This window comes from Enterobacter sp. 2VL, from assembly GCF_005503595.1.
Taxonomy (GTDB): domain Bacteria; phylum Pseudomonadota; class Gammaproteobacteria; order Enterobacterales; family Enterobacteriaceae; genus Enterobacter; species Enterobacter cancerogenus.
In genome coordinates this window covers 1-55478 of the sequence record NZ_SCNE01000001.1, presented here as the reverse complement: position 1 = coordinate 55478, position 55478 = coordinate 1, and the positions used below count along the sequence as shown (strand labels likewise).

The 55478-nt window shown below is 56.8% G+C and carries 56 protein-coding genes (1 of these 56 running past the window's edge); 28 read left to right on the top strand and 28 right to left on the bottom strand.

Features of this window, described 5'->3' with window-relative positions; all coding sequences use genetic code 11:
* The 3 genes from chbC to osmE form a co-directional block, all read right to left on the bottom strand.
* Positions 1–871: the 5' portion of a PTS N,N'-diacetylchitobiose transporter subunit IIC gene (gene chbC, locus FFS28_RS00275; protein ID WP_006174843.1), read on the bottom strand. It extends 488 nt beyond the left edge of the window; the window shows 871 of its 1359 coding nt (coding positions 1–871); its start codon is at positions 869–871; the stop codon falls past the left edge of the window.
* Positions 872–952: 81 nt separating this feature from the next.
* Positions 953–1270, bottom strand: a complete 318-nt coding sequence (chbB, locus tag FFS28_RS00270; RefSeq protein WP_006174842.1) for a PTS N,N'-diacetylchitobiose transporter subunit IIB — start codon at positions 1268–1270, stop codon at positions 953–955.
* A 281-nt stretch (positions 1271–1551) separates the two neighbouring features.
* Complete coding sequence (gene osmE / locus FFS28_RS00265; RefSeq protein WP_058609040.1) at positions 1552–1896, bottom strand: osmotically-inducible lipoprotein OsmE; 345 nt, start codon at positions 1894–1896, stop codon at positions 1552–1554.
* A gap of 230 nt (positions 1897–2126) precedes the next feature.
* Between osmE and nadE the strand changes: the two genes are divergently transcribed.
* Both nadE and cho read left to right on the top strand, forming a co-directional pair.
* Positions 2127–2954, top strand: coding sequence for an NAD(+) synthase (nadE, locus tag FFS28_RS00260; protein WP_137848423.1), 828 nt, complete (start codon positions 2127–2129; stop codon positions 2952–2954).
* Positions 2955–3092: 138 nt separating this feature from the next.
* Positions 3093–3971, top strand: a complete 879-nt coding sequence (cho, locus tag FFS28_RS00255; RefSeq protein ID WP_072208767.1) for an excinuclease Cho — start codon at positions 3093–3095, stop codon at positions 3969–3971.
* Here the strand turns inward: cho and ves are convergent.
* The 7 genes from ves to astC form a co-directional block, all read right to left on the bottom strand.
* Positions 3949–4506 (bottom strand): environmental stress-induced protein Ves, encoded by a 558-nt coding sequence (gene ves / locus FFS28_RS00250; protein WP_042319602.1) that lies wholly within the window; start codon positions 4504–4506, stop codon positions 3949–3951. The genes cho and ves overlap by 23 nt on opposite strands.
* 298 nt (positions 4507–4804) lie before the next feature.
* A complete protein-coding gene (gene spy / locus FFS28_RS00245; protein ID WP_137848422.1) occupies positions 4805–5299 on the bottom strand; it encodes an ATP-independent periplasmic protein-refolding chaperone Spy in 495 nt (164 codons plus the stop codon).
* A gap of 337 nt (positions 5300–5636) precedes the next feature.
* The gene (astE, locus tag FFS28_RS00240) at positions 5637–6602 is read right to left on the bottom strand and encodes a succinylglutamate desuccinylase (RefSeq protein WP_137848421.1); all 966 of its coding nucleotides are present in this window, start codon (positions 6600–6602) and stop codon (positions 5637–5639) included.
* Between the two features lie 10 nt (positions 6603–6612).
* Complete coding sequence (gene astB / locus FFS28_RS00235; protein ID WP_137848420.1) at positions 6613–7938, bottom strand: N-succinylarginine dihydrolase; 1326 nt, start codon at positions 7936–7938, stop codon at positions 6613–6615.
* Positions 7925–9412, bottom strand: a complete 1488-nt coding sequence (gene astD / locus FFS28_RS00230) for a succinylglutamate-semialdehyde dehydrogenase (protein ID WP_137848419.1) — start codon at positions 9410–9412, stop codon at positions 7925–7927. The genes astB and astD overlap by 14 nt, the downstream gene beginning before the upstream one ends.
* Positions 9409–10443, bottom strand: coding sequence for an arginine N-succinyltransferase (gene astA, locus FFS28_RS00225; RefSeq protein WP_137848418.1), 1035 nt, complete (start codon positions 10441–10443; stop codon positions 9409–9411). The genes astD and astA overlap by 4 nt, the downstream gene beginning before the upstream one ends.
* Positions 10440–11660: a succinylornithine/acetylornithine transaminase gene (astC, locus tag FFS28_RS00220; RefSeq protein ID WP_137848417.1), complete on the bottom strand. Its 1221-nt coding sequence runs from the start codon at positions 11658–11660 to the stop codon at positions 10440–10442. The genes astA and astC overlap by 4 nt, the downstream gene beginning before the upstream one ends.
* Positions 11661–12093: 433 nt before the next feature.
* Between astC and xthA the strand changes: the two genes are divergently transcribed.
* The 6 genes from xthA (at position 12094) to FFS28_RS00190 (ending at position 18275) form a co-directional block, all read left to right on the top strand.
* Complete coding sequence (xthA, locus tag FFS28_RS00215) at positions 12094–12900, top strand: exodeoxyribonuclease III (protein ID WP_088207463.1); 807 nt, start codon at positions 12094–12096, stop codon at positions 12898–12900.
* A gap of 6 nt (positions 12901–12906) precedes the next feature.
* A complete protein-coding gene (locus FFS28_RS00210) occupies positions 12907–13590 on the top strand; it encodes a TVP38/TMEM64 family protein (protein WP_137848416.1) in 684 nt (227 codons plus the stop codon).
* A 6-nt stretch (positions 13591–13596) separates the two neighbouring features.
* Positions 13597–14766: an ABC transporter substrate-binding protein gene (locus FFS28_RS00205; protein ID WP_137848415.1), complete on the top strand. Its 1170-nt coding sequence runs from the start codon at positions 13597–13599 to the stop codon at positions 14764–14766.
* Entirely contained in the window at positions 14739–16274 is a 1536-nt protein-coding gene (locus tag FFS28_RS00200; protein ID WP_137848414.1) for an ABC transporter permease family protein, read from the top strand. The genes FFS28_RS00205 and FFS28_RS00200 overlap by 28 nt, the downstream gene beginning before the upstream one ends.
* Positions 16274–16894, top strand: a complete 621-nt coding sequence (locus FFS28_RS00195; protein ID WP_137848413.1) for an ATP-binding cassette domain-containing protein — start codon at positions 16274–16276, stop codon at positions 16892–16894. Before FFS28_RS00200 ends, FFS28_RS00195 begins: the two co-directional genes overlap by 1 nt.
* Positions 16895–16967: 73 nt before the next feature.
* Complete coding sequence (locus FFS28_RS00190) at positions 16968–18275, top strand: rhodanese-like domain-containing protein (RefSeq protein ID WP_137848412.1); 1308 nt, start codon at positions 16968–16970, stop codon at positions 18273–18275.
* Here the strand turns inward: FFS28_RS00190 and FFS28_RS00185 are convergent.
* On the bottom strand, positions 18272–18889 hold the full coding sequence (locus tag FFS28_RS00185) for a CDP-alcohol phosphatidyltransferase family protein (RefSeq protein ID WP_137848411.1): 618 nt from the start codon (positions 18887–18889) through the stop codon (positions 18272–18274). The two genes, FFS28_RS00190 and FFS28_RS00185, sit on opposite strands and share 4 nt — an antisense overlap.
* On the bottom strand, positions 18882–19451 hold the full coding sequence (locus FFS28_RS00180) for a carboxymuconolactone decarboxylase family protein (protein WP_137848410.1): 570 nt from the start codon (positions 19449–19451) through the stop codon (positions 18882–18884). The genes FFS28_RS00185 and FFS28_RS00180 overlap by 8 nt, the downstream gene beginning before the upstream one ends.
* A 75-nt stretch (positions 19452–19526) precedes the next feature.
* Here FFS28_RS00180 and FFS28_RS00175 point away from each other — a divergent pair, with 75 nt between their 5' ends.
* The gene (locus tag FFS28_RS00175) at positions 19527–19943 is read left to right on the top strand and encodes a pyrimidine (deoxy)nucleoside triphosphate diphosphatase (protein ID WP_280115135.1); all 417 of its coding nucleotides are present in this window, start codon (positions 19527–19529) and stop codon (positions 19941–19943) included.
* Here FFS28_RS00175 and FFS28_RS00170 read toward each other — a convergent pair.
* Positions 19903–20175: a YnjH family protein gene (locus tag FFS28_RS00170; protein ID WP_042319595.1), complete on the bottom strand. Its 273-nt coding sequence runs from the start codon at positions 20173–20175 to the stop codon at positions 19903–19905. The two genes, FFS28_RS00175 and FFS28_RS00170, sit on opposite strands and share 41 nt — an antisense overlap.
* 227 nt (positions 20176–20402) lie before the next feature.
* On the opposite strand from FFS28_RS00170, the gene gdhA reads away from it, so the two are divergent.
* Complete coding sequence (gdhA, locus tag FFS28_RS00165; RefSeq protein ID WP_058609055.1) at positions 20403–21746, top strand: NADP-specific glutamate dehydrogenase; 1344 nt, start codon at positions 20403–20405, stop codon at positions 21744–21746.
* Positions 21747–21837: 91 nt separating this feature from the next.
* On the opposite strand, the gene FFS28_RS00160 is transcribed toward gdhA, so the two are convergent.
* From FFS28_RS00160 to FFS28_RS00150, 3 genes are all read right to left on the bottom strand, one after another.
* On the bottom strand, positions 21838–23751 hold the full coding sequence (locus tag FFS28_RS00160; protein WP_058609056.1) for a DNA topoisomerase III: 1914 nt from the start codon (positions 23749–23751) through the stop codon (positions 21838–21840).
* A gap of 4 nt (positions 23752–23755) precedes the next feature.
* Positions 23756–24799 (bottom strand): selenide, water dikinase SelD, encoded by a 1044-nt coding sequence (selD, locus tag FFS28_RS00155; RefSeq protein WP_058609057.1) that lies wholly within the window; start codon positions 24797–24799, stop codon positions 23756–23758.
* Between the two features lie 116 nt (positions 24800–24915).
* Entirely contained in the window at positions 24916–25467 is a 552-nt protein-coding gene (locus FFS28_RS00150; protein ID WP_137848409.1) for an NAD(P)H nitroreductase, read from the bottom strand.
* Between the two features lie 167 nt (positions 25468–25634).
* On the opposite strand from FFS28_RS00150, the gene sppA reads away from it, so the two are divergent.
* From sppA to chiD, 4 genes are all read left to right on the top strand, one after another.
* Positions 25635–27491 carry a signal peptide peptidase SppA gene (gene sppA, locus FFS28_RS00145; protein ID WP_006174817.1) on the top strand — a complete coding sequence of 619 codons (1857 nt, stop codon included), beginning with the start codon at positions 25635–25637 and terminating at the stop codon, positions 27489–27491.
* Positions 27492–27549: 58 nt separating this feature from the next.
* Positions 27550–28566, top strand: coding sequence for an asparaginase (gene ansA, locus FFS28_RS00140; RefSeq protein WP_006174816.1), 1017 nt, complete (start codon positions 27550–27552; stop codon positions 28564–28566).
* A 9-nt stretch (positions 28567–28575) separates the two neighbouring features.
* Positions 28576–29217, top strand: a complete 642-nt coding sequence (pncA, locus tag FFS28_RS00135; RefSeq protein WP_058609059.1) for a bifunctional nicotinamidase/pyrazinamidase — start codon at positions 28576–28578, stop codon at positions 29215–29217.
* Between the two features lie 217 nt (positions 29218–29434).
* A complete protein-coding gene (gene chiD, locus FFS28_RS00130) occupies positions 29435–30688 on the top strand; it encodes a chitinase ChiD (protein WP_137848408.1) in 1254 nt (417 codons plus the stop codon).
* Positions 30689–30736: 48 nt separating this feature from the next.
* Here chiD and FFS28_RS00125 read toward each other — a convergent pair whose 3' ends face one another.
* Positions 30737–31009 (bottom strand): YeaC family protein, encoded by a 273-nt coding sequence (locus FFS28_RS00125; RefSeq protein WP_006174813.1) that lies wholly within the window; start codon positions 31007–31009, stop codon positions 30737–30739.
* Between the two features lie 41 nt (positions 31010–31050).
* Positions 31051–31464, bottom strand: coding sequence for a peptide-methionine (R)-S-oxide reductase MsrB (gene msrB, locus FFS28_RS00120; RefSeq protein ID WP_137848407.1), 414 nt, complete (start codon positions 31462–31464; stop codon positions 31051–31053).
* Between the two features lie 340 nt (positions 31465–31804).
* Here msrB and gapA point away from each other — a divergent pair, with 340 nt between their 5' ends.
* Together gapA and FFS28_RS00110 are read left to right on the top strand one after the other, a co-directional pair.
* The gene (gapA, locus tag FFS28_RS00115) at positions 31805–32800 is read left to right on the top strand and encodes a glyceraldehyde-3-phosphate dehydrogenase (protein ID WP_039058166.1); all 996 of its coding nucleotides are present in this window, start codon (positions 31805–31807) and stop codon (positions 32798–32800) included.
* Positions 32801–32874: 74 nt separating this feature from the next.
* Positions 32875–33759 carry a D-hexose-6-phosphate mutarotase gene (locus FFS28_RS00110; protein WP_137848406.1) on the top strand — a complete coding sequence of 295 codons (885 nt, stop codon included), beginning with the start codon at positions 32875–32877 and terminating at the stop codon, positions 33757–33759.
* 698 nt (positions 33760–34457) lie between these two features.
* Here the strand turns inward: FFS28_RS00110 and FFS28_RS00105 are convergent.
* The gene (locus FFS28_RS00105; protein ID WP_006174807.1) at positions 34458–35204 is read right to left on the bottom strand and encodes a MipA/OmpV family protein; all 747 of its coding nucleotides are present in this window, start codon (positions 35202–35204) and stop codon (positions 34458–34460) included.
* A gap of 432 nt (positions 35205–35636) precedes the next feature.
* Here FFS28_RS00105 and yeaG point away from each other — a divergent pair, with 432 nt between their 5' ends.
* The 3 genes from yeaG to FFS28_RS00090 all read left to right on the top strand — a co-directional run bounded on the left by yeaG (position 35637) and on the right by FFS28_RS00090 (position 39543).
* On the top strand, positions 35637–37571 hold the full coding sequence (gene yeaG, locus FFS28_RS00100) for a protein kinase YeaG (RefSeq protein WP_006174806.1): 1935 nt from the start codon (positions 35637–35639) through the stop codon (positions 37569–37571).
* 73 nt (positions 37572–37644) lie between these two features.
* Entirely contained in the window at positions 37645–38928 is a 1284-nt protein-coding gene (locus FFS28_RS00095; protein ID WP_137848405.1) for a YeaH/YhbH family protein, read from the top strand.
* 114 nt (positions 38929–39042) lie between these two features.
* On the top strand, positions 39043–39543 hold the full coding sequence (locus FFS28_RS00090; RefSeq protein WP_101737881.1) for a YbaK/prolyl-tRNA synthetase associated domain-containing protein: 501 nt from the start codon (positions 39043–39045) through the stop codon (positions 39541–39543).
* A 16-nt stretch (positions 39544–39559) separates the two neighbouring features.
* Here the strand turns inward: FFS28_RS00090 and FFS28_RS00085 are convergent, their stop codons facing one another.
* Entirely contained in the window at positions 39560–41599 is a 2040-nt protein-coding gene (locus tag FFS28_RS00085) for a TonB-dependent copper receptor (RefSeq protein ID WP_137848404.1), read from the bottom strand.
* Positions 41600–41785: 186 nt separating this feature from the next.
* A complete protein-coding gene (gene yoaI / locus FFS28_RS21845; protein ID WP_088207477.1) occupies positions 41786–41890 on the bottom strand; it encodes a small membrane protein YoaI in 105 nt (34 codons plus the stop codon).
* 283 nt (positions 41891–42173) lie between these two features.
* Here yoaI and FFS28_RS00080 point away from each other — a divergent pair, with 283 nt between their 5' ends.
* The 3 genes from FFS28_RS00080 (at position 42174) to FFS28_RS00070 (ending at position 46111) form a co-directional block, all read left to right on the top strand.
* The gene (locus FFS28_RS00080) at positions 42174–43505 is read left to right on the top strand and encodes a glycoside-pentoside-hexuronide (GPH):cation symporter (protein ID WP_137848403.1); all 1332 of its coding nucleotides are present in this window, start codon (positions 42174–42176) and stop codon (positions 43503–43505) included.
* Positions 43506–43520: 15 nt separating this feature from the next.
* Positions 43521–45557: a glycoside hydrolase family 31 protein gene (locus tag FFS28_RS00075; RefSeq protein ID WP_137848402.1), complete on the top strand. Its 2037-nt coding sequence runs from the start codon at positions 43521–43523 to the stop codon at positions 45555–45557.
* 107 nt (positions 45558–45664) lie between these two features.
* Positions 45665–46111 carry a DUF441 domain-containing protein gene (locus FFS28_RS00070; RefSeq protein WP_006174798.1) on the top strand — a complete coding sequence of 149 codons (447 nt, stop codon included), beginning with the start codon at positions 45665–45667 and terminating at the stop codon, positions 46109–46111.
* On the opposite strand, the gene FFS28_RS00065 is transcribed toward FFS28_RS00070, so the two are convergent.
* The gene (locus tag FFS28_RS00065) at positions 46095–46886 is read right to left on the bottom strand and encodes an AraC family transcriptional regulator (protein WP_137848884.1); all 792 of its coding nucleotides are present in this window, start codon (positions 46884–46886) and stop codon (positions 46095–46097) included. The two genes, FFS28_RS00070 and FFS28_RS00065, sit on opposite strands and share 17 nt — an antisense overlap.
* Before the next feature lie 99 nt (positions 46887–46985).
* On the opposite strand from FFS28_RS00065, the gene FFS28_RS00060 reads away from it, so the two are divergent.
* Positions 46986–48173, top strand: coding sequence for a CynX/NimT family MFS transporter (locus FFS28_RS00060; RefSeq protein ID WP_058609066.1), 1188 nt, complete (start codon positions 46986–46988; stop codon positions 48171–48173).
* 32 nt (positions 48174–48205) lie between these two features.
* Here FFS28_RS00060 and FFS28_RS00055 read toward each other — a convergent pair whose 3' ends face one another.
* Positions 48206–48913, bottom strand: a complete 708-nt coding sequence (locus tag FFS28_RS00055; protein ID WP_137848401.1) for a CTP synthase C-terminal region-related (seleno)protein — start codon at positions 48911–48913, stop codon at positions 48206–48208.
* A 151-nt stretch (positions 48914–49064) separates the two neighbouring features.
* Between FFS28_RS00055 and FFS28_RS00050 the strand changes: the two genes are divergently transcribed.
* Positions 49065–49409: a DUF488 domain-containing protein gene (locus FFS28_RS00050; RefSeq protein ID WP_137848400.1), complete on the top strand. Its 345-nt coding sequence runs from the start codon at positions 49065–49067 to the stop codon at positions 49407–49409.
* Here the strand turns inward: FFS28_RS00050 and FFS28_RS00045 are convergent.
* Both FFS28_RS00045 and FFS28_RS00040 read right to left on the bottom strand, forming a co-directional pair.
* Complete coding sequence (locus FFS28_RS00045) at positions 49404–49715, bottom strand: hypothetical protein (protein WP_006174793.1); 312 nt, start codon at positions 49713–49715, stop codon at positions 49404–49406. The genes FFS28_RS00050 and FFS28_RS00045 overlap by 6 nt on opposite strands.
* 80 nt (positions 49716–49795) lie before the next feature.
* The gene (locus FFS28_RS00040; protein ID WP_042320506.1) at positions 49796–50053 is read right to left on the bottom strand and encodes a putative hemolysin; all 258 of its coding nucleotides are present in this window, start codon (positions 50051–50053) and stop codon (positions 49796–49798) included.
* A 301-nt stretch (positions 50054–50354) separates the two neighbouring features.
* Between FFS28_RS00040 and FFS28_RS00035 the strand changes: the two genes are divergently transcribed.
* The 3 genes from FFS28_RS00035 to yoaJ are packed head-to-tail and all read left to right on the top strand — an operon-like array spanning position 50355 to position 51602.
* A complete protein-coding gene (locus FFS28_RS00035) occupies positions 50355–51383 on the top strand; it encodes a sensor domain-containing diguanylate cyclase (RefSeq protein WP_137848399.1) in 1029 nt (342 codons plus the stop codon).
* A 45-nt stretch (positions 51384–51428) separates the two neighbouring features.
* The gene (locus FFS28_RS00030; RefSeq protein ID WP_042319583.1) at positions 51429–51527 is read left to right on the top strand and encodes a YoaK family small membrane protein; all 99 of its coding nucleotides are present in this window, start codon (positions 51429–51431) and stop codon (positions 51525–51527) included.
* Positions 51528–51602 carry a protein YoaJ gene (gene yoaJ / locus FFS28_RS21880; RefSeq protein WP_127463544.1) on the top strand — a complete coding sequence of 25 codons (75 nt, stop codon included), beginning with the start codon at positions 51528–51530 and terminating at the stop codon, positions 51600–51602.
* Positions 51603–51657: 55 nt separating this feature from the next.
* Here yoaJ and FFS28_RS00020 read toward each other — a convergent pair whose 3' ends face one another.
* Positions 51658–51906: a GlsB/YeaQ/YmgE family stress response membrane protein gene (locus FFS28_RS00020; RefSeq protein ID WP_137848398.1), complete on the bottom strand. Its 249-nt coding sequence runs from the start codon at positions 51904–51906 to the stop codon at positions 51658–51660.
* Between the two features lie 423 nt (positions 51907–52329).
* Between FFS28_RS00020 and FFS28_RS00015 the strand changes: the two genes are divergently transcribed.
* Positions 52330–53826 carry an EAL domain-containing protein gene (locus FFS28_RS00015; protein WP_137848397.1) on the top strand — a complete coding sequence of 499 codons (1497 nt, stop codon included), beginning with the start codon at positions 52330–52332 and terminating at the stop codon, positions 53824–53826.
* Here the strand turns inward: FFS28_RS00015 and FFS28_RS00010 are convergent.
* Entirely contained in the window at positions 53818–54507 is a 690-nt protein-coding gene (locus tag FFS28_RS00010; RefSeq protein ID WP_137848396.1) for a hypothetical protein, read from the bottom strand. The genes FFS28_RS00015 and FFS28_RS00010 overlap by 9 nt on opposite strands.
* Before the next feature lie 23 nt (positions 54508–54530).
* A complete protein-coding gene (locus tag FFS28_RS00005; protein ID WP_006174784.1) occupies positions 54531–54776 on the bottom strand; it encodes a DUF2543 family protein in 246 nt (81 codons plus the stop codon).
* Between the last annotated feature and the right edge of the window lie 702 nt (positions 54777–55478).

Here is a 55478-nt window from a genome sequence, read left to right as displayed (position 1 = left end):
GGAAGGTTTTACCTGCTGCCAGTGCCGCATCAACGGAACCGTACTGCTGGTAAAGCGCAACGTTTTCCAGTGCCCACGGGGTCATGATGCCGCTGTCCAGCGCCGCCAGTGCCAGTGAACCATGCACGCCGAAGAACCACAGCAGGGAGGTGAAAATCACATACGCCCAACCGACCACGCCACCCATCGACGCCAGCGGCGTGGAGATAGAGTCCATGATGATCTGGTGGAAGTTTGTACCCCAGTGAGAAAGCGCCCAGGCAATAATCCCCATAATAGAGAGGATAATGAAACCTGGAATCAACGCGGAAAATGAACGAGAAACAGAGGCCGGTACGCTATCCGGTAAGCGAATAACCCAGTTACGACGGATAATAAAGGTGAACATTTCCGCCACGACCAGGCCGATAATAATACCGGAAATAATATTTGCGCCACCCAGCCAGTTTGCGCCAACGGCATAGGCTTCGCCCACGCTGTATGGTGTTACCGTCATAAAGGCGGCAATCGATAATAAACCGGCCGCCAGCGGATCCACTTTACGTTCTTCCGCCAGCGCCATGCCAATAAAGAAAGGGGCCATCAGCGACATAATACCCAACGTACCGTTGTATACGTTGCCGCCGATGGCTTTAAGACCATTGAGGGTTTCAATGGTGGAAGCGTCTAACCTGATTCCTAATGAATAAAAGAAGGAACCTTCCCCGAAGCTCAGAAAAACGTTGTTAATTAAAACGAACATTGCCCCGGCCAGCGTCAGCGGCATTAATTTAATAAAGCCGTTTTTGATGGCATTAACGTGAGGCTGCTTTCCTATTTTAACAGCAAAAGGAAGGAGTACCTTTTCAAGTGAAGCGATGACTTTACTCATAGGAAAATACCCTTAAATGCCGCAACTGACGTTACGGCGTATTGTGTGTGAAATTACTCTTTGACGGGAAAAATAAAAAAATTAATTAGCAGCTTTTTTAATGGCTGCAACAGCAGCTTTCAGTACACCTAAACCATCGATTTTGCCATACAGCACAGAATCGATAACTTCGACAGGCTTATTCGGTAACAGACGTTGAATTTCAGGCAGCATGTAAGCGATTTGTGGCCCCAGCAACACGACGTCTGCCGTCTGGCCTTTCTCGCCCGCCAGCGTCTCTGGAAACGCTTCGATTACGACGGGAACTTCATACTTTTCGGCCTGCGCGCGCATCTTGGAGACCAGGAGTGAGGTTGACATGCCCGCTGAACAGAACAGATAGATATGTTTCTTTTCCATAATAATTTCCCTCTTGTATCACTACCCACCGTCGCACTCTCACTCGACTTGCTATCCTGGCTGACGGGCAGATGGCTTAATGTTGTTTATCGTTGAAGTGAGTATACGCAATGGTACAAGGCGGGGATAATTCTGAACAGGCTGAAATTGTCTCTCATTGACCTGGCTTGTTGACTACCTTCACATTTCGGGCAAATAATTCGCGCAAAGAAATAAGATTCACGCGGGCGAAAAAAAACCGGCCTGTTGGCCGGTTCTTTATCATCCTCTGGCAAGCGCGGTTACTGCGCCTTAGGTGCCTGCGGATCGGTGTCGTATTCAGCACAGGTCTGGTAACCTGAGTTCATCACGCGTCCTGCATCATCCAGCGCGACGAAGTAGGTTTCAGCCTTACCATCACGTTGACCCAGGATGTAGGTCTGGCAAGTACCTTTCGCATGGATCATGGTGACTTCAGAAGATGGCTTACCGGCAATCGCGGCAACCTGGGAACGCGTCATCCCTTTTTTGACATCTTTAACGACTGGCTGTGTGAACTGATCTTTCGTGCGATCGTAAGCTGTACACCCTGCCAGCATAGTCAGTACCGCCGCTGCGCTTAAAATTCCTGCTACGTTCTTGTTCATATTCCGTCCTCTTGTTTATCAGCGTGTTATCTAAGCATGGAATAAAAAACACTATTGTTCAACTTTGCGAGTTACGCCAGACGAATTTCAGAAAAATCTAATAAAACAATATTAACTCGCGAAATTGGCGTAATTCAGCGCACTCAAAACCGTGAACCTTGTCGTTTTACGTCCAAAGGGTTAGTTTTAACAGATGACCAATTCTGTTCGATTCTGCAAAGGGGGGCGTAATGGCTCTGCAACAAGAGATTATTCAGGCGCTGGGCGCAAAGCCTGAGATTGACGCAAACGAAGAGATCCGCCGAAGCGTCGATTTTTTAAAGTCGTATCTTAAAACCAATAGCTTCCTGAAATCCCTGGTGCTGGGCATCAGCGGCGGCCAGGACTCCACGCTTGCGGGTAAGCTGAGCCAGATGGCTATCTCTGAGTTGCGTGAAGAGACCGGGGATAACGCGCTGCAGTTCATTGCCGTTCGTCTGCCCTACGGCGTGCAGGCTGATGAGCAGGATTGTCAGGATGCCATCGCCTTCATCCAGCCCGATCGGGTTCTCACGGTAAACATTAAAGGCTCGGTCCTTGCGAGCGAGCAGGCGCTGCGTGAAGCAGGCATTGAGCTGAGTGATTTCGTTCGCGGCAATGAAAAAGCGCGTGAACGAATGAAAGCTCAGTACAGCATTGCGGGAATGACCAGGGGGATTGTGGTCGGCACCGATCACGCCGCAGAAGCCATCACTGGCTTCTTCACCAAATATGGCGATGGCGGCACCGACATCAACCCGCTCTTCCGCCTGAACAAGCGCCAGGGTAAGCAACTGCTGGCAGCGCTTGGCTGCCCTGAACACCTTTATAAGAAAGCGCCTACCGCCGATCTGGAAGACGATCGCCCTTCCCTGCCGGATGAAGCCGCGCTGGGCGTCACCTACGACAATATCGACGACTATCTGGAAGGTAAAACGCTGGACGAAGGCACCGCGAAAATTATTGAAGGCTGGTATCTCAAAACCGAGCACAAGCGTCGTCCGCCGATCACGGTGTTTGACGATTTCTGGAAGAAATAACCCGGCGTCGCTACGCCTGCACGGGCCTGTGATCCTTCCAGGCCCGGTCATCGCCCCTTGCCCCCCTGCTCATCCGCCTCTTTTTTAACCACTAAACACCTGCTACACTGTATGCCTGAACAGTATATGGAGCAGTATGTGAGCAGGCGTCAATCAGCCCCGCGCCTTGAATTTGAAGCGGCGGCTATCTATGAATATCCGGAACATCTTCGCCCCTGGCTTGAGGCCCTGCCGAAGCAGCCTGGCGTCTATTTTTTCCATGGCGAAAGCGACACCATGCCGCTTTACATCGGCAAAAGCGTCAATATTCGCAGCCGCGTGTTGTCCCATTTGCGCACCCCGGACGAGGCAGCGATGCTGCGTCAGTCCCGGCGCATCACCTGGATCCAGACGGCCGGTGAGCTGGGGGCGTTACTGCTGGAAGCCCGGCTGATCAAAGAACAGCAGCCGCTGTTCAACAAACGGTTGCGCCGTAACCGCCAGCTCTGCTCTATCCAGGTCCAGGCCGGTAAGCCACAGGTGGTTTACGCGCGTGAAGTCGATTTTTCGCAAGAACCTAATCTCTATGGCCTGTTTGCCAACAAACGCGCGGCGCTGCAGACCGTACAAACGCTGGCGGACGAACTCCAGCTTTGCTATGGCCTGCTGGGCCTGGAGGCCACCACGCGCGGGCGCGCCTGCTTCCGCTCGGCGCTCAAGCGCTGCGCAGGAGCCTGCTGTGGAAAGGAAAGCGTGGAAGCGCACCATGCACGTTTTCTCGACGGGCTGGCCTCGATTCGCGTCAACTGTTGGCCCTGGGAAGGTGCCGTGGCGCTGAAAGAGACCGGGGACGGGATGACCCACTATCACATCATTCATAACTGGCTATGGCTGGGCGCCGTGGATAGCCTGAACGATGCCGTTTCGCTGCTCCGCACGCCCGCCGGGTTCGATCAGGACGGCTACAAAATTCTCTGTAAGCCGTTGTTGACCGGGCAGTACGAGGTCATTTTGCTCAATGACCTGGAAGCCAGGTAATTTCGCTGAACAGCAACGTCCCTTTCGTTTCCAGTAACCGCAGGGTGTGCGAGCCGTTTTCCCAGCTGGCCCCCTGATCGGCCCTCAGCAGTTTTTCACCCAGCTGCCACGCGCCGCTCAGCACGAAGATCACGCCCCCGCGTGAGCCAAAGGTGGTGAAGGTTCTGTCCGCAACGCGAACCTTTGCCCGACACTGCTCCCGACGCGTCATGATGTTGAAGTCCATCGACATCTGCCCGTCGGTGAGCAGCGCCTTTACCGGCAGATCACCGGCAAAGCTGTAAGGCTGATGGTGCTTAAGGGTATGGCAGAACGCCTTCCCGGCATCCAGCGTCACCTCTCCCCCCTCCAGCAGCGTAATGACCCGGTCAACGCCCGGAAAAGAGGAGAACTCGCCGTTGCTGGCGATGGACGCAATGCTGGCGCGCCAGGAAAAATCACGCGTCGCGGAAGGAAAGCAGCAAATTTCGCGGGTCTCACCGGCCCCATTACGCCAAAGGCTGACCGGCATCTTGCGGATATCAAAGAACTCCATCACCACTCCTGAAGGGCGCTCATACGCCAGCCCAGCGGCATTACGCCCGCTGCAGTCTTGATTGTTATCGTTAGGTACTCCCGGAAACAGTATCGGCAGCAGAGCAGACATGCCTTAGGCGGACGTTGATAAAAAATATAACGTCATGACTCTTTTACATTTTCTCTGGAGCGACAACAGGAGAATACCGCGCTTCTGGCGGCAGGCAAGAGGAGGATGAAAGAAAAAACCGCCGGTCCTGTCCACAGCAATTGTACTTTGTGGACAGGATCCCGGCGGTCTTAAGTGTGTGAGCCTGTTATTCGGCTGGTGTTGGCATTTTAGCGTCCGGCGCGTGACGTTCTGTCAGACGCTTCTCAAAATTGGCATTAAATTGTTTTTTCTGTTCCGGCGTCAGAATGTTGTAGATCTTATTCTGGGTTTCCATACGGGACAGCATCATGGCTTTATGCTGTTCGGCCATCTTGTCGATTTGCGCTTCAGCTTTCGCTTTATCGAAGCTGTCGCTGGCAATGATGTCATGCATTGCGCGGCGTTCTTCCAGCGGCGGACGCTTCATCTGGTCGCGCTGGCTTTTCATGATGTCGCGAACCTGCTGCTTCTGCGCATCGGTCAGGTTCAGATCTTTAAACATCATATCGTGGTGCATACACGGCTTGCCTTTATGATGCATCATCATTTTGCCTTCGGTTGGCGCAGCAGCGGTAGTGGTCGCGGTATCTGCGGCGAAGGCCATGCTGGTAGCGCCCAGAGCCAGGGTAGAAGCAACAAACAGTGCAGTGAATGTACGCATAATTTATTTCCTTTCTTTCAGTTATTCTTCGGCGCTATGCCGTGTTGACGAGATTAACTTTACGGGGTTTATCGTCAATTAGTCAGAGCAACGGTAAAACAATGAAAGTGTAAAAAACACTTTATCGCCAATTGTGGAGGAATTAAGGAAAAAGCGTGGAGAGATGAAACAAAAATATTCAACAGAATGATTTTAAAGAGATTATGAAGAAGTATATCGAAGTCGTGATTATTTTAAAAGCAGTTCACCAGGAATAATCTGCAAAATAATGGCAATCACGTGAATCGCTAAGAAAATAATGTTCAGCGCCCCTCTCCCCAAAGAGAGGGGGATACTGTCAGGTCATTTTTTCCAGCATCAGTCCGGCTCTCAGACCCAATGCAACGGCGGGATTGGGGAATAACACATACTCCGTGCGTTGGCGCACCTCGTAACGCTCCTCGCCGTCCTCGGCCAGCAATACCCCCTGGCGAAACGGCGTGAAATTCAGGGTATGCGCTGGCATGTGCAGCCGGAACGCCTCGCTGCGCCGGGTGATCTGCTGCACCACCCGATAGCGCTCCACCGGCCCGGGCGCGTGTGCCAGCGGCATGCCACCGAGCAGCGCCCGCAGCGCCTGATGGGTGGCGGCAAAACGCGTCAGATCGTTGTGACCAAACGGCAACGCTTTTCCCAGCTCCAGCGTGCAGGCCAGCGCGCCAAAACGTTCACAGGTGAAATGGGTGAAGGTGCCGCCCGGCGTCTGATGGAAAACTAACGCCTCAAGGCCAGCATCGCCGAGCCAGGTGAGGAAGGCGTCATCCCACGGCTGGCTGCGCTGCGGCAGTACGCCAAAACGCATGTGCCAGGAGGCGCGGATCGCCGTATGCAGATCCAGATGCCAGCGTTCTTCTCCATGCTTGGCAAAAAACGCGCCCACAACGCCTTCCAGCCAGGCTGCGCGCGCCGTTTCCCCGCACTCAGTGAACTGCGACCAGCGCCCGCCAAACATGCGGTTGATGTCGCTTGTCAGGTAGCGTTTGTTTTCCGCCAGCGCGGGCGGGTTGCCAAGCACCACCAGCAGACGGTTTTGCAGAGCGATCTCACCGCGAAAGAGCGCGTGCAGCAGCAGGTCGACAATCTCGACCGGCGCGGTTTCATTGCCATGAATGCCAGCCGAGAGCAAAAGCGAACGTTTGCTGTCGGCATGCGGCGTAAGTTCGAGTACGCCGTCTCCGTGCCACTGCCAGTTAAACGACGGGCCTTCTCCCTGCTTCTGCGCGGGTGTTTCCCCGGCCAGCGTCAGCGCCAGTAATGTTTCCATTTCCTCTCCTTTAGCGCTGGAACGGATAAACAGAGCCGAGGCGCAGGATCGTCGTCAAATCGTCCAGCGCCTCGCGACCTTCGCGCAACAGCTGCGGGTCAACCAGATCGGCATGCGTCAGCCGGTCACGATAGTAACGATCCACCCAGTTGTTGAGCGCTTCAAACAGCGCGTCATTCATCATGACCGCCGGATTCACGGCCTGCATCTCCGCTGGAGTTAACACCACCCGCAGGCGTAAACAGGCCGGCCCGCCGCCGTTGGCCATGCTTTCGCGCAGGTCAAACACGCGCAGTTCATCGATCGGGTTGTCGGCCTTCGCCAGCTGGTTAAGGTAGCGCCACACGCCGTCGTGGTTATGCGACTCCTGCGGCAGCACCAGCATCATGCTGCCGTCGTCACGGCTCAGGAGCTGGCTATTAAAGAGGTACGTTACGACCGCATCCTTCACGCTCACCGCCTGCGCGGGAACCTGAATCGCCATAAATCCTGGCACTTTCTCGCGCAGCGTGGAGAGCAGTCTGTCCTGATGGGCAAACGCCTCTTCATGACAAAAGAGCACCTGACGGTTGGATACGGCAATCACGTCGTTGTGGAATACACCCTGGTCAATCACGCGGGGATTCTGCTGGGCAAACAGCACCTGTGAGGGATTCACCTGGTTCAGACGCGCGACCGCCTGGCTCGCTGCCAGCGTCTGTCGCGCAGGGTAACGCGAAGGCGCTGCATGTCCGCCCTCTTCCCGGCCATAGACAAAGAGCTGCAGGCCAGGCTCGCCGTAATCACCGCCCAGACGGTTATGGTTGGCCGCCCCTTCGTCACCGAACATCGCCACCTGCGGCAGCGCCTGATGCACGCTGAAATGGCCATCATGGTTGAAGATGGCGCGCAGCACGCGCTCGGTGGTGTCGGCTTCGGTGGCCCGGTGAAATTTGTTGTTAAGGTTCGCCACCGTAAAATGCACTTTGCCATCCAGCGTATCCGCCGACGGCGCAACGGTAGCCGCATTTGCCACCCACATAGAGGAGGCCGAGCTGGCGGCAGAGAGCAGGTGCGGCGTTTGCGTTCCCGCTTTCTCGACCACCTGCTCGTCGCTGCCGCTGAACCCGAGCTGGCGCAGAACCGTGACGTTCGGTCGCTCCTGCGGCGGGATCACCGCCTGTGGAAACCCGGCGTCCGACAGGGCTTTCATTTTCAGCAAGCCCTGCTTTGCCGCCAGTTTAGGATTCGACACCTGAAAGCGGTGCTTCGTCGAGGCTTCATTCCCAAACGACAGCCCGGCATAGTGGTGCGTCAGCCCCACCAGCCCGTCAAAGTTAACTTCACGCGCTTTCATGGCGGTCTCCCTGAGTGAAGTCCAGCCCTGGATTAAGGGTCTCCGGCAGCGTTAGCGTCGGCGTTTCGAGGCTTGCCATCGGCCACGCGCAGTAATCTGCCGCATACCATGCGCTGGCGCGATGGTTGCCCGATGCCCCGACGCCGCCAAACGGCGCGGTGCTGGCGGCCCCGGTGAGCGGTTTGTTCCAGTTGACGATGCCTGCACGCGCCTCTAACAGCAGCTGTTCAAATTTCTCGCGCTGGGGTGAGATCAGCCCGCTCGACAGTCCATAGCGGGTGTTGTTCGCCATCTCAATGGCGTCGTCAAACGCGTCGTAACGCCAGACGCACAGCAGTGGCCCAAAGACCTCTTCGTCCGGCACGCTGCTAACACCGCTCATCTCAATAATGCCCGGCGACAGCAACGACGTCCCCGGCTCGATCAGGCGCGGCTCCAGCAGCGTTTTGCCGCCGCGGGCCTTCTGCTCCTGCCAGGCGTTAAGCACATTTTGTGCCGCCTGCACGGAGATCAGCCCGCCCATAAACGGCTGCGGTTCGGCATCCCAGCGCCCGGGAACCAGACGCGCGGACACCTCTACCAGCCGCGTTAGAAACGCATCGCCCTGCGCCCCGCGTTTCACCAGCAGACGGCGCGCGCAGGTGCAGCGCTGCCCGGCGGTAATAAAGGCGGACTGGATCGTCAGATGTACCGCGGCGTCAATATCATCCGGATCGTCGACGATCAGCGGATTATTGCCGCCCATCTCCAGGGCCAGGATCTTCTCCGGCTGACCGGCGAGCTGGCGATGCAGTTGATAGCCCGTTCCGGCGCTGCCGGTAAACAGCAGGCCGTCAATATCGTTCAGCGCGCTCAGCGCCTGACCGGTTTCACGACCCCCCTGCACCAGGTTAAGCACGCCCGGCGGCAGCCCGGCCTGCTCCCAGAGTTTTACCACCGCTTCGCCGGTTAAGGGCGTTAACTCACTCGGTTTGAAGATAACGGTATTCCCCGCCAGCAGCGCGGGCACGATATGACCGTTCGGCAGATGGCCGGGGAAATTATACGGGCCAAAAACCGCCAGCACGCCGTGCGGACGATGGCGCAGCGTAGCGGCACCGTCGGGCATCCCGGTGTGCTGCTCGCCGGTGCGCGTATGGTAGGCCTTCACCGAGATGCCGATTTTGTTGATCATCGCCGTCACTTCGGTGGCGGCTTCCCAGCGCGGTTTACTGGTTTCGGCGGCAATGATCCGCGTCAGCTCGGCTTTGTTGGCATCCAGCAGCGCGGCAAATTTTTCAACGAGGGACTGGCGTGCCGAAAACGGCTGCTTCGCCCAGGCCGGAAAGGCACGGCGTGCCGCGTGGCACGCCTGTTCCACCTGCGCCGAGCTGGCATCGTTACCCTGCCAGAGCACCTCTTTTCCCACCGGGTTAGTTTTAACGCGCGGTTCGCCTTCGCCCGTGATCCAGTCGCCGTTAATCCATAAAGTCATGCTGTTTTCTCCTCAGGGCAAAGTCGCACCAGGCGAACCTTGTCGCCAGGGTTACATTTCAGGGCATCAAGTTGCGCCGCCGTCAATATCAGGCGCTCGCATTTCGGGTTGGTGCGCACCAGCATGGCGCGGAAATTTTCATCCTGCTCGTTCGAGACCATACAGGCAGGCCATTCGCCGGGTGCGGGCTGGCCTTCGGCCACCGTCACCAGGCGGCTTTTACGGATCGCGCGCACGCGATCGATATCGCATTCCAGCGTCGGCCCGCCGTCAAAGATGTCGACGTAGTTACGATAGCGGAAACCTTCTTTCTCCAGCACCGCGCGGGCAGGCGCGGTTTGCGGATGAACTTCGCCAATCACCGCCTGCGCCTGCGGGCTGAGGAAATGGGTATAAATAGGATGCTTTGGCATCAGCTCGGCGATAAACGCTTTCTGCCCGGTGCCGCAAAGGTAATCCGCCCGGCTGAACTCCATCGAGAAGAAGCGCTCGCCCAGGCTTTCCCAGAACGGCGAGTAGCCTTTCTCGTCGATCACGCCGCGCATCTCGGCGACCACTTTTTCATTGAAGCGGTCGCGAAACGCGGCCATAAACATAAAGCGCGATTTGGACAGCAGATAACCGTTGCCCTCTTTGCGCCACTGCGGATCGAGGAACAGCGTGCACAGCTCGCTGCTACCGGTGTGGTCGTTACAAAGAAACAGCGTCGGCAGCGCGTTATAGACATTCAGCTCTTTTGAGGCGTGAACCATGGTGCCAACGCGGTAGTTGTACCACGGGTCGTTTAGCCCGACGGCCACTTCGATGGCGCAAATCCCGGCCACGGTGCCGGTGTCAGTATCTTCCAGCACGAACACGTAACCCTGTTCGCTTTTTGGCAACGTCCCCTGCCAGGTTTGCAGGGCGCGCTCGATGCGCGCCGACAGCGTAGTTTCATCGGCAGGCAGCGAGGTCAGCCCGCCCCCTGTCTTACCGGCAAGCTGCATGAGCCCGGCGAGATCGCCGTGCTCAACGGGACGGATAACCATCATGATGACACCCCGGATTTCACCTGTTCGCAGGCCAGTGCGAAGCGATCCAGCCCGGTGCGGATCTCCTCTTCGGTCACGATCAGCGCGGGCGCGAATCGCACCACGTTGGCACCGGCAATCAGTACCATCACGCCCAGTTTTGCCGCTTCCTGCGAGATGAGCTTCGCTTTCCCGGCAAACTCAGGCGCGAGTTCGCAGCCAATCAACAGCCCCAGGCCGCGGATCTCTTTAAACAGGCCGGTCTTAGCGTTAATGGCGGTAAGACGTTCTACAAACCAGTCGTGGCGCTGCTTGACGCCGTTCAGCACCTCCGGCGTATTAATGATGTCCAGCACCTGCCCGGCGACGGCTGAGGCGAGCGGGTTACCGCCGTACGTCGTCCCGTGGGTGCCGACGGTCATCACGCTGGCGAATTTATCGGTCGTCAGAATCGCCCCTACCGGGAACCCACCGCCCAGCGCTTTGGCCGTGGAGAGCACGTCCGGCGTCACGCCGTAGTGCATGTAGGCATACAGCTCGCCGGTGCGGCCAACGCCTGTCTGCACTTCGTCGAAAATCAGCACCGCGTTATGGCGGTCACACAGTTCGCGCAGCCCCTGTAAAAACGCCTGTTGCGCCGGGAGCACACCGCCTTCGCCCTGCATCGGTTCGACAATCACCGCGCAGGTGGAATCGTTAATCAGTTCGCTGGCCGACTGCAAATCGTTATAGCTGGCGTGACGGATGTCCGGCGGCAGCGGCGCGAAATCCTGCGAGTAAGAGGGCTGGCCGCCCGCGCTGACGGTGAACAGCGTGCGTCCGTGGAAAGCATTTTTAAACGCCACGATGCCGCTCTTGTGCGCCCCAAACTTATCGTGGGCGTATTTGCGCGCCAGCTTCAGCGCTGCCTCATTCGCTTCTGCCCCCGAGTTGCAGAAAAACAATTTTTCAGCAAAGGTCGCGTCGATCAGCTTTTTTGCCAGCCGCAGCGCCGGCTCGTTGGTGTAGCCATTGCCGGTATGCCAGAATTTTGCCGCCTGGTCATTCAGCGCCTGGCGCAGCGCCGGGTGAGCATGGCCCAGCGCATTTACCGCAATGCCACCGGCAAAATCGATATACTCTTTGCCCTGCTGATCCCACAGGCGCGAACCTTCCCCACGTACCGGAATAAAAGCCGCCGGAGCGTAAACCGGCATCATCCATTCATTAAAATTTTCACGCGTAATTGACAGAGACATAGCGACCTCATCCGGTAAATAAAAAGTTGTTTAAATGTTAAATAATTGAGTGTTTGCACTGTGAATGTAGATTGCAGAGTTCGTGCCAGCCAGCGATAAAAATGCATAAACGGGTCAGGAGGACACAATATCAAGAAGTTGCGATATGGAGTTATTCACTGTTAATGCATAAAAAGTGAATATTTTTACGCAAAGCGGCATCCGGCGGTATGAAAACCAGAAAGAGTATGCAGAGGCCAAATATAATTCTGGAATTGTGATCGCTCGCGAAATTTCCCGACCGTTTACGCGCTTTATCAGGGCAACGCGCCTCAGAATGGTGCAAAAATTGCACCGTCGGGAGCCTCTGTCGCAGTTATTGGTCAAACCCGATAACAGCGGGCCAAAATTCTGCTACCATCCCTGCACTATTCACCATGCACTGGCAGCGACTATGAAATTTGTCTCTTTTAATATCAACGGCCTGCGCGCCCGCCCACACCAGCTTGAAGCGATTGTTGAGCAACATCAGCCTGATGTTATTGGCCTGCAGGAGACAAAAGTTCACGACGACATGTTCCCCCTCGAAGAGGTGGCGAAACTGGGCTACAACGTCTTTTATCACGGCCAGAAAGGCCACTACGGCGTGGCGCTACTGACCAAAGAGACGCCGGTTTCCGTGCGCCGCGGCTTCCCGGGCGATGACGGTGAAGCGCAGCGTCGCATTATCATGGCGGAGATCCCCTCCCCGCTTGGCAATATCACGGTGATCAACGGCTACTTCCCGCAGGGCGAAAGCCGCGACCATCCGACCAAGTTCCCGGCTAAAGCGAAGTTCTATCAGGATCTGCAGGACTACCTGACAACTGAACTGAACAAAGAGAACCCGGTGCTGATCATGGGCGATGTCAACATCAGCCCGACCGATCTGGATATCGGCATTGGTGAAGAGAGCCGTAAGCGCTGGCTGCGCACCGGCAAATGTTCATTCCTGCCGGAAGAACGCGAGTGGATGGATCGCCTGATGGGCTGGGGCCTGGTGGATACCTTCCGCGCCGCCAACCCGGACACGCAGGATCGTTTCTCGTGGTTTGACTACCGCTCAAAAGGCTTTGATGACAACCGTGGCCTGCGCATTGACCTGCTGCTGGCAAGCGCGCCGCTGGCCGAGCGCTGCATCGAAACCGGGATCGACTACGACATCCGCGGTATGGAAAAGCCGTCTGACCACGCGCCGGTGTGGGCGAAATTTAAGCTGTAATTCTGTGTGAACATTCGTAAAACGCTTTTCCTGTGCGCCCTTCTGGGCGCATTTGCGCTGGCGTGGGCCTGGCTTCCACCGGGCGTGCTCTCCCTGAACGCCATACAAACCCACCACCAGTCGCTGCTCGCGGCGAAAGCACAGGCACCGCTGCAAAGTGCTGCGCTCTTTTTTGCGATCTATACGCTGGTGTCGGCGCTCTCGATCCCCGGCGCGGCGATCCTGACGCTGCTCGGCGGGGCGCTGTTCAGCCTGGGGGAAGGCCTGGTGCTGGTCTCGTTTGCCTCGACGCTCGGGGCTACGCTGGCGATGCTTGCCAGCCGCTACGTGTTACGTGAGTGGGTCCAGCAGCGCTTTGCCCGGCAGATGTCCACGATTAATGCGGGTATGGACCGCGATGGCGCGCGCTATCTTTTCGCCCTGCGCCTGATGCCGCTGTTCCCGTTTTTCCTGGTTAATCTGCTGATGGGGCTGACGCATCTCAGCGTGCGGCGCTACTGGTGGATAAGCCAGCTTGCGATGCTGCCCGCCACGGCTATCTTTCTTAATGCCGGGCGCGAGCTGGGAAAACTGACCAGGCCTGGCGATATTCTGTCGCCAGGCCTGGTATTCGCCCTTACACTACTGGGGTTATTGCCGCTGGTTACCCGCTGGCTGTTTTCTCGTTATCCCCTTTCATCAAAAAAGTGAGGCATTATGCGCCGTGTGCGTTTTTGCGCGTTTCTTACCGGCCTGCTGATGGCGGCCCCCGTCTTTGCCACCGACGACTGGCAAACCCTCCAGCACGAGGCCCAGGGCCAGACCGTCTGGTTTAATGCCTGGGGCGGCGACCCCGCGGTGAATCGCTACCTTGACTGGGTGAGCGACGAAATGAAAACGCATTACGCCATCACCCTTAAGATCGTGCATCTGGCGGATGCCGCCGATGCGGTGAAACGCATTCAGACCGAGCATGCCGCCGGACGCACCACCCGCGGCTCGGTTGATCTACTGTGGGTTAACGGCGAAAACTTCCGCACGCTGAAAGAGGCTAACCTGCTGCAAACCGGGTGGGCGCAGGCGCTGCCAAACTGGCGCTATGTCGATACCCGCAAACCGGTGACCGAAGATTTTGCCATCCCGACCGAGGGCGCAGAATCGCCGTGGGGCGGCGCGCAGCTGACCTTTATCGCCCGCAAAGCCAGCATGCCCGTGCCGCCGGAAGATCCTCAGGCCCTGCTGGATTACGCCCGGCAGCATCCGGGTAAAATCAGCTATCCGCGTCCGCCGGATTTTACCGGTACTGCGTTTCTGGAGCAGTTGCTCCTGACGCTCACCCCACGGCCTGAGGCACTGCGCAACGCCCCCGATGATACCTTTGCCGAGGTCACCGCCCCGCTGTGGCGCTATCTCGACCAGCTGCATCCGCTGCTGTGGCGCGAAGGGAAAGATTTCCCGCCGTCGCCCGCGCGCATGGACGCGCTGCTCGCCAGCGGCAGCCTGAACCTCTCGCTGACCTTCAACCCGGCGCACGCCCGGCAAAAGGTTGCCAGCGGCGAACTGCCTGACGATAGCTACAGCTTCGGTTTTCGCGACGGCACGATCGGCAACGTTCATTTTGTCGCCATACCGGCCAACGCCCGCTCGGGCGCAGGCGCGAAAGTGGTCGCCAATTTCCTGCTCTCTCCAGAGGCGCAGATCCGCAAGGCCGATCCGGCAATCTGGGGCGATCCGAGCGTCCTCGATGCCCGTACCCTTCCCGCAAAAGCAGCGCAGAGGCTTGCCGCACACACGCCTGCGGGCCTGCCCGCAATGCTTGCCGAGCCGCATGCCGCCTGGGTTAACGCACTGGAGCAGGAATGGCTGCGCCGCTACGGCACGCGTTAAGCGCCCTGGTCTGGCTGGCGATGGCGGTCATCTATCTGCCGATGCTCCCGGCGGCGGGCTTACTGCTGGCGCCGGCGTTCAGCCCCGACAACTGGCTGTCGCTGATGAGCGATCCCCAGTTGCCGCAGGCACTGGCCGCCACGCTGGTCTCGGCATTGATTGCCACGCTCGGCGCGTTGTTTATCGCCCTGAGCCTGGTGACACTTCTCTGGCCCGGCGAGCGCTGGCGGCAGTTGAGCAGCCGCCTGCCGTGGCTTTTAGCCATTCCTCACGTGGCCTTCGCCACCAGCGTGCTGCTGACCTTTGCTGAAGGCGGCCTCTTCTATCAAATTTGCGCGCTGTGTACCGCGCAGATGGACCGGTACGGGATCGGCCTTGGGCTGACGCTTGCCGTCAAGGAGAGCGCGTTTGTGCTGTGGATGCTGTACGCCGTACTGTCTGAGCACCCGCTTGCGCAGCAAAAACTGGTGTTACAGACCCTCGGCTATGGCCGCCTGCAGACGCTGCGTCTGCTGATCCTGCCGACCATTGCCCCTGCGCTGGGCGCCGTAATGCTGGCCGTGCTCGCCTGGTCGCTCTCCGTGGTCGATGTCGCCATCGTTCTGGGGCCAGGCAACCCGCCGACACTGGCGGTGCTGGCGTGGCACTGGCTGAGCCAGGGCGATGCCCAGCAGCAGGTGAAAGGAACGCTGCTGTGCGTGATCCTGCTGGTGCTGCTGGCCGTACTGGCCGCGATGGGCTATGGCATCTGGAATACCTGGCGGCGCACGCTGCCGGATTTGTCCGGCATACGGCGGGCATCACACGCCCGACTCCCCCTCAGCGCGGGGGCCGGGTTTCTGCCCGGCTGCGGCGTGCTTTGCGCCGCGGTGCTGGTGATGCTGGCGCGCTATCGCGAGGTCGACCTTGCCCTCTACACCACCAGCCTGTCGCTTGGCCTGCTATCCAGCCTGCTGGCGCTGGTCATCATTTTTTTCTGGCTCGAATGGGGGCCGCAACGCCGCGCGTTGTGGGTGTGGCTTCCGCTGGCGCTTCCCGCACTGCCGCTGGTTTCCGGCCAGTATGACCTTGCGCTACGACTGGGGATGGACGGACAGTATACCGCCGTCCTGTGGGGCCACCTTTTGTGGGTGGTGCCGTGGATGTTGCTGATTCTGCAACCCGCGTGGCGCAGGCTTGACCCGAGGCTGATCCTGACGGCCAAAACGCTCGGCTGGCGTCGGACTAAAATTTTTGTTCTGCTGAAATGCCCCCTGCTGATCCGGCCTGCCCTGCTGGCGTTTGCCACGGGCTTTTCGGTGAGCATGGCGCAATACATGCCGACGCTCTGGCTGGGTGCGGGGCGCTACGCCACGCTGACCACCGAGGCCGTCGCACTCGGCAGCGGCGGCAGTGTCCCGGTGCTGGCAAACCTGGCGCTGGGCCTGCTGCTGGTCACCGGCAGTATATTTGCTGCCGCCGCGCTGTTATCCCGGCTCGCAGGCCGCTACCGCAAAGGACTACGCTAGTGCTGAAAATAGACAACCTCACCATTGAGCCGCTTTTTCGGCAGGTCAGTTTCTGCGTCCCGCCAGGGCACATCGTCACGCTGATGGGCCCCTCCGGCTGCGGGAAATCGACGCTGTTTTCCTGGATGGTGGGCGCGCTGTCAGCCGATTTTCAGGCGCGCGGCGAACTGTGGCTGAATGGCCGCCGCTGCGATACCCTGCCCGTGGAACAGCGTGGGCTGGGCATTCTGTTTCAGGATGCCCTGCTGTTCGATCACTTTAGCGTCGGGCAAAATCTGATGCTGGCCCTCCCGGCCCGGATCGCCGGACGCGCCCGGCGCGAGGCCGTCCAGCAGGCGCTGGCGTCTGCCGGTATGGCGCACCGCTACGCCAGCGATCCGGCTACGCTTTCTGGCGGGGAGCGCGCCAGAGTAAGCCTGCTGCGCGCCCTGCTCGCCGAACCGCAGGCCCTGCTGCTTGATGAGCCGTTCAGCCGCCTCGACAAGGCGCTGAGGGAATCTTTTCGGGAATGGGTCTTTGATGCCGTTCGCACCCGCAATATTCCGGTGGTGCTGGTTACCCACGATGAAGAGGACATCCCGCCTGACGGTGAGGTGATTGCGCTTTCCCGCTGGCAATAATGTGCTAACGCAATGTTTTTTGTAACCGGAGAGAGGACAATGGCGCACTCTTTTACTGACGTCAGGTTTTACGATGAAACGTGTTTCTCAACTGACCGCGCTGGCCCTGCTTTGCGGCCTCGCCTCTTTCTCCTCCGTTGCGGCTGATATGGCCACTTCACTGACCCTCGCCCAGCTTCAGCAACAGCATGGCGCGGCGATCGATACCCGCCCGAGTGCATTTTATAACGGCTGGCCGCAGACGCCGGGTGCATCCTCCGGGCATGAGCCTGCCGCCCTGAACCTTTCGGCATCCTGGCTTGGGGCGATGAGCGATGACCAGCTCAGCGCCTGGGCGAAACAGCACCATCTGACACCCGCCACGGCGATTGCCCTCTACGGCAGCGACAGTGACAATCAGGCCGTACAAGCGCGCCTGGAAAAAGCGGGCTTTACCCACGTGTCATTGCTGAGCGATGCCCTGACGCACGCCGATCGTCTGCAACGTTTGCCGCATTTTGAGCAACTGGTCTATCCCGAGTGGATCCATAATTTGCAGCAGGGTAAGCCCGTCACTGCCGCCCCGGCGGGCGACTGGAAAATAGTTGAAGCCGCCTGGGGCGCGCCGAAGCTCTACCTGCTGAGCCACATTCCCGGCGCGGGCTACATTGACACCAACGATGTGGAAAGCGAGCCGCTGTGGAACAAAGTGTCGGACGACAAGCTGAAAGCGCTGCTGGCCAAAAACGGTATCCGTCATGACACCACCGTGATTCTGTATGGTCGCGACGTGTACGCCGCCGCGCGCGTGGCGCAAATCATGCTGTACGCCGGCGTGAAGGATGTGCGCATTCTCGATGGCGGCTGGAAAACATGGTCCGATGCGGGGCTGCCCGTAGAGCGTGGTATGCCTGCGAAGGTCAAACCCGCGCCTGACTTTGGCGCACCGATCCCCGGCCAGCCTCAGCTGATGGTGGATATGGAACAGGCCAGAGGGATGCTGCATCGCCAGGACGCTTCGCTGGTGAGTATTCGTTCATGGCCGGAGTTTATCGGCGAAACCAGCGGCTACAGCTACATCAAGCCAAAAGGTGAAATCGCCGGGGCACGCTGGGGCCATGCGGGCAGCGACGCTACGCACATGGAAGACTTCCATAACCCGGACGGCACCATGCGCAGCGCCGATGACATTGCCGCCATGTGGAAAACGTGGAACATCCTGCCGGATCAGCACGTGGCGTTCTACTGCGGTACCGGCTGGCGCGCGTCAGAAACCTTCATGTACGCGCGCGCAATGGGCTGGAAAAACGTCGCCGTATACGACGGCGGCTGGTACGAATGGAGTGCCGATCCGAAAAACCCGATCGTCACCGGTGAGCGCGGGCCTGAAAGCGTTCGCTAGCGGATAAGTGACTTCAGCGTCACGTAGCCGCTCCAGATGCGCGTTGTGGTGGTCAGCCAGCACAACGCGCCGAATACCCACGCAAACAGCGTGAAGTGTGCCGGGAACAGGCAGCACAGCACGAACAGCGCGATAGTCTCCGTTCCTTCCGTTAACCCGCCAATATAGTAAAACGACTTGTGCGCATAGCCCGGGTTATCAATGTTGTGCTTCGCCGCCAGCGCGGCAAACGCCAGAAAGCTGCTGCCGGTACCGATAAAGGCGAACAGCAGCCAGGCGGCGGCCAGCGCATTTTCTGCAGGCGCGGCAAGGGCAAAGCCAAACGGCACCAGCGCGTAGAACAGAAAATCGAGCGCGATATCAAGAAATCCTCCAGCATCACTCAGCCCTCTGCGGCGCGCCAGCGCACCGTCCAGTCCATCCATAAGCCGGTTTACCAGAATGGCAAACAGTGCCGCCGGGTACCAGCCCAGCGCCAGAAACGGCAGCGCCAGTACCCCCACCGCAAACCCGACCAGGGTTACGCCATCTGGCGTAATAAAAGGCTTGTCTAGTGCGGCGACGAGCGTGTTCAACATCGGTTTGATGCGCGGGTGCAGGTGGCGATCAAGCATGGGGGGTCTCTTTAACGATGGCGCACAGCCCCTGGGACGGAATCTCCAGGGCGGCATTGAAGCGGGCTGACAGATTCTGGAAGGCGATCAGCGCCGTCATCTCGGTGATGGCCGCATCGGAAAAGTGGCGATGCAGACGCTGTTTGAGCTCATCATCCACCCGAGGCGGCGTAGCCGTTACCGCCTCGGCATACGCCAGCGCGGCGCGCTCCTCCTCGCTGAACAGCGCAGAATGGTACCAGTCGCTGACAGCCTGTGCTTTATCCAGCGCTCCCGCACGCTCGGCCAGGCGCAGGCTGTTGGCATCAATACAGAATGCGCAGTGGCAAAGCTGGGAGACGCGGGTCATCAGCAGAGAACGGAGCACCGGGCTGAGGCGCGCCTTGCGCCGTTCAAGAAAACCGACAAACAGCGCCACCAGCCAAAACAGAGGCGGCATGCGCGCCCACCAGCGCGTGGGGTTCAGCACCGCGCCGAAGTGTTTCTTCTGCATGGCGGCAATCGGTTTTAGGCTGACGGGAAGGTTTTTGACGGGTGCAACCCAGGTGGTTGTCTCTTTCACCTGCTTCTCCTGATGACTGGACTCTTTCAAAGGGCACGATAATATGTCGTTTTTCTTTACCAATCATTGATGACCATGCTGAAAATAGTCGATGTCGTTGCGGCAATTATCGAAAAAGACGACAAAATTTTACTGGCCCAGCGACCGCCACATGCCGATCAGCCCGGGATGTGGGAATTCGCGGGCGGCAAAGTCGAGGCCGGTGAAACCCAGCCTCAGGCGTTGATCCGCGAGCTGCGCGAAGAGTTGGGTATCGACGCCGAACCGGGGGTATATGTCGCCAGCCACCAGCGTGAAGTGTCGCAGCGGATTATCCATCTGCATGCCTGGCATGTTCCCGCCTGGCGCGGAGAACTCACCGCACACTATCACAGCGCGCTGGCGTGGTGCTCTCCCGAGGAGGCCTTGCGCTACGCCCTTGCACCTGCGGATATCCCTCTGCTTGAGGCCTTTATGCTTTTACGCGCCGCCAGACCAGCGGGTTCGTGCTGATAGTGCGTTCATCGCGCTGGCACTGCAACAGCACGCCGTCCGCTTTAACGACCGCGCCTTCCGAGTAGTTTTGATCCTGATAGATGCAGCACTGGTTACAGGGCTGCGCACGCTGCCCCCCGGAGCTGAACACCTCTGGCGGGACGTTTACCTCCACGTCCGGGCGAATACGGTCGGCCTGCGCCGTTGCGGACAGAAGCGCGAGTAAGGCAGTGGCGATATAACGGTTCATAGACGGTTCTTCCTGTTGTGTCCTGATAATGACTATAACGGTAAACCCGGGCCGAACCTTTAATTTATCTCATCATCGTTTTTTATTATGACCCGAGCCGGATAATGAATTTCCCTTTCGCGAGAAATTTCCGCTTGCCTCTGCGGGCCGTGCGGGTGGTATAGTCAAAAAAACAACACAAATCGCATAAGCCATTATACAAACGATTATAAGAGGTTCTTATATCTATGGATCAGACACGCTCTCTGGACAGTTTCCTTACCCATGTTCAACAGCGCGACCCGCATCAGAGCGAGTTCGCGCAGGCCGTTCGTGAAGTCATGACCACCCTGTGGCCTTTCCTTGAAGCGAATCCGCGCTATCGTCAATTGTCCCTGCTGGAACGTCTGGTAGAGCCAGAGCGCGTGATCCAGTTTCGCGTGACGTGGGTAGACGATCGCAATCAGGTACAGGTTAACCGCGCATGGCGCGTGCAGTTTAACTCCGCCATCGGGCCGTTTAAGGGCGGGATGCGCTTCCACCCTTCCGTCAACCTTTCCATTCTGAAGTTCCTCGGCTTTGAGCAGACCTTCAAAAACGCCCTGACCACCCTGCCGATGGGCGGGGGTAAAGGCGGCAGCGATTTCGATCCAAAAGGCAAAAGCGAAGGTGAAGTCATGCGCTTCTGCCAGGCGCTGATGACCGAACTGTATCGTCATCTTGGCCCGGACACCGACGTGCCAGCCGGTGATATCGGCGTGGGCGGTCGCGAGGTCGGCTTTATGGCCGGCATGATGAAAAAGCTCTCCAACAACAGCGCCTGCGTCTTTACCGGTAAAGGCCTGTCGTTTGGCGGCAGCCTGATCCGCCCGGAAGCGACCGGCTACGGCCTGGTCTACTTCACCGAAGCGATGCTCAAACGCCACGGTTTAGGCTTTGAAGGTATGCGCGTGGCCGTCTCCGGCTCCGGCAACGTGGCGCAGTATGCGATTGAAAAAGCGATGCAGTTTGGCGCACGCGTTATTACGGCCTCTGACTCCAGCGGTACCGTGGTGGACGAAGCAGGCTTTACGGCTGAGAAGCTGGCTCGCCTGTGCGAAATTAAAGCCAGCCGCGACGGGCGCGTGGCCGATTATGCCCGCGAGTTTGGCCTGACCTATCTCGAAGGCAAACAGCCGTGGTCAGTGCCGGTGGATATCGCGCTGCCGTGTGCCACGCAGAACGAACTGGACGTGGACGCTGCGCGTACCCTGATTGGCAACGGCGTGAAGGCGGTGGCAGAAGGCGCAAACATGCCAACCACCATTGAAGCGACGGACCTGTTCCTGGACGCGGGCGTGCTGTTTGCGCCAGGAAAAGCCGCGAACGCGGGCGGGGTTGCCACCTCCGGCCTGGAGATGGCGCAAAACGCCGCGCGTATGGGCTGGAAAGCGGAGAAAGTGGACGCGCGCCTGCATCACATCATGCTGGATATCCATCACGCCTGCGTGGAGTACGGCGGTGAGGCATCCCAGACCAACTACGTGCGCGGTGCCAATATCGCCGGATTCGTGAAGGTGGCGGATGCGATGATTGGGCAGGGTGTGATTTAAGATTTCAGGCCGAATCGCCGTGTAGGCCCGGTAAGCGTCAGCGCCACCGGGCTTTTTTTGGCAGGCGGCTGCGCCTTACGCGGCATACGGTTTAAGAGGCTGCCGCGCTCTTTTTCTTTTTAAACGGCTTCTTCGCGCCGCCGCCTGGCGCAACCATTCCCCGGAAGCGCTTCACCGGCGTGCTGCGCGCCTGGTCGATCAGCTGATACAGCGTCCCGACCAGCGGCTGCATAAAGTCCTGATAGCGGCACTGCTTTTCACTGATTTGCGTCAGCACCGATTCCCAGTGCGCGGTCATGTCCGGCCTCGCAGCCAGCTCCGGCAGGGAGTGGATCAACGCCCTGCCCGGTTCCGTTGAATGAATGTAGCGCCCTTTTTTCTCGAGGAAGCCGCGTTTAAACAGCAGCTCGATGATCCCCGCGCGGGTCGCTTCCGTCCCCAGTCCGTCGGTGGCCCGCAGGATCTTCTTCAGATCTTTATCCTGCACAAAACGCGCGATACCGGTCATCGCCGACAGCAGCGTCGCATCGGTGAAATGACGCGGCGGCTGGGTCTGACGCTCCACCACTTCGCCTTTCTCACACAACAGTTCATCGTCTTTTGCCACCACCGGCAGCGGCGTGCCGTCGTTTTCTTCGTCACGCTCTTTGTTGCCCAGCAGCGTGCGCCAGCCCGCTTCCGCCAGGAAACGCGCTTTAGCGACAAATTTGCCTTTGGCGATGTCGAGTTCAATCACACATTTGCGGAATACCGCATCCGGGCAGAACTGCATCAGGTACTGACGGGCCACCAGGTTATAGACCTTTGACTCGTTTTCCGTGAGATTGACGTTGCTGGTGCGCGCCGTCGGGATGATGGCGTGGTGGGCATCCACCTTTTTATCGTCCCAGCAGCGGTTACGGGTATCCGGGTTCACGGCAGGCTGCGGCAGCAGGTCCGGCGCGTGGACGCCAATCGCGTTCATCACCGCGTGACGCCCGGCAAAATGTTCTTCCGGCAGATAACGGCTGTCCGAACGCGGATAGGTGATAAGTTTATGGGTTTCGTAGAGTTTCTGGCAGATGTCCAGCACGTTCTGCGCGCTCAGACCAAAGCGTTTGGCGGCCTCAATCTGCAGGGCAGAGAGCGAAAACGGCAGCGGCGCGGGTTCTGATTCCCGTTTATCGTTATAGCTGGTGACGATAGCGGGCTGACCGGTAATGCGGTTAACGACGTGCTCCGCCAGCGGGCGGTGCAGCAGTCGCCCCTCTTCGTCCTGATAAGATTCGCAGGCATCACTCGGCTGCCAGACGGCGGTAAACCGTTCGTCCTTCGGGGTAACGATGTGCGCTTTCACTTCGAAGAAGTCTTTGGCGACGAAGTTTTCGATCTCTTCATCACGCCGTACCACCAGCCCCAGCACCGGCGTCTGAACGCGCCCGACGGAGAGCACGCCCTGATAACCCGCGTTGCGCCCGAGAATGGTGTAGGCGCGGGTCATATTGATGCCATAGAGCCAGTCCGCACGCGCACGCGCCAGCGCCGAGACGCACAGCGGGATAAATTCGCTGTTGGCGCGCAGACGCGTAATTGCACGCTCCACCGCCTGCGGGTTGAGGTCGTTGATCAGGCAGCGCTGCACCTGCTGGCGTTTTTCCGGGGCCAGCTCAAGATAATCCAGCACCTCGTCCACCAGCAGTTGCCCTTCTCTGTCCGGGTCACCCGCGTGGATGACTTCAGACGCCTCATGCAGGAAGCGCTTGATGACGTTGAGCTGTTTGGTCACCGAGGGCCGGGGCTGCAACCGCCATTTTTCCGGCACGATGGGCAGGTCATTGAGGTTCCAGCGGGCATAGCGGCTGTCATAGACATCCGGCTGCGCCTGCTCGAGCAGGTGACCGATACACCAGGTCACCACCTGCCCGTTTCCGCATTCGATAAAGCCGTCGCCTTTGCGATGCGGTTTAGGCAGCACATCGGCAATGGCTCGGGCCAGACTTGGCTTTTCGGCAATAAACAACCGCATCGAATTAACGGATCTCAATCATCGGACGGCCACCGCGGGCGGTAACCAGCTCGCCGATCGCCGTCAGGGTGATGCCAAACTCAGCGGCGGTCGCCTGAACATCCGCTTCTGCTTCCGGCGTGACCGCCAGCAGCAGGCCGCCGGAGGTTTGCGGATCGCACAGCAGGTCGCGCCATGCCTCAGGCATCTCACCCATTAGATGACCGTAGCTGGCGAAGTTACGCTGCGTACCGCCCGGTACCGCGCCCTGCGCAATGTACTCTTCCACGCCCGGCAGCTTCGGCACGTCCTGATACCAGACCTGCGCCTGCACGCCTGCGCCCTGACACACTTCGCTCAGGTGACCGAGCAGGCCAAAGCCGGTGACGTCGGTCATGGCTTTCACCCCGTCGATGTTGGCAAAAGCCGCACCGGCCAGGTTCATCTGACACATCACTTCCGTTGCCAGCCCGATATGCTCCGGCTTGAGCAGCGATTTCTTCTCGGCGGTGGTCAGCACGCCAATGCCCAGCGGCTTGGTGAGGAACAGTTTGCAGCCCGCCTGCGCGGTGCTGTTGCGCTTCACGCGCTCGGTCGGCACCACGCCCGTCACGGCCAGACCAAAAATCGGCTCCGGCGCATCAATAGAGTGCCCGCCCGCCAGCGCAATACCCGCCTGCTGACAGGCAAAACGTCCGCCTTCGATTACGTCGCGGGCAATTTCCGGCGCAAGGGTGTTGATCGGCCAGCCCAGGATCGCAATCGCCATGATCGGCTTGCCGCCCATCGCGAAAATATCGCTGATGGCGTTGGTGGCCGCAATGCGCCCGAAATCAAACGGGTTATCGACAATCGGCATAAAGAAATCGGTGGTGCTGATAATGCTGGTGCCGTTCCCCAGGTCATATACCGCTGCATCGTCACGCGTTTCGTTGCCGACAAGCAGGTTCGGGTCGACAAACTTCGCCTGCTCGCTGTGCAGGATGGTTTCCAGCACCTTCGGGGAAATTTTACAACCGCAACCGGCTCCGTGGCTGTATTGCGTTAAACGAATGGTTTGCTCGCTCATGGACATCTCCTGTCATTGCAATCGCGCTATGGTAGCGCTCATTCCATAAAGAGGTAAGTATGACTGTCTGAATTCTGCGGCGGATGCTCAGAATCCAGACAGTTTAGCGCGGGGAATTAAAAACGGCTGACGAAAGGCGAGGTATCCGGCACGTTTATGGTGCTTGAGGCTTTCAGCTGCGGTGTGCCGAGATAGAGGAAACCGACAATTTTATCATGCTCACCGCAGGATAACCCCTCGCGGACGGCGGCACTTTCGGTCAGCGGGCCGGTACGCCAGATGCCGTTAAAGCCCTGGGCAAGCGCGGCCATTTGCATCGCCATGACCGCGCAGCCCGCGGACATCTCCTGCTCCCAGACGGGCACTTTATGGTCAGGCTGGCATTTCGCCACTACGGCGATAATCATTGGTGCGCGGAATGGCCCGCTGCGCGCTTTCTCGATGCCCTTCTCATCCTGACCTGCTGCCACGGCCCCTTTTTCCAGCAGGGCGCTGAAGCGCTCGCGTCCTTCACCTTCAATAATAAAGAAGTGCCACGGCTGAAGGGTGCCATGATCCGGCGCACGCAGGCCGGCACGCAAAATATTTTCCAGTTGCTCCCCCATAGGGGCCGGTTCGGCCAGGCGGGAAGCGCTACGACGGTTAACGAGCAGTTCAAGTGCGTCCATTGGTTAACTCCTGTCTTGAAATTTGCTCACAAAATTAACACGGCAGCAGATTTTGTTACAGCGCGGCAGGCGATTCCTGCTGACAAGAGGCGGTTGGGTCATTACGATAACCCCACATTGCCGTCTCGTGTCGACGGAAACAGTCATTTTCTGGTTAGGGAGAATACATGCGAACCCTTTGGCGAATCTTTGCCGGTTTCTTTAAATGGACGTGGCGACTGCTCAACTTCGTCCGCAACCTGGTGATGAACATTTTCTTCATCTTCCTGGTGCTGGTTTGCGTAGGCATCTGGATGCACATCAGCAGCACAAGCCAGGCACAGCATTCAACGCGCGGTGCGCTGCTGCTTGATATCACCGGGGTGATCGTGGATAAACCATCCACCAGCAACCGCCTGGGCGTGATTGGCCGCCAGCTGTTTGGCGCAACCTCCGACCGCCTGCAGGAAAACTCCCTGTTCGATATTGTGGACACCATCCGCCAGGCAAAAGACGACCGCAACATCACCGGTATCGTGCTCGACCTGAAAGATTTTGCCGGGGCCGATCAGCCGTCGATGCAGTACATCGGCAAAGCGCTGCGCGAATTCCGTGACGCCGGTAAGCCGGTGATTGCCGTCGGCGACAGCTACAGCCAGGGGCAATACTATCTGGCAAGCTTCGCCAATAAAATCTGGCTTTCGCCGCAGGGCACGGTTGACCTGCACGGCTTCGCGACCAACGGCCTGTACTACAAATCGCTGCTCGACAAGCTGAAAGTCACAACCCACGTCTTCCGCGTCGGCACCTATAAATCTGCCGTTGAACCGTTCATCCGTGACGATATGTCGCCTGCGGCCCGTGAAGCGGACAGCCGCTGGATTGGCGAGCTGTGGCAAAACTATCTGGGCACCATCGCCGCGAACCGTCAAATCACCAAAGAGCAAGTCTTCCCTGGCGCGCAGGGCGTGCTGGACGGATTGCGTAAAGCCGACGGCGATACCGCCAAATATGCTCTCGACAACAAGCTGGTCGACGCGCTCGGCTCAAGCGCTGACGTTGAAAAAGCGCTGACCAAACAGTTTGGCTGGAGTAAAGAGGACAAAAACTACAGCGCCATCAGCATGTACGATTACGCGGCGAAAAAACCGGATGACAGCGGCGACAGCATCGCGGTGGTCTTTGCTAACGGCGCGATTATGGACGGCCAGGAAACGCCGGGGAACGTGGGCGGCGATACGACCGCATCACAAATCCGCGATGCGCGCCTCGATCCGAAGGTGAAAGCGATTGTTCTGCGCGTAAACAGCCCAGGCGGCAGCGTCAGCGCCTCTGAGGTGATCCGCGCCGAGCTGGCCGCCGCGCGTGCCGCAGGTAAGCCGGTGGTGGTCTCGATGGGCGGAATGGCAGCATCCGGCGGCTACTGGATCTCCACGCCTGCGAACTACATCGTGGCGAACCCCAGCACGCTGACTGGCTCAATTGGTATCTTCGGGGTCATTAACACCGTTGAAAACAGCCTGGATTATCTCGGCGTGCATACCGATGGCGTCGCCACTTCACCGCTGGCCGATGTTTCGGTAACCAAGTCTCTGCCACCGGAAGTCTCGGAAATGATGCAGCTCAGCATTGAGAACGGGTACAAGCGCTTTATTACCCTGGTTGCAGACTCCCGTAAAAAAACGCCAGAGCAGATTGACCAGATTGCGCAAGGCCACGTCTGGACCGGTCAGGATGCGAAAAGCAACGGTCTGGTAGACAGCCTGGGTGATTTCGATGACGCCGTGAAAAAAGCGGCAGAGCTGGCAAAACTCAAGCAGTGGCATGTGGACTATTATCAGGACGAGCCATCGTTCTTCGATATGGTGATGAACAGCATGTCCGTTTCCGTGCGCGCGATGCTGCCTGAAGCGATGCAGGCTTATCTGCCTGCGCCTGTCGCCACTGCGGCAAAAGCGATGAAGGCGGAGAGCGACAAACTCGCGGCCTTTAACGACCCGCAAAGCCGTTACGCGTTTTGTCTGACCTGTGCTAACGTCCGTTAAATTCGTCCCCTCTTCCATGAAGAGGGGATTTTTCGTTTAAGCAACAGAATTCAACCTCATGCAGAAGAAATCGATTTACGTCGCCTATACCGGCGGTACCATTGGTATGCAGCGTTCCGAAAACGGCTATATTCCGGTCTCCGGCCATCTCCAGCGTCAGCTTGCCCTGATGCCGGAGTTCCACCGCCCGGAAATGCCTGACTTTACCATTCACGAGTATGCGCCGCTGATGGACTCCTCCGACATGACGCCGGAAGACTGGCAGCATATTGCGGAAGACATCAAAGCCCATTACGACGACTACGATGGGTTTGTGATCCTGCACGGCACCGATACGATGGCCTTCACCGCCTCGGCGCTCTCGTTCATGCTCGAGAATTTGAGTAAACCGGTTATCGTCACCGGCTCACAAATTCCGCTGGCGGAACTGCGCTCGGACGGGCAGATCAACCTGCTGAACTCCCTGTACGTTGCGGCCAACTACCCGATTAACGAAGTGTCCCTGTTCTTCAATAACCGTCTCTATCGCGGCAACCGCACGACGAAAGCGCACGCGGATGGCTTCGACGCGTTTGCGTCCCCCAACCTGCCGCCGCTGCTTGAAGCGGGCATTCATATTCGTCGTCTTGGCACCCCACCGGCACCCAATACCGCAGGCGAGCTGATCGTCCACCCGATCACGCCGCAGCCGATTGGCGTGGTCACCATTTATCCGGGGATCTCGGCCGATGTGGTGCGCAACTTCCTGCGCCAGCCGGTGAAGGCGCTGATCCTGCGCTCCTACGGCGTGGGTAATGCCCCGCAAAACGGTGAGTTCCTGAAAGAGCTTCAGGAGGCAAGCGATCGCGGGATCGTGGTAGTCAACCTGACTCAGTGCATGTCCGGCAAGGTGAACATGGGCGGCTACGCCACCGGCAACGCGTTGGCCCATGCGGGCGTAATTAGCGGTTTTGATATGACCGTCGAGGCCACGCTGACTAAACTTCACTATTTACTGAGTCAGGATCTGGACATAGCGTCCATTCGCCGCGCGATGATGCAAAACCTGCGCGGCGAACTGACCCCGGACGAATAAGGAGGCTTTATGAAGCAACGCGCTCTGTTACTGGTCGATTTGCAAAATGATTTTTGTGCGGGCGGCGCGCTCGCCGTCGCGGAAGGCGACAGCACCGTTGACGTGGCGAATACGCTGATCGACTGGTGTAAAGCACGCGGCGAAGCGGTAGTGGCAAGCCAGGACTGGCATCCGGCCAACCACGGTAGCTTTGCCAGCCAGCACAACGCTGAGCCTTACAGCCAGGGCGAACTGGACGGACTGGCGCAAACCTTCTGGCCCGATCACTGCGTACAGCAGACCGAGGGCGCGGAGCTGCACCCGCTGCTCAATCAGAAAGCCATTGATGCGGTGTTCCATAAAGGGGAAAACCCGGCCATCGACAGCTACAGCGCCTTTTTCGACAACGGTCATCGTCAGAAAACGGCGCTGGACGCGTGGCTGCGGCACCATGAAATCACCGAGCTGATTGTTATGGGGCTGGCAACGGATTATTGCGTGAAGTTCACCGTGCTGGATGCGTTGCAGCTTGGCTACACCGTCAGCGTAATTACCGACGGCTGTCGCGGCGTGAACATTCAGCCGCAGGACAGCGCTCAGGCGTTTATGGATATGGCGGCGGAAGGTGCCACGCTGTATACGCTGGCTGACTGGCAGGAGACGCAGGCGTAGGTTTTAAGCCGGGTGGCGCTAACGCTTACCCGGCCTACGATTCGGTTTAGTAGGCCGGGTAAGGCGCAGCCGCCACCCGGCAATCCACTTATCAATCCCTCATAAAGTGAACTCCCTCGCATCTCAGGCGAAGCGGCAATGCTATTCTTTTCCGGTTGTTTTTTCGCCACGCCTTTCCGTGGCGTGGTTACTATTGTTTAGTCAAAGAGGAAATTGTATGAAACGTTTGCCCTTGCTGGCAGCATTGCCCTTGCTTTGCGCGTCGGTTGCTTCCGCCAGTTCTCTGATGTCCGTCGGCTATTTCAACGGCGGCGGCGATGTAACCGCCGGACCGGGTGGCGACATCAACACGCTCGACGTGCGCCAGATAACCCACCTCAACTACTCGTTTGGTCTGGTCTACAACGATGAAAAAGACGAAACCAACGCCGCGTTGAAAGATCCTTCAAAACTGCATCAGATTTGGCTCTCGCCAAAAGTGGCGTCCGATCTGGCGCTGATCCCTGCCCTGCGCAAACAGAACCCGAACCTGAAAGTGCTGCTCTCCGTCGGCGGCTGGGGCGCGCGCGGCTTCTCCGGCGCGGCGGCAACCCAGGCATCGCGCGCGGTGTTTATCCGCTCCGCGCAGGAGATCGTCAATCAATACGGTCTGGATGGGATCGATCTCGACTGGGAGTTTCCGGTGAACGGTGCGTGGGGGCTGGTCGCCAGCCAACCGGCGGACCGGGATAATTTCACCGCGCTGCTGAAAGGGTTACGCGATGCTTTTGGTAACAAGAAGCTGGTTACGATTGCCGTTGGAGCGAATGCGGAAAGTCCGAAAAGCTGGGTTGACATGAAAGCGGTTGCCCCGCTGCTCGACTACATCAACCTGATGACCTACGACATGGCTTACGGCACTCAGTACTTCAATGCCAATCTGTATGACTCCAGCGCCTGGCCAACGGTCGCCGCGGCCGATAAATACAGCGTCGATTTTGTGGTCAACAACTACCTGGCTGCCGGCGTGAAGCCCCGGCAGATGAATCTCGGGATCGGTTTTTATGGCCGCGTTCCAAAACGCTCCGTGGAGCCGGGCATCGACTGGAGCAAACCGGATGCGCAGAAAAATCCGGTGACACAGCCCTATTTCGGGCCGCAGGAGATCGGTTTGTTCAAATCACTCGGTTATGACCTGACCAAAGACACCTATGTGAAGTACAACGACATCGTGAAAAAGTTGCTGAACGATCCGCAGAAACGCTTTACGGAGCACTGGGACGATCAGGCAAAAGTGCCGTGGCTCTCCGTCACGTCTGCCGACGGTAAGGCGCTGTTTGCCCTCTCTTATGAGAACCCACACTCAGTGGCGCTCAAAGCGGACTACATCAAGGAGAAAGGTCTGGCCGGGGCGATGTTCTGGGAATATGGCGCGGACGATAAAAACCAGCTTGCGAAGCAGCTGGCGACATCGCTGGGGATTAAGCACTAAGTGAAGCAGCCGGGTGGCGTCAACGTTACCCGGCATGCTCAGAGAGCGCTATTTGAAGGTGGCAATCGGCTTCGGCGCAATGCCGAAATCTTCTTTCAGTTCCCGCTTGCTCTTCATCACCATCTGCCCCTGGGTGTCGATCGTCATGTGCTGCGCGTCGGTGTTATGGCGCGCCTGCCACAACATCACCAGTTGCAGGCTGTTCTCTTTTTGCTCTGGCGTCAGGGCCACGCCATCCGGCCATTTTCCCAGCTCGACCGCCGTGACCAGACGCTGATAAATTTCCTGCGTCATCCCGCCGATCATGTCATCAATATTCATGATGTCTCCCGTTCAAAGGAATAATTTGCTGAATCGTTTCTTCAACCTTTGGTCTGGTCGCCGTTTTCGTCATCGGTGAAGCTCATGGACGCAGAGTTAACGCAAAAACGCTCGCCCGTAGGTTGTGGGCCATCCGGGAAGACATGTCCGAGGTGCGCATCACAGTTACCGCAGCGGATCTCGGTGCGTACCATGCCGTGCGACGAGTCGGTCAGATAACGAATGGCGTCATCGCTTACCGGCTCATAAAAACTCGGCCAGCCGCAGCCGGAATCATATTTTGTTTGTGAATTGAACAGGGGGGCATCGCACACCAGACAGTGGTAGACGCCGTCGCGCTTGTTGTGCAGAAAACGCCCGGTGAATGGGGGTTCAGTCCCGTGATTCTGCGTCACGTAAAACTGCATCTCGGTCAGGTCTTTTTTCAGATCTTCGGGGTTACGTTGGTTCGACATATGCTCACATCTCGCTGTAGAAACAGACATCTTTTAACCCCGATTCTAACAAAACATTAACACCCGCGCGTAGACTTTTGTTCTAAACTTATTAGTCGCGAAAAGGCGGACAGGCAATTGTGATCTGTTTCACACTTTATTCCTGAGAGGCCTTTAAAATTCCGGGCGCAGCCCCCATGTGGTTGCTAGCTCAAAGGGAAAGTGAGGCGAGTCAGTCGCACAACGTTGGTCATAGGATTGATTTGTCGCAATGATTGACACGATTCCGCTTGACGCTGCGTAAGGTTTTTGTAATTTTACAGGCAACCTTTTATTCACTAACAAATAGCTGGTGGAATATATGACTATCAAAGTAGGTATCAACGGTTTTGGCCGTATCGGCCGTATTGTTTTCCGTGCTGCTCAGGAACGTTCTGACATCGAAATCGTTGGTATCAACGATCTCCTGGACGCTGAATACATGGCGTACATGCTGAAGTACGACTCAACTCACGGTCGTTTCAACGGCACCGTTGAAGTGAAAGACGGCCACCTGGTTGTTAACGGCAAAACCATCCGCGTGACTGCTGAGAAAGACCCAGCTAACCTGAAATGGAACGAAATCGGTGTTGACGTTGTTGCAGAAGCAACCGGTATCTTCCTGACCGACGAAACTGCGCGTAAACACATCACTGCGGGCGCGAAGAAAGTTGTTCTGACTGGTCCTTCCAAAGACAACACCCCAATGTTCGTTCGCGGTGCAAACTTCGAAACTTACGCTGGCCAGGACATCGTTTCCAACGCATCCTGCACCACCAACTGCCTGGCACCACTGGCTAAAGTTATCAACGACAACTTCGGTATCGTTGAAGGCCTGATGACCACCGTTCACGCAACGACCGCAACCCAGAAAACCGTTGATGGCCCGTCTCACAAAGACTGGCGCGGCGGCCGTGGCGCGGCTCAGAACATCATCCCATCTTCTACCGGTGCTGCTAAAGCTGTAGGTAAAGTGCTGCCAGAACTGAATGGCAAACTGACGGGTATGGCGTTCCGCGTTCCAACTCCTAACGTATCCGTTGTTGACCTGACCGTTCGTCTGGAAAAAGCTGCTTCTTATGAAGAAATTAAGAAAGCAATCAAAGCTGCTTCCGAAGGCGCAATGAAAGGCGTTCTGGGCTACACCGAAGACGACGTTGTTTCTACCGATTTCAACGGCGAAATCTGCACTTCAGTATTCGATGCTAAAGCAGGTATCGCGCTGAACGACAACTTCGTTAAACTGGTTTCCTGGTACGACAACGAAACCGGCTACTCTAACAAAGTACTGGACCTGATCGCTCACATCTCCAAATAAGTTGAGATGAGAATCTGATCCAAAAAGGCGACTTCGGTCGCCTTTTTTATTGTTTAAAGACAGAGGATTGCTGAATGATTAATAAAATATTTGCACTTCCGGTAGTCGAACAACTTACCCCTGTGCTTTCCCGCCGTCAGATTGACGGTGCTGACGTGATCGTCGTAGACCACCCGCGCGTCAAGGCTTCAATCGCCCTGAACGGTGCGCATCTTCTCTCGTGGAAACCCGAGGGTGAAGACGAAGCGCTGTGGCTGAGCGAAGCGACCTCTTTTAAAAAAGGCGCAGCCATTCGCGGCGGCGTACCTGTTTGCTGGCCGTGGTTTGGCCCGGCCGCGCAGCAGGGTCTGCCGGCGCACGGGTTTGCCCGCAACCAGCAGTGGACGCTGAAAGCCCACAATGATGATGACAACGGCGCGGTGCTCACCTTTGAGCTTCAGGCGAATGATGAAACCCGCGCTCTGTGGCCGCACGACTTCACGCTGTACGCGCGTTTCAAGCTGGGTAAAACCTGCGAAATCGAGCTGGAAGCTCACGGCGAGTTCGAGACCACCAGCGCCCTGCACACCTATTTCAACGTGGGTGACATCAACGCGGTCAAGGTGAGTGGACTCGGCGATACCTTTATCGACAAAGTGGATAACGCCAAAGAGGGCAAACTGGACGACGGCGTACAGACCTTCCCGGACCGCACCGACCGCGTGTACCTGCATCCGGAAGCCTGTAGCGTGATCCACGACAGCGCCCTGAATCGCGCTATCAACGTTGTACACCATCACCACAGCAACGTGGTGGGCTGGAACCCTGGTCCGGCGCTCTCCGTCAGCATGGCCGACGTGCCGGATGACGGCTACAAGACCTTTGTCTGTGTAGAAACCGCCTGCGTGACCGCGCCGCAGAAAACCAGTGTAGAAAATCCGTCTCGTTTAGGCCAGACCATTAGCATCATTAAGCGCTAAGACGAAACGCCCCTCTCCCTTCGGGGAGAGGGTTCCCCAGAAAATTTTTAACCGGAAGCGATTAGGATTTTATTAACGGAATAAATAATTTAAAGCGACATCCCGGTCCGGCTGAAAATCGCTGAGGCGTTTCCTTCCGGCCGGGGCGAGGCGCAGGGATGCGCCGAGAGGGCGGATTTACAGGGACGTTGCCTCCGCCCGTCCCCGATAAGTAGGAAGGAATTAGCCGAAGTCACTGCGAAGCGGCGATTTTCTTTGCCGGGAGCCCGGATTGTTAAGGAGGCGGCGGTGAGCCTCCTTAACACGTTCACAAGTCGTGTGATTCCAGAGTAGCAAGGCTCGTAAAGTGAACGGAATAACCACCACAGCCGTATGTCCCCCCTCACCCCTGCCCTCTCCCTGAATGGAGAGGGAGTATTCTGTGCCAGGCTGTAATTTCTGGGGATTCCTCAGTCCCCCGGGGGGAGGGAAAAGCCGCAGTCAGCAGAATATCTAACGCGCCCGCATTCGCTTTAACATGTTCAATGGACGCCGATGGGCAATCTCATTGATGAGCGGATGGCAGGCAGCGGACTCTGCCCGGAAAATGTCACGGTTTTTACGCTCATATCACTCTCCTGTTTGGTTGCCCCAGCCTAAAGCAAACGGGGCGCAAGCGCCCCGTTGTGATACTCATTATGCACGTTCACCGTGCATCATCAGAACTTGTAGGTCACACCCACCGAGAAGATACCCGACCAGGACTTGTCGACCATTGGGCTATCTTTCACTTCATCGCTCAGGCGGATGTAGCGGCCAGTACCGTACACGCTCCAGTCACCGAGGAAGTTGTAGTTGGCGCTCAGCTCCAGGTACGGATCCCAGCCATCGTCCGCATCGTAGCTTTTCAGGCCGCTGCGGCGGGATTCGTTTTTAGAAACACCGTAATAGTAGTCGTTATAGTTTTCGCTGCTGTACTGCACGCCAATACCCGGGGTAATGGTCAGCGCGCCGTTGTTGTAGCGATAAAGCCACGCCAGATCCCAGATATAGCCGTTGCTGTTATCCAGCGTATCGCCTGCCAGCGCGGTACGCAGGAAACCATACTCGGTATTATGGACGTAAGAGAGACCCGCCATCAGGGTGCCTTTACGCTTGTCCAGTTCGCGCAGCGCACGGCTGTCGCTGTCGCCCGGACGGAAGTGCGTAGGATCGTAATACGCCATGATGGAGAGTTTATCTGACGTATCGTTCCACAGATAATAGCCGCCGCCCAGGCCACGGAACCAAACGTTATCCCCTTCATAGGTGACAACCGGAACGGGATAAACATCGCGATCGTATTGTTTGTATGGGCTGTTGATGACTCCCACGCCCGCACCAACGGTCCACTGACTTTCCGCCTGTGCGGTGCTAACTGCGGTGGCGGCAAGTACGCCCAATGCAAGAAGTTTGAGTTTGGTCACAATCCATTCTTTCCTGTAGTCAAATAATCAGCGGGTGAAGTGTAACCGCCATTTACATCTATCCTCAAATTTTTTACCCGCTAATCACGTTAATTAACCTGTTATTTTTTACTTTTCAGATGACAGCCTGCTTTCAGTCATGTGAACGCGTAATGACAAATGCCCGTTCGGCTTATCTCATCCATGGATTTTTTTGGATGAGTTATTGATATGTCATTGAAATTGGATTTTACCGGCATGCAAGTTTTGCAAATGCCATCTACGCTTTAATTTAAGAGGAGATTTTGCTGAACACCCTGCAGTGCTTAGCGTTCGACCTGACATACAGGTTGCTGCTCTGGCAGTGAGGTGCGAGAAATACTCTTCCGGGAGCCTCCACTACTCATACGAACGGCTCTTTTCCTGTGCTAAAAAACGAAAGGACGGCATGCCATGAATATATTCGATCACTATCGCCAGCGCTACGAAGCTGCCAAGGACGAAGAGTTCACACTGCAGGAGTTTCTTACCATTTGTCGGCAAGATCGCAGTGCCTATGCCAATGCGGCAGAACGGCTATTGATGGCCATCGGTGAGCCAAACATGGTTGACACTGCCCTTGAGCCACGGCTTTCCCGTCTCTTTTCGAATCGGGTGGTTGCCCGATACCCGGCGTTTGAAGAGTTCTACGGCATGGAAGATGCCATTGAGCAAATCGTCTCCTACCTCAAGCATGCCGCTCAGGGCCTGGAAGAGAAGAAACAGATCCTCTATTTACTGGGGCCTGTTGGGGGCGGTAAATCCTCTCTGGCCGAACGCCTGAAAGCGCTGATGCAGCGCGTGCCGATTTACGTGCTCAGTGCCAACGGCGAGCGCAGCCCGGTGAATGACCATCCGCTGTGCCTGTTTAATCCGCAGGAAGATGCGCAGATCCTTGATAAAGAGTTTGGCATCCCGCATCGCTACCTCGGGACCATCATGTCGCCGTGGGCGGCGAAACGCCTGCATGAGTTTGGCGGCGATATCACCAAATTCCGCGTCGTGAAGGTGTGGCCGTCGATTCTGGAACAGATCGCCATCGCTAAAACGGAACCGGGTGATGAGAACAACCAGGACATCTCGGCGCTGGTCGGTAAAGTCGATATCCGTAAGCTGGAACACCACGCGCAAAACGATCCGGATGCCTACGGCTATTCCGGCGCGCTCTGCCGGGCGAACCAGGGGATCATGGAATTCGTCGAGATGTTTAAAGCGCCTATCAAGGTGCTGCACCCCCTGCTGACCGCCACGCAGGAAGGGAACTATAACGGGACGGAAGGTATCTCCGCCCTGCCGTTTAACGGCATCATTCTGGCGCACTCGAACGAATCAGAATGGGTCACCTTCCGTAACAACAAGAACAACGAGGCGTTCCTTGACCGCGTGTACATCGTCAAGGTGCCTTACTGCCTGCGGATCTCTGAAGAGATTAAAATCTACGAGAAGCTGCTCAACCACAGTGAACTGGTGCATGCGCCTTGCGCACCGGGAACGCTGGAAACGCTGTCGCGCTTCTCTATCCTGTCACGCCTGAAAGAGCCGGAAAACTCCAGCATCTATTCGAAAATGCGCGTGTATGACGGTGAAAGCCTGAAAGATACCGACCCGAAAGCGAAGTCGTATCAGGAGTACCGGGACTACGCCGGGGTCGATGAGGGGATGAACGGTCTTTCTACCCGGTTCGCGTTTAAAATTCTCTCCCGCGTGTTTAACTTTGACCATGCGGAAGTGGCGGCTAATCCGGTGCATCTGTTCTATGTTCTGGAGCAGCAGATTGAACGCGAGCAGTTCCCGCAGGAGCTGTCCGAACGGTATCTTGAGTTCCTCAAAGGCTACCTGATCCCGAAATACGCCGAGTTTATTGGCAAAGAGATCCAGACGGCCTATCTGGAATCCTATTCGGAATATGGTCAGAACATTTTCGACCGTTACGTCACCTATGCCGACTTCTGGATCCAGGATCAGGAGTACCGCGACCCGGATACCGGCCAGCTGTTTGACCGTGAATCCCTGAACGCCGAGCTGGAAAAAATCGAGAAGCCTGCCGGGATCAGCAACCCGAAAGACTTCCGTAACGAGATCGTGAACTTCGTTCTGCGTGCCAGAGCGCACAACAACGGACGTAACCCGAACTGGACCAGCTACGAAAAACTGCGCACGGTTATCGAGAAGAAAATGTTCTCGAATACCGAAGAGCTGCTGCCGGTCATTTCGTTTAACGCCAAAACCTCAACCGACGAGCAGAAAAAGCACGACGATTTTGTCGACCGCATGATGGAGAAAGGCTATACCCGCAAACAGGTTCGCCTGCTCTGCGAGTGGTACCTGCGCGTGCGCAAATCGTCCTAAAACAAGTGCCCGGTAGCGCTCGCGCTTACCGGGCCGACAACATGCAAGTTGGCAAATGCAGTACGGGGGAACTATGACCTGGTTCATTGACCGGCGTCTTAACGGCAAAAACAAGAGCACGGTGAATCGCCAGCGCTTCTTGCGTCGTTATAAAGCGCAAATTAAACAGTCGATCTCCGAGGCCATCAACAAACGCTCGGTGACCGACGTCGACAGCGGCGAATCTGTCTCCATTCCAACCGATGACATCAGCGAACCGATGTTTCATCAGGGGCGCGGCGGCCTGCGCCATCGCGTCCATCCCGGTAACGATCACTTTATTCAGAACGACCGCATCGAACGTCCTCAGGGCGGTGGCGGCGGTTCCGGCAGTGGACAAGGCCAGGCCAGCCAGGACGGCGAAGGTCAGGATGAGTTCGTCTTCCAGATTTCGAAAGATGAATATCTCGATCTGCTTTTTGAGGATCTGGCCCTGCCCAACCTGAAAAAGAATCAGCACCGACAGCTTAACGAATACAAAACCCATCGCGCGGGCTACACCGCCAACGGCGTGCCCGCCAATATCAGCGTGGTGCGTTCCCTGCAGAACTCGCTTGCACGACGCACGGCGATGACCGCAGGTAAACGGCGGGAACTCCGCGAACTGGAAACCAGCCTGAAGGTGGTGGAAAACACCGAACCGGCGCAACTGCTGGAAGAGGAGCGCCTGCGTAAGGAGATCGCGGAACTGCGCGCGAAGATTGACCGCGTGCCGTTTATCGACACTTTCGATCTGCGTTACAAGAACTACGAAAAACGTCCTGAACCTTCCAGCCAGGCCGTCATGTTCTGTCTGATGGACGTGTCCGGCTCGATGGACCAGGCTACCAAGGATATGGCGAAGCGGTTTTATATTCTGCTCTATCTGTTCCTGAGCAGAACCTATAAGAACGTGGACGTGGTCTATATCCGCCATCACACTCAGGCCAAAGAGGTGGATGAACACGAGTTCTTCTATTCGCAGGAGACCGGCGGCACCATCGTCTCAAGCGCCCTGAAGCTGATGGATGACGTGGTCAAAGAGCGTTACGACCCGGCACAATGGAACATCTATGCCGCTCAGGCGTCCGATGGCGATAACTGGGCGGACGATTCCCCGCTGTGCCACGACATTCTGGCGAAGAAAATTCTGCCGGTAGTACGTTACTACAGCTATATCGAAATCACCCGACGCGCGCATCAGACGCTGTGGCGCGAATATGAACATCTGCAGTCGATGTTCGATAACTTTGCGATGCAGCATATCCGCGACCAGGATGATATTTATCCGGTGTTCCGGGAGCTGTTCCAGAAACAATCAGCCACCAGCAATGCCTGACCCCACAGCCAGCGGCTCCGCTGGCTGTTTTCTCTCTCTGCCCACTCTCCCCCCGGTCACGCCATCTGTGCTAGTGTAATCAGTTGCATATTGGCGTTTAACAGGGAAATCACGATGTCTGATGAAACCATGGGGACAACCACCCACCAGCAGCTTATTGCGTTACTCACCGCGCAGGGTGCGCGCTTTCGCGTGATGGAACACGACGCGGTAGGAAAATGCGAAGCGGTGAGCGAAATCCGCGGCACCGCGCTCGGCCAGGGCGCAAAAGCGCTGGTGTGCAAGGTGAAGGGAAACGGCGTGAAAAAACACGTTCTGGCGATCCTGGCGGCTGATTTGCAGGCCGACCTGAGCCAGCTTGCCAGCCATTTCGGCGGGTCAAAGGCCTCTCTCGCCAGCCCGGCCGAGGTCGATGCCCTCACCGCCTGCGTGTTTGGCGCGATCCCGCCGTTTAGCTTTCACCCGGACCTGACGCTGGTTGCCGATCCGCTGCTGTTTGAGCGTTTTGATGAAATCGCCTTTAACGCCGGTCTGCTGGAAAAATCGGTCATTATGGATACCCAGGATTATCTGCGTATCGCCCGGCCCGAGCTGGTGGCGTTTCGCCGCCAGTAGGCCGGGCCGGATAGCCTCAGAAGGTGACGTTCATTTTCGCCCAGAAGGTGCGACCAGGCTCGTTAACCGGCGTATCGGAGGAGTAGCCAAAACTGCTGTTCCCCGCCAGGTTAAGGTGCTCGCTATAGCTTTTATCGAACAGGTTATCGACGCCGCTACTCAGCTTAAGGTTCTTGCTCACCTTGTAGGCCGCATTGGCGGAGACGATCGCAAAGCCCGCGCTCTGGTCAAAGTCTTTCCCCACCACGTTGCCTTCGTTCAGCGCCACCCGGTGCTGAGGGCTGACCATGCGCAACAGCCCCGTTGAGCTAAGGTCGCCCTTCTCCCACGTCAGGCCCAGACGCGCTTCCAGCGGCGGCATCTGCGGCAGCGGCTGGTTATCGTCGGTATTTTCTCCCCACGAGTAGTTCAGCGTGGCGTCGGTTTTCCACTGATCGTTTAGCTGATAGGACGCGCCCATTTCGCCGCCCATAATGGTGGCATCAACGTTATCCGCCTGGCTGACATGGCTGTCGTCAGGATCGTACAGGAAGAGGATGTAGTCGTTGATCCGACCCACGTAGGCAGAGATCCAGCCGGTGGTGCGCTCCCCTTTATACTGCGCGCCAATATCGAGCTGCGTTGTTTTTTCCGGTTTAAGATTGTCGAAAACATCGGATGTACCGTCCGGCCCGTAGGTCGGGGAAAAGAGTTCCCAGTAGTCCGGGAAGCGTTCGGTGTAGCCTAAACCGGCGTAGACCATCGCAGGCGCAGAGCCGAGGTTATGCTCAACGCGCAGGAAGCCCGCTGGCAGCGTGTCATCCCGGCTGCTGCTGCCCACGTCGGAATAATTGTCCACCTCCACTTTGTCCAGACGCGCGCCGCCAATGATTTTGCTCAGGTCGGTGGCGTTCCAGGTCAGCTCGCCAAAGGTGCCGTAATCGTGGAAGCGGGCATCTTCCTGCCAGCCTGCGTCCTCATCTTCTTCGTTACTGCGATGGGTATTGGTTTGCATATCAACGCCGCTTTGCAGCTGGAAATCGGACCACAGCCAGGTACCCATCATTCTGCCACCCACCGTGCGGCGATCGACCTGCTTGTCCATTGGCATCGACATGTCCATTGTCCCCATCGGCATACCACCCATGGTGCCGGAAGACATATCCGATGATGAACGCATGGAGTAGTTGTCCATGATATGGTTGGCGTAGTTGTAGTACAGGCTCATATCCAGCGAGTCGAACACCTCACCGATATTCTCTTTTTTGAAGCGCAGCCCCAGGCTTTCACGTTTGAACTGTGAGCCGTCCATCCCGCGCCCGGCGTAGCTGGCATCGCCATTACCTTGCCCGGCAGTCAGCTCCAGCAGCGTGTCGGCATCCGGCGTCCAGCCGATGGCCATATCGGTATTCCATTTGTCCCACTTCGAGGCCACACGATCGCCATTGCCGTCTTTATAATCGCCAGACGTTGAGTTGTTGCCGTTCAGACGCACGTAGCCATCTTCATTACCAAAGCTGACGTCAGCGTTCTCGTCGAAACGGTCGTTTGAGGCCGCAAGGAAGCTGGCGTCACCTTTGATTCCGGCTTTATCAAAGCGCGGCGGTTCGCGTTCGAACCGTACCGTCCCGGCGGAGTTTCCCGGCCCCCAGAGTACCGTTTCCGGCCCTTTGGTGACCGTCAACAGGTCGTAGCTCTCAGGGGAGATATACGAGCTGGGCGCGTCCATACGCGACGGGCAGGCTCCGAGCATTTCGCTGTCGTTGGTTAACAGGCGCAGGCGTGAGCCAAACATGCCGCGAAACACCGGATCGCCGTTACTGCCCCCGTTGCGGATCTGGCTAAACCCCGGGATGGTTTTCAGGTAATCCGAGCCGTCGCTGGCTGGCACCGGCTGGCGCGGGGTTTTTGGCGATGTCACCACTTCCAGCGGCGAGAGCACCGGTGCCGTTACGGTGATCACATCATCATCGTTTAACTGCGCCGCCGGGTTGGTCTCTGCCGCAACCGAAGAGCATGACAACGCCACCAGCAGCGATAATACCAGCGGATGAGGTTTAAAAAGGTCGTTTTCCATTCGTAAGCCCGGGGAAAAAAAGAATGATGTCCCGCCGAAAACAGCTGTCCGGCTGAACGAGTTTTAGGCATAAAATTTTGCAGGGACGGGCTGCCCGGAACAACGGCGACTGAGGAGAATATGAAGTGAATAAGAGACTTGAAAAAGAAGGGTAATGCAGGTACGCGAACTTGTCAGTAAGGGAGGTTAACCGTGGCGTTCAAGAAATAATACTGATGCCACCAGGATTGCCGCAATGGTAAAAAAGGTTCCTGAAATACAGAGCATATCAACAAAGGCGGGATCGTTCATTTTCTCTCTCCGGGGCGACTTTTCTCTTTTGTAGCGCCAGATAATGACAGCGGTATGACATTTCCACGACGGAATAAAGACGCTGACGCTGAAACGATTCGCGAATGGTATTCCCGCTCTCGCCGCAAAATCATTATTTGTTACGTTAATTTGTTACCGGTATCACGAAAAGGAGTTTCCATAACTCCGTTGCCAAATCTCGCAATTGTGAACCGGGCGGGCGTGGTTAAACATAGTTATGACAACACATCATAAATAACCTCATACGGGCAAGGCGATTACCATGACCGATAAGATTACCCGCAAAGAAAAAATCAGCTATGGACTCGGCGATATGGCCAGCCATATCGGGCTGGATAACGTGATCATTTTTCTCACCTTTTATTATACCGACGTCGTCGGGCTGCCTGCCGCATTCGTCGGCACCATGTTCCTGCTGGCGCGCACGGCGGATGCCATTATCGATCCGGCCATGGGTTATATCGCCGACAGAACCCGCACGCGCTGGGGGAAATTCCGCCCGTGGATGCTGTGGCTGGCCCTGCCTTTTGGCGCAAGCTGCCTGCTGACGTACGCGGTGCCGGCGTCACTCGACCTGCACGGTAAAATGATTTTCGCGACCGTCAGCTACACCCTGATGATGCTGATGTACACCGCCATTAACATTCCGTACTGCTCCATGGGCGCGGTGATTACCCCTGATAACGATGCCCGTATTTCCCTGCAGTCGTACCGCTTTTTCCTCGCCACGCTGGGCGGCGCACTGTCGACATTCTTTATGATGCCGCTGGCAGAATTTATTGGGGGCGACGATAAATTACTGGGCTACCGCTGGGCGATGGCGATTATGGCAACCGTAGCAGTGATTATGTTCTGGATCTGCTTTGCGAATACCCGTGAACGCATTAATGCCCCGCCTTCCCATAATAATTACCTGTCTGAGCTCCGGGATTTATTCCGTAACGATCAGTGGCGTGTGGTTGCCGTTCTGGTATTAACCAATATTGGCTTTGGGGTTATTCGCCTCGGGGCAATGATGTATTTCGTCACCTATTATCTTGGCAGCGCCAGCTATTTTATCTGGATGCTGGGCGCGCATATTTTAGGTAAAGCCGCCGGGAGCGCGCTGGCAAAACGGCTGACGCAAAACTACAGCAAGGTGCAGATGTTCGGCTATTGCTCGGTGCTCGCGGGCGTGTTGAGTATCGGCCTGTTCTTTGCCCCTAAATCGGTGCTGGTCCTGGTGCCGCTCACCTTTATCGTCTCCACGCTCTACCAGGCTACCACCACGCTGATGTGGGTGATGATGGCTGACGTAGCCGACTACGGCGAATGGAAGCAAGGCAAGCGCATGGACGGGGTGATCTTCTCGACGTTCCTCGCCGTACTGAAGCTCGGCATGGCGATTGGCGGCGCCATCGTCGGCTGGACGCTGGGCTTTAGCGGCTATGTGGCGAATGCCCCGGAACAGACCACCACCGCGATGTATTGCATCATCGCCCTGTTCACCCTTGTGCCCGGCATTCTGTCGCTCTGCGCGTTTGCCACGCTGCGCTGGTACAGGCTCGACGACAACACTATGAAAACTATCCAACTCGCCAAACACCCCGTTTAAAAGGACGCGCTATTTATGAGTGAGCTGATTCAACATTCCAACAGTATTGAGTGGCGTTTTGAACGTCAGATCCTGCGCATTGAACCCTGGGGCGAGAACAGCCTGCGCGTCCGGGCAACCTGCGCTGCGGATTTTAGCGACGCACTGCAGGCACTCCTGCCCGCGTCGCCCTGTTCCGCCGAGATCACGGCGGAAGCCGAACGCCTGACCCTGCGCAACGGGAATATTCTCGCCACGCTCAACCTGAAGGGCCAGCTGGCATTTTATAATGCGCGCGGTGAGCTGCTGTTAGAGGAGATGTGGCGGCAACGTTCAACGGTCGGCATCGGCGCCAGTGAAAAGAGCCAGGATAAATACGTTAGCGCCCTGAAGCTGGATGGCCGTGAATTTAAGCCGCTGGCGGGCGGTAAGTATCAGCTGACGGTGCGCTTTGAATCGCTCGCGGATGAGCGTATCTACGGCATGGGCCAGTACCAGCAGCCGTGGCTGGATCTCAAAGGCTGTACGCTGGAGCTGGCGCAGCGTAACTCCCAGGCCAGCGTGCCGTTTATGCAATCCAGCCTCGGCTACGGCCTGCTGTGGAACAACCCGGCCATTGGCGAGGCCAGCTTCGCCAAAAACCAGACCGAATGGCGTGCCCGCGTGACGGGCGAGATGGACTACTGGATCACCGCCGGGGATACGGTGGCCGACATCACCCGCCAGTATGTAAAAGCGACCGGCGCACCGCCTCAGGCACCGGCGTTTATCAGCGGATTGTGGCAGTGCAAATTACGCTACCGCACGCAGCAGGAGGTGCTGGAGGTGGCACGCGAATACCGCCGTCGTCACCTGCCGCTCTCGGTGATGGTGATCGACTTCTTCCACTGGCCGAATCAGGGCACCTGGTGCTTTGATCCCCTCGACTGGCCCGATCCCAAAGCGATGGTCGATGAACTGCGCGAGCTGGGCATTGCCCTGATGGTCTCGGTCTGGCCGACGGTTGAGGCGCGAAGCCCGCTTTATCCGCTGATGAAGGCCAAGGGCTGGCTGGTCAGCAGCGAACGCGGCGTGCAGGTGAATCTCGACTTTATGGGCAACACCACCTTCTTCGACGCCACCCACCCGCAGGCGCGCGAGTTTGTCTGGGACACCGTGAAGAAAAATTACTACGACCTGGGCATCAAGCTGTTCTGGCTGGACGAGGCGGAACCGGAATACCGGGCCTATGACTTCGACAACTATCGCTACTACGCAGGACCGGTGCTGGAGGTAGGCAACCGTTATCCGAGAGACTTCGCCCAGGGCTTTTACGAGGGTCTGCAGGCGAACGGTGAAACCGACATCGTTAACCTGGTGCGCTGTGCGTGGGCCGGAAGCCAGCGCTACGGCGTGCTGGCGTGGTCGGGCGACGTTCACTCCTCGTTCCACGCGTTTCGTAACCAGCTCGCGGCCGGGTTAAATATGGGGCTGGCGGGCATCCCATGGTGGACCACCGACATCGGCGGTTTCCAGGGCGGTAATGTTAACGATCCGGCATTCCACGAACTGCTGATCCGCTGGTTCCAGTGGGCGGTGTTCACCCCGGTTCTGCGTATGCACGGCTATCGTGAACCGCAAATTCAGCCGCCGGAACGCTACCGGGACGGCATCCCCCAGTGCAACAGCGGCTCGCCTAATGAGCTGTGGAGCTATGGAGAGGATAATTTTGCCATCATGCAGCACTGGCTCAGCGTGCGCGAAAAACTGCGTCCGTACATTGATGCACTGTATCAAAACGCCCACCAGCACGGCGACCCGCTGATGCGCCCGCTGTTCTGGCACTATCCACAGGAGAAACAAAGCTGGGAAGTAGAAGACCAGTATCTGTTTGGCGAAGACCTGCTCGTGGCGCCGGTGATGCATGTGGGCCAACGTGAACGCGAGGTGTGGCTCCCTGCCGGACACGGCTGGATTGCCCTGAACGGTGAGCGCTATGCCGGGGGCGCACGCGTATGCGTGCCTGCTACCCTCGACACCATCCCGGTATTTGTCCGTGAAGGCAGCCCGCAGGTCAGCGAGCTGGTAGGTTAAGATCGGGCAAGCGCCCAAAAAATAGAGGATTTTTCTATAAAAGCCTGCTTGCTTTCGCGTTTGCGCGTAAAGTTAGCAGGCTTACTCTTTTTGGCAAGGATCCCGTCATGTTTGACCCTACTCTGCTCATTCTTCTGGCCCTGGCTGCGCTCGGTTTTGTCAGCCATAACACCACCGTCGCGATCTCTATTCTGGTGCTGATCATCGTCCGCGTGACCCCGCTGAACACCTTCTTCCCGTGGATAGAAAAACAGGGGCTTACCCTCGGGATTATCATTTTGACCATCGGGGTGATGGCTCCCATCGCCAGCGGTACGCTTCCCGCCTCCACGCTGCTGCACTCCTTCGTCAACTGGAAATCACTGGTGGCGATTGCGGTCGGGGTATTTGTCTCGTGGCTTGGTGGGCGCGGCGTCACGCTGATGAGCAGCCAGCCCTCGCTGGTGGCCGGTTTACTGGTGGGCACGGTGCTGGGGGTGGCGCTCTTTCGTGGCGTACCGGTGGGGCCGCTGATTGCCGCCGGTCTTGTCTCGCTGTTTATTGGGAAGTCGTAGTCAGGTTGGCGATGTAGCGCGCCGGAGTCTGGCCTAATCCTTTTTTAAACATGGTGATAAACGCGGTGGTCGAGTCGTACCCCAGCGACTGTGCCGCGTCCTGTACCGACTTTCCACTAATCAATAATTGCAGCGCGACAATCAGCTGCAATTGATGCCGCCAGCGACGAAAGCTCAACCCGGTCTCTTTGACCACCAGCCGCGCCAGGTTGCGCTCGCTCATGGCAAAATGGCTTGCCCACTGCCCCAGCGTTTGCCAGGCCGCCGGCTCTTTCGCCATTCTCTCGCTCATCATGCGGATTTTGGGGTGCGGAGAGACAGGCAGTTGGAGATGCTCCTGCGGCTGCAGCGGCAGCTCGTCAAACAGCACGTCCACCAGCCGCGCGGTGGCAGGCTCATGCAGCTGCTCCCGGGCTTTATCCGCCAGGGCCAGAATCAATTCCCGCACCAGCGGTGATATTTTGAGCGTGCAGCAGCGTTCCGGCAGGCCGAGCGTGCCGGGTTCAATAAACAAAAAACACAGCTGTGCACCGGGCGTGGCGGTATTGCTGTGGGGCATCTGGCCGGGGATCCACACCGCGTACTGCGGGGGTACCATCAGCATGGCGTTTGCGACGTCGCAGGTTATCGCGCCCCCCAGCGCCAGGATCAGCTGGCCTTTGCGGTGCTGGTGCAACGCAATGTGCTGCTCCTCGGCGACGACGCGGATGCGAAACGCCACTGCCGCATCGTGCTGGCTGTCCGGATCGTAGCCATCCAGACCGAGACTGTTCATCATATTGTCCGATTTTAGCGATAAACTGTCATTTTAGCCTGATTTCAACCGCGCAGAAAATCGGTATTGTGTGCCCTCGCTTGAACGTATGAGAACATAATGACTACTGCTATTCGCACTTCAGGAAAACAGGGTGCGCTGCTGATCGCAGGTATCCTGATGATTGCCACAACGCTGCGCGTGACCTTTACCGGTGCCGCGCCGCTGCTCGACACCATCCGTCAGGACTATGGCCTTAGTACAGCGCAAACCGGCCTGCTGACGACCCTGCCTTTACTGGCGTTCGCGCTGATATCACCGCTTGCTGCAGGCGTAGCCCGACGCATCGGCATGGAGCGGAGCCTGTTCATCGCCATGCTGTTGATCTGCGCGGGGATTGGCGTGCGTTCCCTGCCGTCCGCCACGCTGCTGTTCGTCGGAACGGCGGTGATCGGCTGCGGTATCGCGCTGGGTAACGTGCTCCTGCCGGGGCTTATCAAGCGTGATTTTCCGGGCCAGGTCGCGAAACTGACCGGTGCCTACTCCCTGACGATGGGGGCCTCTGCTGCGCTAGGCTCTGCGTTGATTGTGCCCCTGGCGTTAGGTGGCGCGGGCTGGCACGGCGCGTTGCTGATGCTGATGATCTTTCCGCTGGCGGCGCTGTTGCTGTGGTTACCCCAGTGGCGTCAGGCGCCTGCCGCCACGGTGACGGGGGCCGGTGCGCTGCACAACCGCGCCATCTGGCGCTCGGGGCTGGCCTGGCAGGTGACGCTGTTTTTAGGCATCAACTCGTTGATTTACTATGTCATTATCGGCTGGCTGCCGGCGATCCTGATTAGCCACGGCTATAGCGAAACCCAGGCGGGCTCCATGCATGGACTCCTTCAGCTGGCGACCGCCGTACCCGGGCTTGCCGTGCCGTTGATCCTCCATCGGCTGCGCGATCAGCGCGGGATCGCCGGGCTGGTGGCCCTGATGTGCGCCGTCAGCGCGGCAGGCTTCTGGTTTGCGCCTGATATGGCGGTGGTGTGGACGCTGGTGTTTGGTTTTGGCTCCGGGGCCACGATGATCCTTGGCCTGACGTTTATCGGCCTGCGCGCCAGCTCTGCGCACCAGGCGGCGGCGCTGTCGGGAATGGCGCAGTCGATTGGCTATCTGCTTGCGGCATCCGGCCCGCCGCTGATGGGGAAAATTCATGATACGGCGGGAGACTGGCACATCCCACTGCTGGCCTGTGCGCTGGCCGCCGTAGTGATGGCCGTGTGCGGCGTGTTTGCCGGGCGTGACCGGGTCATCGCGCCCCGCTAACAATCAGGCAGACCCGGTGGTCTGCCTGTTTTTTATTCCCGTGCGGCGCGCAGCATCGCCTGCACCAGCACAACCGGACGTCCCTCAAGCGCAGCACGCTCGTGCTGGAACAGGGTGATTACATAGAAAGGATGCGCCACAAGCTCGGCTGCGCGAACCTCGCCATTTTCATCCCAGCCCGTGACGCGCATAGCCCCGCTCTCCAGCTCCTGCGCAAATTCCGCCGACACGCCATAATTACAGTGATATCCCTCGCGGATCTCGTCTTTGCCATAGGCTTTGGCAATCAGGGTATTACTGCGCAGTTCGATGACGTCGGTTTGCTCAACCAGAGAACAGGCCAGCGGCGCGATAACCCATAGCCCTTCCGCGTCGGTCTCGGCATGGCTCGCATCATCCCAGCCCAGCACGTTACGCGCGTATTCAATCAGCGCATGCTGGAACCCGCCGCAGGTGCCCAGGAAGGGAACGCTGTTTTCACGCGCATAGCGCGCGGCAATAAAGGCCGCCTGCGTGTTTTTATAAGGGCTTGCAGGCACCAGCCAGATGGCATCGTAGCCAACCAGATCTTCGGGACTGGTCAGCTCGGTCGTCGCAATCCAGTCGTAGTCCGCCGTGAGCTCCAGAACAGCGGCAGCGTCGTCAATAGCCAGCGGGATGGCCTGGTGCGCAATAACCTCGGGATTGTAATCGCCGACCAGCGCAATGCGCAGCGTCGTTTTAACCGGAAGATGTTCCATGGGGGGATTCCTTACGCCTGTGGAGTATTCGATAACATAAGGAACCTCAGACTACCGATCTTTTGCAGTTCTCACAATACCTTAAATTGGGTGGGCATACCTGAGGTGCTATAGTGAACCCGCGAACACATTGCGGCATTAAGGAGGGAAAATGATCCAGATTAAACGCGTGTATGAGCAGGCCAGTGCGGAAGATGGCTACCGGGTGCTGGTGGACAGGCTGTGGCCACGCGGGGTGAAAAAAACCGACCTCGACTGTAACGAGTGGTGCAAGACGCTCGCCCCATCAGGCGAGTTACGCAAGGCGTTTCACAGCGAAACGATCGACTTTACGGCCTTTAGCAAGGCATACGAAGAGGAGCTGGCGCACCATCGGGATGAAGGCCAGCGCCTTGCTGAACGGGCAAAAAAACAGACCGTTACCTTGCTCTACGGCGCAAAAGATAAAACGCAGAATCACGCCCTGGTGCTGGCGGACTGGCTGCGTCATTTATGAACGTGTAAGCGCCTGCTCATCCTGCGTTTGCAGGGCGTTATCCGGAGTAAGCGGCATGAGATGTTCCGGGCGCACGAACGCAAAGCCGTGCTGGTTATCGAAGGCGTAAACATCGCCCGTAACCAGCCAAAGCGCGCGCTCTGAGGTAGTGGGTAACTGCGTCATCACGCCGTTTACCGGGTTCACAAAACGCTGGCCCGGCTGGCACAGGCCAAACAACTCTACAGACTTACCGATATTACGACGCCCTGCCGTCGTGCGGGCACCGATGATTATCGCGAGGCTGCCCGGTTTTAGCTGAAACATACTTCTCTCGTGGTCATAAGGGCCAGAAACTGGCTAAGAATAATCCTAAAGAGAAGTGTAGCGTACTCTTAATACCGCTGTCACCTGGCAGGTTGCGGATGATCGCGACGGAAGAGCTCCCACTCCTCAATCACCTCGCCACTGGGCAGTTTACACTCGGTGCGGACACCCTGCGGGCTCTGAACGGGGATCTGCTCTCCCCCTTTTTCCAGGCAATAGACAGAGGCGGGATTGGCCATGCCGATGGTCTGCGGCGGTTTCGGCGCGTCGGGCGGTGTGGAATGGGTGGTACACGCGGCAAGGGGCAAGGCCAGAGCCAGTAGCAAATATCTCTTCATTTTCATCCTCCTGAATTTCATGAACGTTAGGGTAACGGGTCGGCCGCGCTTTCTCCATGATTTCTCCATCATAACTGCACTTTTGATGCGTAATCTCATGCCTGTTCTCGATATGACCAGAGAACATCATTCCGTAATCAAGATGTCTTGCCCCGGTTCACCATCGGGGCTTTTTTTCTTTTCGCCCCCCCTTTCTGAATATATAAAATTTCTTATATTCATGTTTTACTATGGCTGAAGTCTAAAATTTCAGCATAACATGCAGATGCGGACGTCTTCTGCATGGGAGTCTATCTACGTCATGTCGGATACTATCCTTGCCCGGGTTTCTGAAACCCTCTCTACCGAACAATCTCTTGAAGGCCTTGTTCGCCAGCTACTGGAAATGCTGGAGATTGTTACCGACATGGAGTCGACCTACCTGACGAAAGTCGATATCAGCGCGCGACTGCAGCATATTTTGTACGCCCGCAACAGCAAACAGATGCAGATCCCCGAAGGATTGAGCGTTCCCTGGGGCGACACGTTGTGCAAGCGGGCACTGGACAGCAATGCGATTTTCAGTAACGAGGTCGCCGAACGCTGGGTCGACTGCGACGCGGCGAAAGCGCTGGGGATTACCACCTACGCCAGTATCCCGATCTATCTTGATGATGGCTCGCTGTACGGTACACTGTGCGCAACCAGCACACAGAAAATGCAGCTCAGCGATCGCGGCGAGCAGGTCCTGAGATTGTTTGCAGGGTTGATTGCCCAGTACATCCAGAAGGAGTCCCTCCTTTCCCAGCTGCGGGAAGCTAACGCGGCGCTCATTGCGCACTCCTACACGGATGCCCTCACCGGGTTACCCAACCGACGCGCGATATTTGAGAACCTCAACACCCTGTTCTCGCTGGCGCGGCACCTGAAGCGCCACGTCATTATTACCTTTATCGATCTTGATGATTTCAAATGCATTAACGACCGTTATGGACACGAAACCGGCGATCGGTTCCTGATTGAAGTGGGTAAACGCCTGACGGCGGCACAAACCCAGGACGATATTATCGGCAGGCTGGGGGGCGATGAGTTTATGGTGGCCTGTCTGAGCGTTTGCGACATTGACGATGAACACGCGCAGATAACCCCGCTTAAAACCCGATTGAGCGCCTGTATTGCCGGTGAGTACCGGCTGGATAACGTACATATCGTTTATCCCGGTGCGAGTCTTGGGGTGATTGCCGTCGATCCAGCCAAAACCGATGCCGACAGCGCATTGCGTGCAGCGGATATCGCGATGTATCAGGATAAAAAAGGGAAAAGCAAAACAGGCTTTCTCATGATGGATTAACCCCGTACACTCTGGGGCGTTTGATAAACCGAAACAGGTGATAGCATGAGAATCGGAATCCTCTTCCCGGTCGTGATCTTTATCACGGCGTTAGTTTTTCTGGCATGGTTTTTTGTCGGTGGTTACGCCGCGCCGGGGGCATAAATGAGAAAGACAACAATTATTATGCTGCTGGTGGCTGTCGTCGCCGTTGCCGGAACGCAGCTTGGCTGGTGGTAACGCCCGCGCATAAAAAAGGCCGCCGTCAGGCAGCCTTTTTCAACGCATCTTGAACTTAGCTTTTGATTTTTCTGTAGATAAACAGAACAACCAGTGCACCAATCACCGCGACGGCAAAACTGCCGAAGTTGAATCCGTCCACTTTACCGAATCCGAACAGGGTGCTGATCCAGCCGCCAACCACCGCGCCGATAATACCCAGTATTATGGTGACGATAAAGCCACCGCCATCTTTGCCCGGCATAATCCACTTCGCCAGGATACCCGCAATCAGACCAAAGATAATCCAGGATAAAATTCCCATAGCTTTCCTCTCCGTATGGTTTTTGTCGTTAAATCAACAACACGGAAAAGCATAGCACAGGATTTCAGAAAGGAAATTTGTGATATGCATCACAGTGGTTGACTGCCTGTTTAATGAGCTATCAAATAAATTCGTGCTCCACAAGAAACGTGGGGTTGCATCTTCAGTTGAGAAAGATTATCTTTCTCAATACTGAATAGTTGAGCAAAACACTCAGGTATTCAGTACGACATTGCTCACATTGCTTCCAGTATTTCTTGCCCACTTTTTAGTGGGCTTTTTTTTGCCTGACGCATCGCGTGGCGCAGCCCCTCCCTCACCCGCCAGGCAAAAGCCAACGCTCCCCACCAGGATCATCAGGCTTGTCCCTGTTCAGCCCTGTGTTAAAATTTCGGCCTCAGGGAGCTGACAGGACACAGGAAAATGAAAAAGATCATTGCCGTTGCGATCGTTTCAACACTGCTGGTTCTGCTGTCTCTCTACGCTGTTAATGCAGTTATCGTCGAACAGCAGCAGAGTAAGCAGCATGAAATTGCCCATACGTTTTTACGCTACTCTGAAAGCTTAACCCTGAGCGTGGCGAGCACGCTCAAGCGCACGTCCTCGCAGGGGTGCGATAACGCGAGCCTGGACAGCTTCAGGAAAATAAAACTCAACAGCCGCTATTTTGATGACATTGGCATAATTAAAGACGGGCACGTCATCTGCACGGCTTTCTGGGGCAAGCTGCCCTCTCCGGTTGCGCTTCCAGCCGAACTTCATACCACCCCCAACGGCTTTACCCTGGCGCAATTCTCGCAGCCTGATTTTTTCACCGGCAACGCGGCGATTTATCACAATGTGATTATTTTTACCTCGCAGCACGCCTACGATAAATTCAGTCCCGTCACCGCAACCTATTCGCTCAGTTCCACAACCAAAGATTTCGGCAGAATCTTCTTCTCTACCGCGCCATCGGATCAGCGCAGCTGGTTACGGTCATCGTTATTTACGCTGAGCGAGACGCAGTGCAGCACGAGATGGGATCTCTGCGTGACGGTGAAACATCATGATGCCGGTCTGGCTTCCTTGTCCGTTGCGGTCTTTATTCTCCTGTGCGTGGTTTTCTATTTTATCTGGCTCTCCCTGACGCTGTTTTCGATTCGGCTCTATGAAGACCGATCCTCGCTTGAGCGGACGCTGGTCAGGGCGGTGAAGAACAATACCATCGATGTGCACTACCAGCCGGTCGTGCAAATCAGCAGTCATAAAACCGTAGGTGTAGAGGTGTTATCCCGCTGGCGGGACAACGCGCATACAGACGTTTCGCCTGAACTCTTTATTCCGTTGATTAAGAAGATCGGGTTGTATAACACCTACTACCGCAACATGATCAAAAAATCTCTCTGCGAAATTGCGCCACTTGCCCGCCAGCATCAGTTGATGATCTCCCTCAACGTGGGCCGGACGGAAATTGAAGACAGGCAATTTATCGATCTGATCCGCCGTGAGTGCCAGCTGAATGCTATCCCGCTGTCGTTAATCAAAATCGAGCTGTCTGAAAATGCGGTGTCCCACGCGGGTATTCTGGAGGAGTTTTGCAAGGCGCTACATTCAGCGGGCATGAATATTTCAATAGACGATTTTGGGGTACAAAATTCGAATCTCGTCAGGCTGTCGGACCTTGAGTACGACGAGATCAAAATCGATAAATCGCTGGTGGATGGTATTAACGAGCATTACAAGCGGGACATTTTTGTTATTTTCAGCGACGCGCTTTCAAAGCTCAATAAGACGCTGGTGTTTGAAGGGGTGGAAAATGAGGCGCAGTATCGCTTTATCGCCGGGCGCTATCCCAGCGCCCTGATTCAGGGGTGGTATTTCTCAAAATCCCTGACCATTGAAGAATTATCAAAACGGCTGACGAGCACATCACGCTGAAGTGGCCCCGACGGGCCAGCGCGCCGTCCAGTTGTAATTGATACGCATCAGCTGGAGTTTTCCCGCCACGTCCCCGTAGCGCTGCGTCCGATGCTGCAGGACAAACGCCCTGAGATATTCCGGCATACGAGCAGCCTGATAGCGCAGCAGCGTGGTATGCCAGAACGGCGCTGGCAGGGGCACATTTTCATGTCTGGCGAGCAGCTCGTTTCTCCACGGCGTGTTAAGAACTGCCTCACAAAAAGCCTTGCGCCAGGCCACTGCCGTCGGGTTAGGTATGCCGGCCAGCAGCAGTTGTCCCGGTAAGGCCACCAGCCTTAATTCGTTGATCCTGATGGATTTCCCGTCATAAGGTTCCCAGGCGTGGGTGAGCGCCTCGACGTTGGACGGAAGGTGTTGATCAGCCTCATAAAGCGGTAACGTCAACGGTAAAAAGGTAAAATGGAAACCGTCCACGGGCTGAAGATCCGCACGCGGATCGTGGTGCGTGAGCGTATGCAGCGCAGTGAAAAGCCCGGTGATTTCCGCCGACATCGGCGGCTGAAACCCCGTTGCCAGGGCAAATTTGTGCGGTGCGTAGTACGCAGGTATCACACCGCCGGTGTCAGCGTGCTCTTGCCACATCGCCAGCGTGTTGCAGTTGGTCGACTCGTAAAGCGCGTCCAGGTCTGATGCGTCCATTTCACTTACCGGTTATTGATGGCCTACTCGTTGCCCCAGGTATTCAGGAAGTTAGCGATATCGTCGATGCGGCTGGCCTTGATACCGGCCTGCTCAGCCATCTCTTTTTGCGCCTCTTCGCTGATCTCACCACTGTCCGTGAGGCGCGTGATCAACAGCTGAAAATAGTGTGCCAGCGGCGTACGCTCCTCTTCATTAACCGGTTCGGCCGTTTCCGTCGCGTATTCATCGGTAATGTCATAATATTTCAGTGGAATGTCGTTGTTCATAGCATGTCTCTTATGTGAGCGTGAGTAATGGTGCAAGCCAGCAGTCGAGTATAGAGAATGCCCCCTGCCCCTGGCGAGTCTGTTCGACATAAAAAAACGGGAACCCAACGGCTCCCGTTATTCATAACCCAGAATCTGGATGACATGTTTGCAACAACTGTGCTTTTCATGTCTTAAACAATCCGGTCTGCGGATTCAAACCATTCCATGTCATCACCGTGAAAGACCAGACTGCACTTATTGCTCTGATTTCATTCTGGAGCAGTACGAATGTCACATAAACTTTATTCGTCCCATAGGGTGGTGCCAGGCGAAAGCATTATGCTGCCGAATATCTACTTCCTTTCACTCGTCGTCCGGTGATCCGCAGGCAAAAATGATGACATGCCTGGCCTGCTTTTGCCTGTAAAACGCATCGGTCATTATTGTTAATTCGAGTTGAGAAAATTGATCCGGGACGGCCTTTCTTAACATGTTATTGATTTTAATGATTTTTATTGCATTACGAAGCACTTAAAGCATTTTAAAATGTAAATAAATTTCAACTTTTGTCAGTTTGCGCTTGGAAAAATCGCAAAAAATGTCATGAAAAATCCTAAATTAACCCTATTAAGACTAGGTTTAACAGAATTAGGTTACCTTTGTAACTTATTGATTTAAAAATGTTGTTTATTTTTTGCAGGTCTTTTTGCTATTTATATG

What these genes read in the sequence shown, in the direction of transcription:
- spy (WP_137848422.1), bottom strand. Translation starts at nt 5,299, where the DNA reads ATGCGTACATTCACTGCACTGTTTGTTGCTTCTACCCTGGCTCTGGGC.
- FFS28_RS00035 (WP_137848399.1), top strand. Translation starts at nt 50,355, where the DNA reads ATGTCGGATACTATCCTTGCCCGGGTTTCTGAAACCCTCTCTACCGAA.
- FFS28_RS00175 (WP_280115135.1), top strand. Translation starts at nt 19,527, where the DNA reads ATGCTGAAAATAGTCGATGTCGTTGCGGCAATTATCGAAAAAGACGAC.
- FFS28_RS00055 (WP_137848401.1), bottom strand. Translation starts at nt 48,913, where the DNA reads ATGGAACATCTTCCGGTTAAAACGACGCTGCGCATTGCGCTGGTCGGC.
- astB (WP_137848420.1), bottom strand. Translation starts at nt 7,938, where the DNA reads ATGAAAGCGCGTGAAGTTAACTTTGACGGGCTGGTGGGGCTGACGCAC.
- astA (WP_137848418.1), bottom strand. Translation starts at nt 10,443, where the DNA reads ATGATGGTTATCCGTCCCGTTGAGCACGGCGATCTCGCCGGGCTCATG.
- FFS28_RS00150 (WP_137848409.1), bottom strand. Translation starts at nt 25,467, where the DNA reads ATGGACGCACTTGAACTGCTCGTTAACCGTCGTAGCGCTTCCCGCCTG.
- FFS28_RS00205 (WP_137848415.1), top strand. Translation starts at nt 13,597, where the DNA reads ATGCGCCGTGTGCGTTTTTGCGCGTTTCTTACCGGCCTGCTGATGGCG.
- chiD (WP_137848408.1), top strand. Translation starts at nt 29,435, where the DNA reads ATGAAACGTTTGCCCTTGCTGGCAGCATTGCCCTTGCTTTGCGCGTCG.
- gdhA (WP_058609055.1), top strand. Translation starts at nt 20,403, where the DNA reads ATGGATCAGACACGCTCTCTGGACAGTTTCCTTACCCATGTTCAACAG.
- ves (WP_042319602.1), bottom strand. Translation starts at nt 4,506, where the DNA reads ATGGAGTTCTTTGATATCCGCAAGATGCCGGTCAGCCTTTGGCGTAAT.
- FFS28_RS00015 (WP_137848397.1), top strand. Translation starts at nt 52,330, where the DNA reads ATGAAAAAGATCATTGCCGTTGCGATCGTTTCAACACTGCTGGTTCTG.
- FFS28_RS00020 (WP_137848398.1), bottom strand. Translation starts at nt 51,906, where the DNA reads ATGGGAATTTTATCCTGGATTATCTTTGGTCTGATTGCGGGTATCCTG.
- FFS28_RS00010 (WP_137848396.1), bottom strand. Translation starts at nt 54,507, where the DNA reads ATGGACGCATCAGACCTGGACGCGCTTTACGAGTCGACCAACTGCAAC.
- gapA (WP_039058166.1), top strand. Translation starts at nt 31,805, where the DNA reads ATGACTATCAAAGTAGGTATCAACGGTTTTGGCCGTATCGGCCGTATT.
- xthA (WP_088207463.1), top strand. Translation starts at nt 12,094, where the DNA reads ATGAAATTTGTCTCTTTTAATATCAACGGCCTGCGCGCCCGCCCACAC.
- astC (WP_137848417.1), bottom strand. Translation starts at nt 11,660, where the DNA reads ATGTCTCTGTCAATTACGCGTGAAAATTTTAATGAATGGATGATGCCG.
- FFS28_RS00125 (WP_006174813.1), bottom strand. Translation starts at nt 31,009, where the DNA reads ATGAATATTGATGACATGATCGGCGGGATGACGCAGGAAATTTATCAG.
- FFS28_RS00050 (WP_137848400.1), top strand. Translation starts at nt 49,065, where the DNA reads ATGATCCAGATTAAACGCGTGTATGAGCAGGCCAGTGCGGAAGATGGC.
- FFS28_RS00185 (WP_137848411.1), bottom strand. Translation starts at nt 18,889, where the DNA reads ATGCTTGATCGCCACCTGCACCCGCGCATCAAACCGATGTTGAACACG.
- astE (WP_137848421.1), bottom strand. Translation starts at nt 6,602, where the DNA reads ATGGAAACATTACTGGCGCTGACGCTGGCCGGGGAAACACCCGCGCAG.
- msrB (WP_137848407.1), bottom strand. Translation starts at nt 31,464, where the DNA reads ATGTCGAACCAACGTAACCCCGAAGATCTGAAAAAAGACCTGACCGAG.
- FFS28_RS00160 (WP_058609056.1), bottom strand. Translation starts at nt 23,751, where the DNA reads ATGCGGTTGTTTATTGCCGAAAAGCCAAGTCTGGCCCGAGCCATTGCC.
- selD (WP_058609057.1), bottom strand. Translation starts at nt 24,799, where the DNA reads ATGAGCGAGCAAACCATTCGTTTAACGCAATACAGCCACGGAGCCGGT.
- nadE (WP_137848423.1), top strand. Translation starts at nt 2,127, where the DNA reads ATGGCTCTGCAACAAGAGATTATTCAGGCGCTGGGCGCAAAGCCTGAG.
- osmE (WP_058609040.1), bottom strand. Translation starts at nt 1,896, where the DNA reads ATGAACAAGAACGTAGCAGGAATTTTAAGCGCAGCGGCGGTACTGACT.
- FFS28_RS00090 (WP_101737881.1), top strand. Translation starts at nt 39,043, where the DNA reads ATGTCTGATGAAACCATGGGGACAACCACCCACCAGCAGCTTATTGCG.
- yoaI (WP_088207477.1), bottom strand. Translation starts at nt 41,890, where the DNA reads ATGAACGATCCCGCCTTTGTTGATATGCTCTGTATTTCAGGAACCTTT.
- yeaG (WP_006174806.1), top strand. Translation starts at nt 35,637, where the DNA reads ATGAATATATTCGATCACTATCGCCAGCGCTACGAAGCTGCCAAGGAC.
- FFS28_RS00005 (WP_006174784.1), bottom strand. Translation starts at nt 54,776, where the DNA reads ATGAACAACGACATTCCACTGAAATATTATGACATTACCGATGAATAC.
- FFS28_RS00070 (WP_006174798.1), top strand. Translation starts at nt 45,665, where the DNA reads ATGTTTGACCCTACTCTGCTCATTCTTCTGGCCCTGGCTGCGCTCGGT.
- FFS28_RS00085 (WP_137848404.1), bottom strand. Translation starts at nt 41,599, where the DNA reads ATGGAAAACGACCTTTTTAAACCTCATCCGCTGGTATTATCGCTGCTG.
- ansA (WP_006174816.1), top strand. Translation starts at nt 27,550, where the DNA reads ATGCAGAAGAAATCGATTTACGTCGCCTATACCGGCGGTACCATTGGT.
- FFS28_RS00170 (WP_042319595.1), bottom strand. Translation starts at nt 20,175, where the DNA reads ATGAACCGTTATATCGCCACTGCCTTACTCGCGCTTCTGTCCGCAACG.
- FFS28_RS00075 (WP_137848402.1), top strand. Translation starts at nt 43,521, where the DNA reads ATGAGTGAGCTGATTCAACATTCCAACAGTATTGAGTGGCGTTTTGAA.
- FFS28_RS00060 (WP_058609066.1), top strand. Translation starts at nt 46,986, where the DNA reads ATGACTACTGCTATTCGCACTTCAGGAAAACAGGGTGCGCTGCTGATC.
- FFS28_RS00200 (WP_137848414.1), top strand. Translation starts at nt 14,739, where the DNA reads ATGGCTGCGCCGCTACGGCACGCGTTAAGCGCCCTGGTCTGGCTGGCG.
- pncA (WP_058609059.1), top strand. Translation starts at nt 28,576, where the DNA reads ATGAAGCAACGCGCTCTGTTACTGGTCGATTTGCAAAATGATTTTTGT.
- FFS28_RS00190 (WP_137848412.1), top strand. Translation starts at nt 16,968, where the DNA reads ATGAAACGTGTTTCTCAACTGACCGCGCTGGCCCTGCTTTGCGGCCTC.
- FFS28_RS00065 (WP_137848884.1), bottom strand. Translation starts at nt 46,886, where the DNA reads ATGAACAGTCTCGGTCTGGATGGCTACGATCCGGACAGCCAGCACGAT.
- FFS28_RS00080 (WP_137848403.1), top strand. Translation starts at nt 42,174, where the DNA reads ATGACCGATAAGATTACCCGCAAAGAAAAAATCAGCTATGGACTCGGC.
- chbB (WP_006174842.1), bottom strand. Translation starts at nt 1,270, where the DNA reads ATGGAAAAGAAACATATCTATCTGTTCTGTTCAGCGGGCATGTCAACC.
- FFS28_RS00095 (WP_137848405.1), top strand. Translation starts at nt 37,645, where the DNA reads ATGACCTGGTTCATTGACCGGCGTCTTAACGGCAAAAACAAGAGCACG.
- FFS28_RS00040 (WP_042320506.1), bottom strand. Translation starts at nt 50,053, where the DNA reads ATGAAGAGATATTTGCTACTGGCTCTGGCCTTGCCCCTTGCCGCGTGT.
- astD (WP_137848419.1), bottom strand. Translation starts at nt 9,412, where the DNA reads ATGACTTTATGGATTAACGGCGACTGGATCACGGGCGAAGGCGAACCG.
- FFS28_RS00110 (WP_137848406.1), top strand. Translation starts at nt 32,875, where the DNA reads ATGATTAATAAAATATTTGCACTTCCGGTAGTCGAACAACTTACCCCT.
- FFS28_RS00030 (WP_042319583.1), top strand. Translation starts at nt 51,429, where the DNA reads ATGAGAATCGGAATCCTCTTCCCGGTCGTGATCTTTATCACGGCGTTA.
- sppA (WP_006174817.1), top strand. Translation starts at nt 25,635, where the DNA reads ATGCGAACCCTTTGGCGAATCTTTGCCGGTTTCTTTAAATGGACGTGG.
- FFS28_RS00045 (WP_006174793.1), bottom strand. Translation starts at nt 49,715, where the DNA reads ATGTTTCAGCTAAAACCGGGCAGCCTCGCGATAATCATCGGTGCCCGC.